50 protein-coding genes and 2 pseudogenes (1 of these 52 cut by a window edge) are annotated in these 57671 nt (G+C 70.6%); 39 read left to right on the top strand and 13 right to left on the bottom strand.

All coding sequences use genetic code 11. From position 1 onward, the window contains the following. The first annotated feature begins 28 nt into the window (after positions 1–28). The 12 genes and pseudogenes from aspS to ACFHWU_RS06145 all read left to right on the top strand — a co-directional run bounded on the left by aspS (position 29) and on the right by ACFHWU_RS06145 (position 14256). Positions 29–1849 (top strand): aspartate--tRNA ligase, encoded by a 1821-nt coding sequence (aspS, locus tag ACFHWU_RS06200; RefSeq protein ID WP_416556756.1) that lies wholly within the window; start codon positions 29–31, stop codon positions 1847–1849. Positions 1850–1993: 144 nt separating this feature from the next. Continuing rightward, complete coding sequence (locus ACFHWU_RS06195; protein ID WP_416556755.1) at positions 1994–2623, top strand: helix-turn-helix domain-containing protein; 630 nt, start codon at positions 1994–1996, stop codon at positions 2621–2623. Further along, positions 2620–3858 (top strand): annotated as a pseudogene (locus ACFHWU_RS06190) (MFS transporter); the annotation flags it as partial. The gene ACFHWU_RS06195 and the pseudogene ACFHWU_RS06190, both read left to right, overlap by 4 nt. Before the next feature lie 53 nt (positions 3859–3911). Next, entirely contained in the window at positions 3912–4106 is a 195-nt protein-coding gene (locus ACFHWU_RS06185; protein ID WP_416556753.1) for a hypothetical protein, read from the top strand. A gap of 69 nt (positions 4107–4175) precedes the next feature. Next, positions 4176–5702, top strand: a complete 1527-nt coding sequence (locus ACFHWU_RS06180; RefSeq protein WP_416590044.1) for a replication-associated recombination protein A — start codon at positions 4176–4178, stop codon at positions 5700–5702. A 1760-nt stretch (positions 5703–7462) separates the two neighbouring features. Then, complete coding sequence (locus ACFHWU_RS06175; protein ID WP_416556809.1) at positions 7463–8131, top strand: hypothetical protein; 669 nt, start codon at positions 7463–7465, stop codon at positions 8129–8131. Between the two features lie 107 nt (positions 8132–8238). Beyond that, entirely contained in the window at positions 8239–8700 is a 462-nt protein-coding gene (locus ACFHWU_RS06170) for a DUF948 domain-containing protein (protein WP_123601158.1), read from the top strand. Positions 8701–8716: 16 nt separating this feature from the next. Further along, the gene (locus tag ACFHWU_RS06165; RefSeq protein WP_416556751.1) at positions 8717–9022 is read left to right on the top strand and encodes a hypothetical protein; all 306 of its coding nucleotides are present in this window, start codon (positions 8717–8719) and stop codon (positions 9020–9022) included. Beyond that, entirely contained in the window at positions 9019–11703 is a 2685-nt protein-coding gene (gene alaS, locus ACFHWU_RS06160; RefSeq protein WP_416556750.1) for an alanine--tRNA ligase, read from the top strand. Before ACFHWU_RS06165 ends, alaS begins: the two co-directional genes overlap by 4 nt. Before the next feature lie 15 nt (positions 11704–11718). Then, the gene (ruvX, locus tag ACFHWU_RS06155; protein WP_416556749.1) at positions 11719–12189 is read left to right on the top strand and encodes a Holliday junction resolvase RuvX; all 471 of its coding nucleotides are present in this window, start codon (positions 11719–11721) and stop codon (positions 12187–12189) included. Continuing rightward, positions 12189–13385, top strand: a complete 1197-nt coding sequence (gene mltG / locus ACFHWU_RS06150) for an endolytic transglycosylase MltG (protein ID WP_416590043.1) — start codon at positions 12189–12191, stop codon at positions 13383–13385. Before ruvX ends, mltG begins: the two co-directional genes overlap by 1 nt. 46 nt (positions 13386–13431) lie before the next feature. After that, a complete protein-coding gene (locus ACFHWU_RS06145) occupies positions 13432–14256 on the top strand; it encodes a shikimate dehydrogenase (RefSeq protein WP_416590093.1) in 825 nt (274 codons plus the stop codon). Here ACFHWU_RS06145 and ACFHWU_RS06140 read toward each other — a convergent pair. After that, positions 14171–15109, bottom strand: a complete 939-nt coding sequence (locus ACFHWU_RS06140) for an MFS transporter (RefSeq protein WP_416590092.1) — start codon at positions 15107–15109, stop codon at positions 14171–14173. The genes ACFHWU_RS06145 and ACFHWU_RS06140 overlap by 86 nt on opposite strands. A 29-nt stretch (positions 15110–15138) precedes the next feature. Beyond that, positions 15139–16377 (bottom strand): RNA-guided endonuclease InsQ/TnpB family protein, encoded by a 1239-nt coding sequence (locus tag ACFHWU_RS06135; RefSeq protein ID WP_416590042.1) that lies wholly within the window; start codon positions 16375–16377, stop codon positions 15139–15141. A gap of 19 nt (positions 16378–16396) precedes the next feature. Here ACFHWU_RS06135 and tnpA point away from each other — a divergent pair, with 19 nt between their 5' ends. Next, positions 16397–16867 carry an IS200/IS605 family transposase gene (gene tnpA / locus ACFHWU_RS06130; protein WP_416590041.1) on the top strand — a complete coding sequence of 157 codons (471 nt, stop codon included), beginning with the start codon at positions 16397–16399 and terminating at the stop codon, positions 16865–16867. Between the two features lie 26 nt (positions 16868–16893). On the opposite strand, the pseudogene ACFHWU_RS06125 reads toward tnpA, so the two are convergent. After that, a pseudogene (locus ACFHWU_RS06125) lies at positions 16894–17178 on the bottom strand (MFS transporter); the annotation flags it as partial. A 94-nt stretch (positions 17179–17272) separates the two neighbouring features. On the opposite strand from ACFHWU_RS06125, the gene aroC reads away from it, so the two are divergent. From aroC to nusB, 6 genes are all read left to right on the top strand, one after another. After that, on the top strand, positions 17273–18451 hold the full coding sequence (gene aroC, locus ACFHWU_RS06120) for a chorismate synthase (protein WP_416590040.1): 1179 nt from the start codon (positions 17273–17275) through the stop codon (positions 18449–18451). Beyond that, complete coding sequence (locus ACFHWU_RS06115) at positions 18451–18978, top strand: shikimate kinase (RefSeq protein WP_416556986.1); 528 nt, start codon at positions 18451–18453, stop codon at positions 18976–18978. Before aroC ends, ACFHWU_RS06115 begins: the two co-directional genes overlap by 1 nt. 11 nt (positions 18979–18989) lie before the next feature. After that, complete coding sequence (gene aroB / locus ACFHWU_RS06110; protein WP_416590038.1) at positions 18990–20066, top strand: 3-dehydroquinate synthase; 1077 nt, start codon at positions 18990–18992, stop codon at positions 20064–20066. Between the two features lie 16 nt (positions 20067–20082). Then, positions 20083–20526, top strand: a complete 444-nt coding sequence (aroQ, locus tag ACFHWU_RS06105) for a type II 3-dehydroquinate dehydratase (RefSeq protein ID WP_416590036.1) — start codon at positions 20083–20085, stop codon at positions 20524–20526. Between the two features lie 133 nt (positions 20527–20659). Beyond that, positions 20660–21217, top strand: a complete 558-nt coding sequence (gene efp, locus ACFHWU_RS06100; protein WP_416590034.1) for an elongation factor P — start codon at positions 20660–20662, stop codon at positions 21215–21217. A 23-nt stretch (positions 21218–21240) separates the two neighbouring features. Beyond that, positions 21241–21648, top strand: a complete 408-nt coding sequence (gene nusB / locus ACFHWU_RS06095) for a transcription antitermination factor NusB (RefSeq protein ID WP_416557038.1) — start codon at positions 21241–21243, stop codon at positions 21646–21648. Positions 21649–21757: 109 nt separating this feature from the next. On the opposite strand, the gene ACFHWU_RS06090 is transcribed toward nusB, so the two are convergent. Next, the gene (locus ACFHWU_RS06090) at positions 21758–22246 is read right to left on the bottom strand and encodes a transcriptional regulator (RefSeq protein ID WP_123601171.1); all 489 of its coding nucleotides are present in this window, start codon (positions 22244–22246) and stop codon (positions 21758–21760) included. 288 nt (positions 22247–22534) lie between these two features. Between ACFHWU_RS06090 and pyrR the strand changes: the two genes are divergently transcribed. The 15 genes from pyrR to ACFHWU_RS06015 all read left to right on the top strand — a co-directional run bounded on the left by pyrR (position 22535) and on the right by ACFHWU_RS06015 (position 40150). After that, positions 22535–23161: a bifunctional pyr operon transcriptional regulator/uracil phosphoribosyltransferase PyrR gene (pyrR, locus tag ACFHWU_RS06085; protein ID WP_416556990.1), complete on the top strand. Its 627-nt coding sequence runs from the start codon at positions 22535–22537 to the stop codon at positions 23159–23161. Next, positions 23158–24081 carry an aspartate carbamoyltransferase catalytic subunit gene (locus ACFHWU_RS06080; RefSeq protein WP_281554545.1) on the top strand — a complete coding sequence of 308 codons (924 nt, stop codon included), beginning with the start codon at positions 23158–23160 and terminating at the stop codon, positions 24079–24081. The genes pyrR and ACFHWU_RS06080 overlap by 4 nt, the downstream gene beginning before the upstream one ends. Before the next feature lie 70 nt (positions 24082–24151). Next, the gene (locus ACFHWU_RS06075) at positions 24152–25450 is read left to right on the top strand and encodes a dihydroorotase (protein WP_416590031.1); all 1299 of its coding nucleotides are present in this window, start codon (positions 24152–24154) and stop codon (positions 25448–25450) included. Beyond that, positions 25447–26595 (top strand): glutamine-hydrolyzing carbamoyl-phosphate synthase small subunit, encoded by a 1149-nt coding sequence (carA, locus tag ACFHWU_RS06070; protein WP_416590030.1) that lies wholly within the window; start codon positions 25447–25449, stop codon positions 26593–26595. Before ACFHWU_RS06075 ends, carA begins: the two co-directional genes overlap by 4 nt. Next, a complete protein-coding gene (gene carB / locus ACFHWU_RS06065) occupies positions 26588–29929 on the top strand; it encodes a carbamoyl-phosphate synthase large subunit (protein WP_416556994.1) in 3342 nt (1113 codons plus the stop codon). Before carA ends, carB begins: the two co-directional genes overlap by 8 nt. Continuing rightward, positions 29926–30996, top strand: coding sequence for a quinone-dependent dihydroorotate dehydrogenase (locus ACFHWU_RS06060; protein WP_416556995.1), 1071 nt, complete (start codon positions 29926–29928; stop codon positions 30994–30996). The genes carB and ACFHWU_RS06060 overlap by 4 nt, the downstream gene beginning before the upstream one ends. Then, entirely contained in the window at positions 30993–32369 is a 1377-nt protein-coding gene (locus ACFHWU_RS06055) for an adenosylmethionine--8-amino-7-oxononanoate transaminase (protein ID WP_416590028.1), read from the top strand. Before ACFHWU_RS06060 ends, ACFHWU_RS06055 begins: the two co-directional genes overlap by 4 nt. 37 nt (positions 32370–32406) lie before the next feature. Further along, positions 32407–33246, top strand: coding sequence for an orotidine-5'-phosphate decarboxylase (pyrF, locus tag ACFHWU_RS06050; protein WP_416556997.1), 840 nt, complete (start codon positions 32407–32409; stop codon positions 33244–33246). Between the two features lie 174 nt (positions 33247–33420). Further along, entirely contained in the window at positions 33421–33738 is a 318-nt protein-coding gene (gene mihF / locus ACFHWU_RS06045; RefSeq protein WP_123601181.1) for an integration host factor, actinobacterial type, read from the top strand. 32 nt (positions 33739–33770) lie between these two features. After that, complete coding sequence (gene gmk, locus ACFHWU_RS06040; protein WP_416556998.1) at positions 33771–34373, top strand: guanylate kinase; 603 nt, start codon at positions 33771–33773, stop codon at positions 34371–34373. Between the two features lie 43 nt (positions 34374–34416). After that, complete coding sequence (rpoZ, locus tag ACFHWU_RS06035; protein ID WP_123601182.1) at positions 34417–34680, top strand: DNA-directed RNA polymerase subunit omega; 264 nt, start codon at positions 34417–34419, stop codon at positions 34678–34680. Then, positions 34677–35918 (top strand): bifunctional phosphopantothenoylcysteine decarboxylase/phosphopantothenate--cysteine ligase CoaBC, encoded by a 1242-nt coding sequence (gene coaBC / locus ACFHWU_RS06030; RefSeq protein WP_416590091.1) that lies wholly within the window; start codon positions 34677–34679, stop codon positions 35916–35918. Before rpoZ ends, coaBC begins: the two co-directional genes overlap by 4 nt. 112 nt (positions 35919–36030) lie before the next feature. Next, positions 36031–37227, top strand: a complete 1197-nt coding sequence (gene metK, locus ACFHWU_RS06025) for a methionine adenosyltransferase (RefSeq protein ID WP_416556999.1) — start codon at positions 36031–36033, stop codon at positions 37225–37227. 129 nt (positions 37228–37356) lie between these two features. Next, complete coding sequence (locus ACFHWU_RS06020) at positions 37357–39315, top strand: primosomal protein N' (RefSeq protein WP_416590090.1); 1959 nt, start codon at positions 37357–37359, stop codon at positions 39313–39315. 481 nt (positions 39316–39796) lie between these two features. Then, a complete protein-coding gene (locus ACFHWU_RS06015; RefSeq protein ID WP_416590026.1) occupies positions 39797–40150 on the top strand; it encodes a hypothetical protein in 354 nt (117 codons plus the stop codon). Positions 40151–40189: 39 nt separating this feature from the next. Here the strand turns inward: ACFHWU_RS06015 and ACFHWU_RS06010 are convergent, their stop codons facing one another. The 5 genes from ACFHWU_RS06010 to ACFHWU_RS05990 form a co-directional block, all read right to left on the bottom strand. After that, positions 40190–41506, bottom strand: a complete 1317-nt coding sequence (locus ACFHWU_RS06010) for a UDP-glucose dehydrogenase family protein (RefSeq protein WP_416590024.1) — start codon at positions 41504–41506, stop codon at positions 40190–40192. Between the two features lie 94 nt (positions 41507–41600). Then, on the bottom strand, positions 41601–42905 hold the full coding sequence (locus ACFHWU_RS06005; RefSeq protein ID WP_416590022.1) for a UDP-glucose dehydrogenase family protein: 1305 nt from the start codon (positions 42903–42905) through the stop codon (positions 41601–41603). Beyond that, positions 42902–43702 (bottom strand): class I SAM-dependent methyltransferase, encoded by an 801-nt coding sequence (locus ACFHWU_RS06000; protein WP_416590020.1) that lies wholly within the window; start codon positions 43700–43702, stop codon positions 42902–42904. The genes ACFHWU_RS06005 and ACFHWU_RS06000 overlap by 4 nt, the downstream gene beginning before the upstream one ends. A 105-nt stretch (positions 43703–43807) precedes the next feature. Continuing rightward, complete coding sequence (locus ACFHWU_RS05995; protein ID WP_416590018.1) at positions 43808–43981, bottom strand: hypothetical protein; 174 nt, start codon at positions 43979–43981, stop codon at positions 43808–43810. A 551-nt stretch (positions 43982–44532) separates the two neighbouring features. Then, complete coding sequence (locus tag ACFHWU_RS05990) at positions 44533–44781, bottom strand: hypothetical protein (RefSeq protein WP_416590016.1); 249 nt, start codon at positions 44779–44781, stop codon at positions 44533–44535. A 1354-nt stretch (positions 44782–46135) separates the two neighbouring features. Between ACFHWU_RS05990 and ACFHWU_RS05985 the strand changes: the two genes are divergently transcribed. Together ACFHWU_RS05985 and ACFHWU_RS05980 are read left to right on the top strand one after the other, a co-directional pair. Further along, positions 46136–47809, top strand: coding sequence for a helix-turn-helix domain-containing protein (locus ACFHWU_RS05985; RefSeq protein ID WP_416590014.1), 1674 nt, complete (start codon positions 46136–46138; stop codon positions 47807–47809). Between the two features lie 33 nt (positions 47810–47842). After that, on the top strand, positions 47843–48325 hold the full coding sequence (locus tag ACFHWU_RS05980) for a hypothetical protein (RefSeq protein ID WP_416590012.1): 483 nt from the start codon (positions 47843–47845) through the stop codon (positions 48323–48325). 319 nt (positions 48326–48644) lie between these two features. Here the strand turns inward: ACFHWU_RS05980 and ACFHWU_RS05975 are convergent, their stop codons facing one another. Then, entirely contained in the window at positions 48645–50159 is a 1515-nt protein-coding gene (locus ACFHWU_RS05975; protein WP_416590010.1) for a family 43 glycosylhydrolase, read from the bottom strand. Between the two features lie 14 nt (positions 50160–50173). Continuing rightward, entirely contained in the window at positions 50174–52726 is a 2553-nt protein-coding gene (locus tag ACFHWU_RS05970) for an alpha-L-arabinofuranosidase C-terminal domain-containing protein (protein ID WP_416590008.1), read from the bottom strand. A gap of 226 nt (positions 52727–52952) precedes the next feature. Here ACFHWU_RS05970 and def point away from each other — a divergent pair, with 226 nt between their 5' ends. The 3 genes from def to ACFHWU_RS05955 are packed head-to-tail and all read left to right on the top strand — an operon-like array spanning position 52953 to position 55950. Beyond that, the gene (gene def / locus ACFHWU_RS05965) at positions 52953–53543 is read left to right on the top strand and encodes a peptide deformylase (protein ID WP_278168682.1); all 591 of its coding nucleotides are present in this window, start codon (positions 52953–52955) and stop codon (positions 53541–53543) included. Positions 53544–53548: 5 nt separating this feature from the next. Further along, on the top strand, positions 53549–54475 hold the full coding sequence (gene fmt, locus ACFHWU_RS05960; protein ID WP_416590007.1) for a methionyl-tRNA formyltransferase: 927 nt from the start codon (positions 53549–53551) through the stop codon (positions 54473–54475). Next, on the top strand, positions 54472–55950 hold the full coding sequence (locus ACFHWU_RS05955; protein WP_416590006.1) for an RsmB/NOP family class I SAM-dependent RNA methyltransferase: 1479 nt from the start codon (positions 54472–54474) through the stop codon (positions 55948–55950). Before fmt ends, ACFHWU_RS05955 begins: the two co-directional genes overlap by 4 nt. On the opposite strand, the gene ACFHWU_RS05950 is transcribed toward ACFHWU_RS05955, so the two are convergent. Beyond that, positions 55941–56717 (bottom strand): septum formation family protein, encoded by a 777-nt coding sequence (locus ACFHWU_RS05950; protein ID WP_416557004.1) that lies wholly within the window; start codon positions 56715–56717, stop codon positions 55941–55943. The genes ACFHWU_RS05955 and ACFHWU_RS05950 overlap by 10 nt on opposite strands. Positions 56718–57007: 290 nt before the next feature. Then, positions 57008–57671, bottom strand: the 3' portion of a protein-coding gene (locus tag ACFHWU_RS05945) for a hypothetical protein (protein ID WP_416590005.1). It continues 284 nt past the right edge of the window; only the last 664 of its 948 coding nucleotides appear in the window; the start codon falls outside the window, past its right edge — the gene reads right to left on this strand; it ends in the stop codon at positions 57008–57010.

The raw sequence follows: 57671 nt of genomic DNA, 5'->3' as shown, positions 1-57671 counted from the left end.
CCATACCCGCGATGAGGAGTTCCGTGCCGTGATTCGTACCCATGACGCCGGCGGCCTGCGCGCCACGCACGCCGGCACGACGGTGACGCTTGCCGGGTGGGTGGCCCGCCGGCGCGACCACGGCGGGGTCATCTTCGTCGACCTACGCGACGCCTCCGGCGTGGCGCAGGTGGTGTTCCGCGAGGAGATGCAGCTGGCCCACGCGCTGCGTAACGAGTTCTGCGTACGGGTGACCGGTGTCGTGGACCGCCGCCCGGAGGGCAACGACAACCCGGAGCTGGCCACCGGCGAGGTCGAGGTCACCGCGACCGAGCTGACCGTGCTGTCCGAGGCCGCGCCGCTGCCGCTGCCCATCGACGACCAGGTCGACGCCGGCGACGACGTCCGGCTGCGGTACCGCTACCTGGACCTGCGTCGCAGCGGTCCGGCCGGGGCGCTGCGGCTGCGGTCGCGGGCCAACCAGATCGCCCGTACGGTGCTGCACGACCGTGACTTCGTGGAGATCGAGACCCCGACGCTGACCCGGTCCACGCCGGAAGGGGCCCGCGACTTTCTGGTGCCGGTGCGGCTGCAGCCCGGCACCTGGTATGCCCTGCCGCAGTCGCCGCAGTTGTTCAAGCAGCTGCTGATGGTCGCCGGGATGGAGCGGTACTACCAGATCGCCCGCTGCTACCGCGACGAGGACTTCCGGGCCGATCGGCAGCCGGAGTTCACCCAGCTGGACATCGAGATGTCGTTCGTCACCCAGGACGACGTGATCGAGCTGGGCGAGTCGATTGTCGGCGCGCTGTGGCGGGAGCTGGCCGGGCACGAGATCACCGGACCGGTGCCGCGGATCACCTGGCACGAGGCGATGGACCGGTACGGTTCCGACAAGCCGGACCTGCGCTACGGCGTGGAGCTGACCGAGCTGACCGGCTACCTGCGCGGCACGGCGTTCCGGGTGTTCGCCGGGGCGATCGACGCGGGCGGCTACGTCGGGGCGGTGGTGATGCCTGGCGGTGCCGCGCAGACCCGCAAGGAGCTGGACGGCTGGCAGGACTGGGCCAAGGCGCGCGGTGCGCGGGGCCTGGCGTACGTGGTGCTGGACGCCGAAACCGGTGAGCCGCGCGGCCCGGTGGCGAAGAACCTGTCGGCCGAGCACCTGGGCGGGCTGGCCGACGCGGTCGGCGCCAAGCCCGGCGACGCGATCTTCTTCGCCGCCTCGACCAACCGGCGGGAGGCGCAGGAGCTGCTCGGCGCGGCCCGCATCGAGATCGCCCAGCGGGCCAACCTGGTCGACGAGAGCGCGTGGGCGTTCTGCTGGGTGGTGGACGCGCCGATGTTCGAGCCGACGGAGGAGGGCGGCTGGACGGCGGTGCACCACCCGTTCACCTCGCCGACCGACGAGTGGCTGGACCGTTTCGACGGCGCGCCCGGGGAGGCCCTGGCGTACGCGTACGACATCGTCTGCAACGGCAACGAGATCGGCGGCGGCTCGGTCCGTATCCACCGGGCCGACGTGCAACGACGGGTGTTCGACCTGCTGGGCATCAGCGAACAGGAGGCGGCCGACAAGTTCGGCTTCCTGCTGGAGGCGTTCAAGTACGGCCCGCCGCCGCACGGCGGCATCGCGTTCGGCTGGGACCGGATCTGCATGCTCCTGGCCGGCGTGGACTCGATCCGTGAGGTGATCGCGTTTCCGAAGACGCGTGGCGGGTTCGACCCGCTGACCCAGGCGCCGACGCCGATCACGGCGCAGCAGCGGGTCGAGGCCGGGGTGGACGCCAGGCCGAAGCCACCGGCCGGTGTCGCGCCGACCCCAGCAGCCGGAACGGCCGGGGTGGCAGCCCTGGTGGAGCCGTCCTGACCGGGTAACTGTCCTTCGGCCGTGGGCCCGGGGTGCACGTGCACCCCGGGCCCACGCATGTCTGCGGCCCATGCCCCCACCGGTTCCAGAGAAACTATGCACATATATTGTGCACACTTTATTTGCAGGTTTATTGTGCAGAATATGGAAGAGCAACAGTCGACGGTCTGGCTAACCGGGGACCAGGTCCGCACCCTGGCCCACCCGCTGCGGTTGCGGCTGCTCGGCGCGCTGCGCCTGGACGGCCCGGCGACCGCCACCAGCCTCGCTCACGAACTGGGCACCAACACCGGCGCCACCAGCTACCACCTGCGCAAGCTCGCCGACGCCGGGCTGGTCCGCGAGGAGCCGGCCCGGGGCACCGGCCGGGAGCGGTGGTGGCGGGCGGTGCACCAGGTCAGCTCGTGGCGCAACACGTCCTTCGATGACGACCCAGACGCCCGCGCCGCGGCCGACTGGCTGAACAGCTACTTCGTGCAGCAGTTCGTCCGCTGGGCGGAGGACTGGCACACCGCCCGGGACGGCTACTCCACCGAATGGCGTGACGCCGCGGAGTACTCCGACACCCGGTTGACCCTCACCGTCGACCAGCTGCGGCGACTCAACGCCGACCTCGACGAGGTCATCGAGCGGTACCGCACCGATCCCGGCCCGGGTGACGGGCCGGCCGAGCAGGTGATGTTGTACATGTACGCCTTCCCACGCGTGGCCAAGGGCGGTGGCGCGGACCGGGCCGGGTCGGCCGGGAATGAGCTGGTCGGAGACCAGCCGTGACCGCCCTGGCCGCCCGGCAGGTGCGCCGGCGCTACCTGATCCTGCACGGCCTGCGCTGGGCACCGACCGGACTGCTGATCCCCGTCACGGTGCTGCTGATGCTGGAGCGCGGACTGACGCTGCCGCAGATCGGCCTGGTCGTCGCCGCGCAGGGGTTCGCCGTACTGCTGCTGGAGCTGCCCACCGGCGGCCTGGCCGACGCGGTTGGTCGCAAGCCGGTGCTGATCGGCGCGGCGGCGGCGAACCTGCTGGCGCTGGCGCTGCTGGTCGTCGCGGACTCCTTCGCCCTGTTCTTCGCCGTGATGCTGCTGCAGGGCCTCTACCGGGCATTGGAGAGCGGGCCGCTGGATTCCTGGTACGTCGACGCCATGCTCGCCACCGACCCCGATGCACGATACGAAGGTGGGTTGAGCCACGGGGGAGTTGTGGGCGGTCTAGCGATCGCCGCCGGCGCCCTGGTCAGCGGTGCGCTGGTGGCGCTCGGGCCGGTCGGTCCGGTCAGCGCGTTGACCGGGCCGGTCGTGGTTGCCGGGGTGCTGCAGGTCGTCGGCCTGGTCGGCCTGGCGCTGCTGCTGGTCGAGGTGCGGCCGGCGGGCGGGGCACTGACGCTCACCGCTTCGGTCCGGCAGGTGCCGTCCGTTGTGCTCGGCGCACTGGGGCTGCTGCGGCGGTCCCGGATTCTGCTCGCCCTGATCTCGGTCGAGCTGTTCTGGGGATTCGGCATGATCTCCTTCGAGACGTTGATGCCGGTGCGGCTGGCGGAGGTGGCCGGCGACGCCGACCGGGCGGCGGCGCTGCTCGGCCCGGTCGGCGCGGTCGCCTGGTTGGCGTCGGCCGGTGGCGCGGCCCTGGTGCCGGCGTTCAGCCGGCGGCTCGGCGCACCGGTGACCGCTGCGGCGTTCCGGATTCTGCAAGGGGTGACCGTGGTCGCGATGGCGCTGCTTGCCGGGCCGGTCGGGGTGATCGTGGCCTATCTGGCCTGCTACGCCATCCACGGTGCGTCGAACCCGGTGCACCTGGGCCTGCTGCACCGGCAGGTGGACGGACCGCACCGGACCAGCGTCGTCTCGCTCAACTCGATGGTCGCTCAACCGGCTGGTGCCCTCGGAGGGGTGGTGCTGATGGCCATCGCCGGTTCCGCCTCGGTCAGCCTGGCGATGCTGGTCGGCGCGGCCGTGCTGGCCGCGGCCGCACCGCTGTACCTGGTCTCGCCTGGTCCAAGCTGGATTGGCCGGCGCGGCCGTTGGGTATGGATCGGCCGACCGACTTAACCCCCCAGGAGGATCTGATGTTCGCCATCGCTGCGGCTGTCGTCTTCGGCTTCGCCCTGCTGCTCGACCTGCTCGACACCGATCTCGGTGCGCCCGACCTGTTCAACTGGAACACCATGGTGCTGATCGGCCTGCTCTGCCTGACCCTGTTCTTCGCCGGGGTCGGTCGTGGCACCGGCGGCGGTTGGTCCCGGCGCCGTCGGCGCAGCTGACCCGGCTGTTCACTAACCCGATCTCTGTGCATTTCCGGCGTCCGAGATCGGGCCGGTACTGTCTTGCTGATGGAGTCCGACGTCCTCTTCTCCTACCCCCCCGCCGAGCACCGCCGCGATGCGTCGCCGGCGGGCGGTGTGGTGGCGGGAGACTCCGGCTCCGGCCCGACCACATCGGCGCCGTTGCCGGTACGGATGCGTCCGGCGAGCCTCGACGAGCTGGTCGGCCAGGAGCATCTGCTCGCCCCGGGTGCGCCGCTGCGGCAGTTGGTGACCGGCACCGCGCCGATGTCGGTCATCCTCTGGGGGCCGCCGGGCTGCGGCAAGACGACGATCGCCCACCTGGTGGCCCGGGCCACCGACCGTCGCTTCGTGGCGATGTCGGCGCTGTCCGCCGGAGTCAAGGACGTCCGCGCGGTGATAGACGAGGCCCGACGGCAACGGCGTACCGGCGGGTTGCCGACGGTGCTGTTCATCGACGAGGTGCACCGCTTCAGTAAGACCCAGCAGGATTCGCTGCTCGCGGCGGTCGAGGACCGTACCGTGACGTTGCTGGCGGCAACCACCGAAAACCCCAACTTTTCGGTCATCTCGCCGTTACTGTCGCGGTGTGTCCTGCTCACCCTGCGGCCGCTCGGCGACGAGGCGGTCCGTGATCTGCTCCGGCGCGCGGTGACCGACGAACGTGGACTCGGCGGCGCGCTGCGGCTGTCCCCGCCGGCCGAGGACCACCTGGTCCGGTTGGCCGGTGGCGACGTGCGCAAGGCGCTCACCGCCCTGGAGGCGGCGGCCTCGGCGGCCACCGCGACCGACACCGGAGAGATCGACCTGCGTACCGCCGAGCGGGCGATCGACGTCGCTGCGGTGCGCTATGACCGCGACGGCGACGCCCATTACGACGTGACCAGCGCGTTCATCAAGAGCATGCGTGGCTCGGACGTCGACGCCGCGCTGCACTGGCTGGCCCGGATGCTGGTCGCCGGGGAGGACGCCAGGTTCATCGCCCGACGGATCGTGATCTTCGCCAGCGAGGACGTGGGGATGGCCGACCCGGTTGCGCTGTCGGTGGCGACCGCGGCCGCCCACGCCGTGGAGTACGTGGGGCTGCCGGAGGCACAACTCAACCTTGCCCAGGCGGTGATCCACCTGGCCACCGCCCCGAAGTCCAACTCGACCACGGCAGCGCTGGCGGCGGCCGTCGCCGACGTACGGGCCGGCCGGGGCGGGACGGTGCCGGCACATCTACGGGACAGCCACTACTCGGGCGCGCGGCGGATCGGCCATGGAGGCGGCTACCGTTACCCTCACGACGACCACCGGGGGGTGGTTACCCAGCAGTACCCGCCCGACGAGCTCGCCGGTGTCGACTACTACCGCCCGACCGAGCATGGCGCCGAACGGACGGTCTCCGCGCGGCTGCCGGTGCTCCGCCGGATCGTGCGCGGCCTGCCGCCCGACACCCGCGCGCCCGCTGGACGCACCGGCTCCGGCTCGTCCGCTGGTGCCGCCGAACCTGATCCATCCGTCCCAGCGTCCGAGGCTGGTCCGGTGCCCGATGACAGCGGCAGCGTTGCTGCCGGGGAGGTACAGCAGTGAGAGCGCGCGGTTCTGACCGCCCCGATCACCCCGACGAGCGTCGTGAGGGCAAGCCGAAGGGCCGCCGGTGGGGCCGGGCACCGGTCGAGGAAGAGGTCAGCGGCGAGGAGACTGGCTGGCTGGACGATCTGCGGACCGCCAAGGAACAGCGGATCGACATCGGACCCGGCGGCGCCGGGGCATCCGGCGACTCCCCGACGGACGGCCCGCCGTCCCGCTCGGCGGTTTCCCGGTCCGCCGTCCCGTCCCGTCCACATCCGCAGCCGCCTGCGGGTCCGGGGCCGCAGCCGGGTGCCGGCCCGCAGCCGCCTCCGGGTCCGCAGCCGCGCACCGGTCCAGGGCCGGCCGAGCCGGTGTCCCCGGCTGGCGCGGAACCGTCCGAACCCCGACCCCGACCTCGGCCCGTCAGCCCCGCCCCGGGTGGGCCGAGCCCGGTATCCGGTGGGCCGAGCCCGGTATCCGGTGGGCCGAGCCCGACCCCGGGCCGGTACCAGCGACCGCCGCAACGCCTGCCAGCGGCGGACACGGTTGTGCCGCAGTCGGGCAACGCACCGCCGTTGCCGCCGTCCGCCCCGCAGCGGCCATCCGCCGACGCCTTCGGCGGGCCCCGTTCCGCGCCGGGCACCCCGACCCGACCAACGTCCGGCCCCCGTGCCGATGGACGCGACGAGACCCGGATCATTCCGCCGGTCAGGTCGTCCGGCGGACGTCGACGCGCCCCGGAACCGGCGGACGAGACCAGCGGCTGGCAACGCCGCCCGGAGACGCCCCAACGTGGCCCGGCCACCGGGGCGGACCGGGCGGGTCAGACCCGCGAGGGGGACGGCCCGGCACCATCGCGGCCGTCGGCCGGCCGGCATGCCTCGGCCGGCCAGCCGTTCGAGCCGGCCCGGCCGACCTCGGGCGGGCCTCGCCCGGCGCGGTCCGCGCCGATCCCTGGCCAGCCATCCCGGGGCGGCCCCGGCGGCCCCCTGGCCGCTCCCGTGGTCCCCGGGCCGGGCGGTGCCGTGCCACCGGCCCGGGGTCTGCAGCCTGGCCCGGGCACCGACCAGCCGCCCCGTCCGGGAACCCGCCCGGCAGGACCGCCGGTCCATCCGGCCGACCCGCCGACCGCCACCCGCCCTGGTCCCGGCCGGGCGACGGTCCCGGCAGCCGGGCCGGTGCCGACCGGTGCCGGTGGCAGGCCGCGACCACCGGTGACCGGGCCGCCGGCCACCGATCGACGGGACCCGTACGCCACCGGTCCGATCCGCCCAGGCCAGCCGGGTCGATCCGACCCGCCGGGCCGTCCCAACGAGGCCGGCACCTTCGGCCGCCCCAGCCCCCCGGGCCGACCAGCTCAACCCGGCCGACCAGCTCAACCCGGGTCCGGTGGCATCGCGACGATGCCCGGCGCGCCGGCACCTGGCCGGCCGGTGTCCGGTGGACCTGCCGGTGCCGCCGCGCCGCCGCACCACGATCGGCCGACGCCCGCCCCGCCCCGCCCGGTCTCCGGGGCCGGGGCGACGGTGGCCCGGTCGGCGTCGGTGCCGGTGCGGCCGGGTGGGCCGGTGCCGCCGGCCGGACTCGCCCCGGTGTCCGGCGGAGCCGTGCCGGTCCCGGGAGCCGTGCCGGTCCCGGGAGGTGTCGCCCCGGTGTCCGGTGGGGGTGGCTCGCCGGTCCGGTCCGGGCCGTACCGGCCTGACCGGTCGGAACCCGAGCACTCCGGCCCTGAGGAGTCCGGTGCCGACCAGTCGGGTTCCGAGCAGGGTCGCCCGAACCTGCAGCAGCGTCGGCTGCGGGCAATGGCCCTGATCATGGTCGCCGTCGTGGTGCTGGCCGCCCTCCCGCTCTACTTCGGCATCCGGGCGGCGACCCGCGACCCGGTCTTCAACTCCCTTGACCGACTCGACGTGCCCGAGTGGGCGGCGCAGGAGCGGACCGACGCGGTCAGCGGGAGCCGTTGGTGCCTCATCGACTGCCGGTTCCGCGAGCGGACGATGACCTCCGAACGCGGCACCGAGGAGACCGCCCAGGTCTATACTGCGGCACTGACCGACGCCGGGTGGCTGCCGTGGGACGCCGAGCTGTGCCCGTCCCAGCCGGTCGAAGGCCAGTACAACTGCTGGACCCGCGACGAACTCACCCTCGACCTGTGGGTCCGGCCGCCGGCCTGCTCGGACGACCTGTTACTGCAGCGGCCGACGGTGGAGCCGCCATCCGGCGAGTCGACCGACGGTGGGTCGACCGACGGGGAATCGGCCGACTCGCCGCCGGTCGCTGAGGCCGAGACCTGCACTGGTTCGGTCGTGTCGATCAAGGTACGCAACGCGATCGGTGACGACCGGATGAAGCCACAGCCGAGCACCGATCCATCGCTCACCGGTGAGGATCCGGATCCGGTCTTCACCGACGACCCGCTGCTGGACCTGGAGGTCGAACCGTCGTGAGCGGACGACCATCACTGACGGTAGGGTCTGCACGGTGGTGCGGCGCGAGCTGACCGCCGTCAGGTGAGCAGCGGCGGCGAGGCGTCGTGACAGAGGAGGACACAGGCATGGACGGTGGACAGATCGCGGCGCTGGTGGCGGCCGGAGCGTTCCTGATGCTCGTGCTGGTGCTCGCGGTGCCGATCCTGCGGCTGCGGCACACCGTGGACGCGGCGACAAGGGCGATCAACGACCTGAACGACCGCACCGGTCCACTACTCGGCCAGGTCAACACCTCGGTGGAGAATGTCAACACTGCGCTCGGGCAGGTGCACACCACGCTGGACGGCGTCAACATCCAGCTCGCCAAGATCGACACGATGACCGGTCACGCGCAGAACGTCACCGCCAACGTGGCGAACCTCGCCACCGTCGTCTCGGCAGCGGCGGCGAACCCGCTGGTCAAGGTCGCCGCCTTCGGGTACGGCGTCCGGCGCGCCGCGTCCGCCCGTCGGCACGCCGAGCAGGAGCGCGACGTACGGGCGGAACTGAAGCAGCGGCGCCGGGCAGCCCGGCGCAACGCCGGATGACCGGGAGGACGCCGTCATGAAACGCCTGCTCTGGCTCGGTGTCGGCATCGCCGTCGGCGCGGTGGTGGTCCGCAAACTGGCCCGGACCGCCCAGTCCTACACGCCGTCCGGGATCGCCTCCTCGCTGTCGGAATCCGCTGGTGGTTTCGTCGAATCGGTCCGTACCTTCGTGGAGGACGTGCGCGAGGGCATGGCAGAGCGCGAGCAGCAGATCCAGGCCGCGTTCGCCGAGGGCGTGGCGTTCGACGACCAGTTCGCCGACCTGCGGGGCGACCCGAGCGTCGGTGACGCGGAGATATTTCCCCAGGAGGACGTTCGGTGAAAACGGCGGAGATCAAGCGGCAGTTCCTCGCGCACTTCGAGGCCAACGGCCATGCCGTGGTGCCGTCAGCTCCGCTGCCCGCGATCGATGACCCGAACCTGCTGTTCATCAACGCGGGCATGGTGCAGTTCGTGCCGTACTTCCTCGGTCAGCGGACCCCGCCGTACCAGCGGGCGACGAGCGTGCAGAAGTGCATCCGTACCCCGGACATCGACGAGGTTGGCAAGACGTCGCGGCACGGCACCTTCTTCCAGATGAACGGCAATTTCTCGTTCGGCGACTACTTCAAGGAAGGCGCGATCCCGCTGGCCTGGGAACTGGCCACCAAACCGGTGGAGCAGGGCGGGTTCGGCATGGACCCGGAGCGGATCTGGGTCACCGTCTACCTCGACGACGACGAGGCGGCCGACATCTGGCGGCGCACCGGCGTACCTGCGGCGCGGATCGTGCGCCGCGGCAACAAGGACAACTTCTGGTCGATGGGTATCCCCGGGCCGGCGGGGCCGTGCTCGGAGCTGTACTACGACCGGGGTCCGGCGTACGGGCCGGACGGCGGGCCGGAGGTCGACGAGGACCGCTTCCTGGAGTTCTGGAATCTCGTCTTCATGCAGTACGAGATCACCAACGTACAGAGCAAAGAGGTCTTCGACATCGTCGGCGACCTACCGAAGAAGAACATCGACACCGGCATGGGCCTGGAGCGGATCGCGTCGATCCTGCAGGGGGTTGACAACCTCTACGAGATCGACGAGGTACGTCCGATCCTGGACCGGGCGGCCGAGTTGACCGGTAAGCGCTACGGCGCGGGCTCCGGCCAGGCGGCGAGCGAGTCGCACCCCGACGACGTACGGCTGCGGGTGATCGCCGACCACGTGCGGACCGCGCTGATGCTGATCGGCGACGGGGTGACCCCGTCCAACGAGGGTCGCGGCTACGTGCTGCGTCGGATCATGCGTCGGGCGATCCGTTCGGTGCGGCTGCTCGGCTGGCAGGAGCGCGCCCTGCCGGAGCTGCTGCCGGTGGCCCGGGACTGCATGGCGCCGTCGTACCCCGAGCTGGCCGCCGACTTCGAGCGGATCTCTTCGTACGCGTACGCCGAGGAGGACGCCTTCCTGTCCACGCTGCGCGCCGGTACCACGATCCTGGACACGGCGATCGCCCAGACCAGGTCGGCCGGCGGCGGTAAACTCTCCGGCGACCAGGCCTTCCAACTGCACGACACCTACGGGTTCCCGATCGACCTCACCCTGGAGATCGCCGCCGAGCAGGGGCTCTCGGTCGACCAGGACGGTTTCCGCCGGCTGATGTCCGAGCAGCGGGCCCGGGCGAAGGCGGACGCGCAGGCCCGCAAGACCGGGCACGTGGACATGTCCGCGTACCGCGGGGTGCTGGACAGCGGCGGGCCGGTGGAGTTCACCGGCTACGCCGAAGTGTCCCGTGAGTCGCGGGTCCGGGCGCTGCTCGGCGCCGGCGGCGCGGCGCTGCCCGCGGCCGGTGAGGGCGACGTGGTGGAGCTGGTACTGGACAGCACCCCGTTCTACGCCGAGGGCGGCGGCCAGCAGCCGGACACCGGCCTGCTCACCGTCGGCGCCGGCCGGGTGGAGATCTTCGACGTGCAGCAGCCGGTGCCGGGCCTGATCGTGCACCGGGCACGGGTGGTCAGCGGCGAGCTGCGCGCCGGGGAGTCCGGCTACGCCGAGATCGACATCCCGCGGCGGCGGGCGATCTCCCGGTCGCACACCGCGACGCACCTGGTGCACCAGACGATGCGCAACTTTCTCGGCGAGTCGGCGACCCAGGCTGGGTCGCTGAACGCGCCGGGCCGGCTGCGGTTCGACTTCAACACCCCCGGCGCGGTCGCGCCGTCGGTACTGCACGACATCGAGCAGCAGGTCAACGAGGTGCTGCTGCGTGACCTGGAGGTGAACGCGTTCATCACCTCGCAGGAGGAGGCGCGCCGGCTGGGTGCGATGGCGCTGTTCGGGGAGAAGTACGGCGACGAGGTCCGGGTGGTCGAGGTCGGTGACTACGCCCGGGAGCTGTGCGGCGGTACGCATGTGACCCGCTCCGGTCAGCTCGGTGTGGTGAAGATTCTCTCCGAGTCGTCGATCGGCTCCGGCGTGCGCCGGGTGGAGGCGCTGGTCGGCATCGACGCGTTCAACTTCCTGGCCCGCGAGCACCTGCTGGTGGCGCGGCTCGCCGAGCTGTACCGGGTGCCGGCCGACCAGGTCGCGGACCGGGTCCAGCAGACCGTCACCCAGCTGCGCGACGCGGAGAAGGAGCTGGAGAAGCTGCGCGCCCAGCTGGTACTCGGCGGTGCGGCGGCGATCGCCGGCCAGGCGCGTGACGTGCACGGGGTGGCCTACGTCGGCACCGAGGCGCCCGAGGGCGCGGCCGGCAACGACGTACGGACCTTGGCGCAGGAGATCCGGGGCAAGATCGACCCGGCCCGACCGGCGGTGGTCGCGGTGGCGGCCCGGGCCAACGGCAAGGCGTCGCTGGTGGTGGCGGTGAACGCGGCCGGCAAGTCGCGTGGAGTGTCCGCCGCCGACCTGGTCAAAGGGGCGCTGCACGGCCGGGGCGGCGGCAACGCTGACCTGGCGCAGGGCGGTGGGCTGCCAGCGGCCGAGGCGGCGAACCTGCTGGTCGCGGTCGAAAAGGCGATCGCCGGAACGGCCTGAGATGAGCGGTACGAGGTGAGCGCCTTCGTCCGTGGACGCCGGCTCGGCGTTGACGTGGGGCAGGTCCGGGTCGGTCTGGCGATCAGCGACCCGGACGGCATTCTCGCCACCCCGTTGATGACGGTGCGGCGGGACCTGTCAACCGGCGGCCCGACGACACCGGCCGACGTGCCTACGGACATCGCGAAAATTGTCCAGATAGTCCGTGAGTACGAGGTCAGTGCGGTTATTGTCGGTCTGCCGGTGAACCTCGCCGGTCGCCACGGACCGGCCGCCGACGCGGTCAGCGCATACGTGCGGTTACTCGAAGTGGCGGTATCGCCGATTTCAGTCCTGACGACCGACGAAAGGATGTCGACGGTGGTCGCTAGCCGTAGGCTGTCCGAGCGGGGCGTCCGAGGACGACGTCAACGTACGGTGGTCGACCAGGCGGCCGCCGTGGAGATCCTGCAGAGCTGGCTGGATGCGCAGCGGAGGCAGAAGTGATGATCGACGAACTGGACCTCGCCTTCGAGGACCGGGCCGACAAAGGCCGGCACCGTCGGGGCGCGCGGCGCAAGAAGCCGTCCGGCGGTGGCGGTCGCGGCAAGACCTTCGCCGCGCTGCTGGTCACCGTGCTGCTGCTCAGCATGCTCGGCGGTGGCGTCTGGTACGGCTTCGACCGGGTGCAGGGCTACTTCGCCACCCCGGACTACGCCGGCGGCGGCACCGGTGAGGTGGTGGTCCAGGTCCGGGCCGGCGACACCGCCACCGACATCGGCAACACCCTCGTCGACGCCGGCGTGGTCAAGAGCACCAAGGCGTTCGTCAACGAGGCCCGGGACAACTCCCGCAGCCAGAACATCCAGCCGGGTTTCTACACGCTGCGCCTGGAGATGAGCGCGGCGACCGCGCTCAGCCTGCTGCTTGACCTGGAGAACAAGGTATCCAACCGGGTGACCATCCCGGAGGGCCGTACCGCCAAGCAGATCTACCAGCTGCTGGCCGAGTCGACGGACATCCCGGCGGAGGAGTTCGCCACCGCAGCCGAGGATCCGTTGGCCCTGGGCGTGCCCGAGTGGTGGATGACCCGCACCGACGGGCAGGAGGTGACGGTCTCCGCCGAAGGGTTCCTCTTTCCGGACACCTACGACTTCGATCCCGACGTCACCGCCCCGGAGATCCTCCGGGTGATGGTCAACCGGTTCCTGACCGTCACCGGCGAGATGGAGTACGCCGACCGGGTGCAGGCCGAACGCGGCGGGATCAGCCCGTACGAGGCGTTGATCGTCGCGTCGCTGGCGCAGGCCGAGGCCGGCATCGCCGAGGACCTCGCCAAGGTCTCCCGGGTGGCGTACAACCGGGTGTACAGCGAGACCTTCCCGTGCAGCTGCCTGCAGTTCGATGTGACGGTCAACTACTACTGGGAGCTGACCGGCCAGGAGACCAAGGCGTCCAAGGACATGACCCGCGAGGAGCTGTACGACGAGAGCAATCCGTACAGCACACACGCGCACAGCGGGCTGCCGCCCACGCCGATCAACAACCCGGGCAAGGCCGCCCTGGAAGGGTCGATCAACCCGCCGGACGAGGACTGGGTCTACTTCGTGGCGATCGACAAGGAGGGCCGTTCGGCGTTTGCCGAGACCCTCGACCAGCACAACCAGAACATCGAGATCGCCCGGCAGAACGGCATCCTCTGAGGTGTCCGCCCCCCGACCGTCCACCGCCGTCCGGCGGCGGGCCGCAGTGCTCGGCAAGCCGATCGGGCACTCACTGTCGCCGGTGATCCACAACGCCGGCTACCGGGCCGCCGGGCTGACCGGCTGGAGCTACACCGCGATCGAATGCGCCGAGGCGCAGCTGGCGGGCCTGGTTGCTGGTCTCGGCCCGGAGTGGGCCGGGCTGTCGGTCACCATGCCGTTGAAGGAGGCGGCGCTCGCTCTGGCCGGGCGGGCATCCCCGGTGGCCACCGCGGTCGGGGCGGCCAACGCCCTGGTACGCCGGGCCGACGGCGCCTGGTTCGCCGACAACACCGACGTGGCGGGGATGGTCGCGGTGCTGCGCGACGCCGGTGTCGGCACCGGTGCCCGGTTCACCGTGCTGGGCGCCGGCGGCACCGCCCGAGCCGCGTTGGCGGCCGCCGCCGCGCTGGCCGCCGCATCGGTCACCGTGGCGGCCCGACGACCGGCGGCGGTCGACGAACTGGTGCCGGTCGCCGGCGCGCTCGGCGTGTCGATGACCGGTGCCGACCTGTCGGCAGCCCCAACGGCGGCGGCCGGCACCGACGTACTGGTCTCCACCCTGCCGAAGGGGGCCGTCGACCCGTACGTCGGCCAGCTGCCGTGGGCATCCGGCACGGTCTGCTTCGACGCGATCTACGATCCCTGGCCGACTCCACTGGCCTCGGCGGCCGCTGCCGCCGGTTGCCGGGTGGTCTCCGGGCTGGATCTGCTGCTGGCCCAGGCGGTCGGGCAGTTCGAACAGTTCACCGGGGTCGCCGCGCCGGTACCGGCGATGCGGGCCGCGCTGTCGACACAGCGAGCAGTGACAGCACCGCCGCGCCGAGGATGATCAGCGCCATCGGGGTGGCGCTGGCCGTGCCGGCCAGCCCGACCACCGGCGCGGCCAGCGAGGCGATCCCCGACTGGACCGCGCCGAGCAGGGCGGCGGCGGTGCCGGCGTGCCGGGCGTGCTCCTCCAGGGCCAGCGCGGTCCCGTTCGGCATCAGCATCCCGATCGTGGCGACGTAGCCGGCCAGCGCCGGCAGGATCAGCCACAGCTGACCGGTGGCCGCGCCGGCCACCAGCAGCGCCGCGGCACCGGCTCCGGCGGTCAACGCGCCGACGAACAGCGGTCGGGTCCGGTACCGGCCGACCAGCCGGGCGTTGAGCTGGCTGAGCGCGATCAGCCCGACCGCGTTGGCCCCGAACACCAGGCTGAACATGGTCGGCGACAACCCGAACCCGTCCTGCAGCACGTACGGCGATCCGGAGATGTAGGCGAACATGCCGGCGAACGCCAGATCCTGGGTCGACGCGTACCCGATGAACGCCCGGTCGGTGAGCACCAGCCGGGCCGCGCGGGCGGCGCCGGCCAGACCGTCCGGGTTCCGGCGCTCTTCCGGCAGGGTCTCCGGCTGCCAGCGGGCCATGACGACGGCGAGCAGCGCGGCGACCACCGCGAGGGCGACGAAGACCCCCCGCCAGGAGGTCACCCGCAGCACCACCGCACCGAGCACCGGCGCGGCGATCGGTGCCACCCCGAAGACGATCAGCAGGCGGGAGAAGAACCGGGCCGCGTCGGCACCCGCGTAGAGGTCGCGGACCACCGCGCGGGCGACGACCACCCCCACCCCGCCGGCGAAGCCCTGGACCAGCCGCAACCCGGCCAGTGCCTCGGCGTTCGGGGCCAGCGCGCAGGCCAGCGAGACGACGACTTGACATCCTCCTCGCCTTAAGGGACGAGGATTCCCTCCACGCTACGCGTGGAACACGCGGCGTCCGGGTGGGTTACCGCTTCACTGCGCGCCGCCGGGACAAGTCCTGGTCTTACGTGCGCTCGACGGTCGTTGAAGTCCGCCTGTCCGGCGGCCTTGATGTTGATGGCGGCGTTGATGTCCCGGTCGTGGTGACTGCCGCACGGGCAGTCCCACTCCCGGACGTTCAACGCGATCTTCTCGTTGATCCGGCCGCAGTCGCAGCACATCCGGGTGGACGGGAGCCACCGGTCCACCCGGGCGAACGCGCGCCCGTACCGCTCCGCCTTGTACTCCAGCATGCCGGTGAAGGCGGCCCAGCCCGCATCGTGCACGGACTTCGCCAGCCGAGTCCGGCCGAGACCAACAACGCACAGGTCCTCGACGTACACCGCTTGGTTCTCGCGGATGATCGCCGTGGACAGCTTGTGCTGCCAGTCCCGCCGGGTGTCGGCTACCCGCGCGTGAGCGCGGGCCACCTCGATCACGGCTTTCTTGCGGCGGTTGCTGCCCCTCTGCTTGCGTGAGAGTGCCTGCTGCAACCGCTTGAGCTTGCGGGCCGCGCGGCGCAGGAACTTCGGTGCGGTCACCTTCGTGCCGTCGGACATGACCGCGAAGTGGGTCAGGCCCAGATCGATGCCGATCTCGGAGTCGACCGGCGGCAGCGTCTCGTCCTCGCCGATCTGCACGACGAACGAGGCGAAGTACCGGCCTGCCGTGTCCTTGATCACGGTGACCGAGGTGGGATCCGACGGCAGGCCGCGCGACCAGCGCACCGGAACGTCGCCGATCTTCGGCAGCCGCAGGCGGCCGTTGTCACAGACCTTGAACCGGGAGTTCTTCGTGAACCGGATCGCCTGCCGGTTGTCCTTACGGGGCCGGTACCGGGGCGGGGCCACCTTGCGGCCCCGGCGTTTGCCGGACAGCGAGTTGAAGAAGTTGCGGTACGCGGTGTTCAGATCGGCGACGGCCTGCTGCAACACCACGGCCGACACCTCACCCAGCCAGGCCCGGTCCTCGCTGGCCTTGGCCGCTGTGATGACCAACTTCGACAGGTCGCCGGCGGAGATGTACTTCTCGCCCGCCTCGCGGGCCTGCTGACGCAGCCTGAGTCCGTCGTTGAAAACCACCCGGGCACACCCGAACGCCTGCGCCAGCGCGGTGCGCTGGGCGGCGTCCGGGGTGATCCGGTAGTTGTAACGGAGCTGCACGGCCATCACTGTATCATGTTGGTTTATGGTCGAACTTCGAGGCATCCGCACCGGCAGGCACTGCACTTTCGCGATGCATGTCCACTTGGTTTTCGTGACGAAGTTCCGGCACAACGTGTTCGCCGACCGGCACGTGACCCGGATGGAGACGATCATGCGAGACGTGTGCGCCGACTTCGAGGCCGAACTGGTCGAGTTCAACGGCGGACACAACCACGTCCACCTGCTGGTCAACTTCCCACCCAAGGTCGCCGTGGCCAGGCTGGTCAACAGCCTCAAAGGGGTCTCCTCGCGCCGCCTCCGGCAGGAGTTCCCCGACCTGGTGCACCACTACTACCGGGCCAACAAACTCTGGTCCGGCTCGTACTTCGCCGGGTCTGTCGGCGGCGCACCGCGCAGCGTCATCAAGCAGTACATCGAGCAGCAGAACCGTCCCGGTCAAGGCACTGCCCCGGCCTGGCGGCCCTCCCAGCGCGGGCCTTCACCCCCGGCCTGAAGGCCGGAGCACTGGCCCGCATTCCGGTAGCCCGGGAAGCCGGCCAGCGCCGGTCGCCGCCGCCCCCACCGGTCGCTCACCGGCCCGCCGACCAGCTGCCCGAACGCGACGCCGATCAGGCAGGCGGTCAGCGACAGCTGCACCCGGGCCGGGGTGGCGGCGAGGTCGTCGCTGATCGCCGGGAACGCCGGCAGGTACATGTCGATCGACAGCGGCCCCACCGCGGTGACCGCGCCGAGCAGGATGAGCAGCACCGCTGGTCGGCGGCGGATGTCGTACGGCACGAAACCACCACCCCCCGAGACGACCAACCGTACGTTAGGGCGGCTCAGTCGGTGTCCGGAGGGCGGGACACGGGCGACGTGGGTCACCGGGGTCCGACCACGCCGTGCCACACTTTCCGACGTGTTGCGTTGGCTGACCGCAGGTGAATCCCATGGCCCCGCGCTCGTCGCACTCCTCGAAGGCGTCCCCGCCGGCGTCGAGGTGACCAGTGCCGAGATCGGCCGCGAGCTGGCTCGTCGTCGGCTCGGCTACGGCCGGGGCGCCCGGATGAGTTTCGAGCAGGACGAGATCGAGATCGTCGGCGGCCTGCGACACGGGGTGACACTGGGCAGCCCGGTCGCGATCCGGGTGGGCAACTCGGAGTGGCCGAAGTGGCGCACCGTGATGGCGGCCGACCCGGTCGACCCGGACGAGCTGGCCGGGCAGGCCCGCAACGCCCCGTTGACCCGGCCCCGGCCGGGGCACGCCGACCTGGCCGGGATGCAGAAGTACGGCCACACCGACGCCCGGCCGATCCTGGAGCGGGCCAGCGCCCGGGAGACCGCCGCCCGGGTCGCCGTCGGTACGGTCGCCCGGGCGCTGTGCCGGCAGGCACTGGGCATCGAGATCGTGTCGCACGTGGTCGAGCTCGGTTCGGTGGCCGCCAAACCCGGGCTGCAGCCCCGCCCAGAGGACGCCGAGCGGGTCGACGCCGACCCGCTGCGCTGCCTCGACCCCGAGGCGAGCGCCCGGATGGTCGCCGAGGTGGATGCGGCCAAGGCCGACGCCGACACCCTCGGCGGCATCGTCGAGGTACTCGCCTACGGCGTACCGCCGGGGCTGGGCAGCCACGTGCAGTGGGACCGCAAGCTCGACGCCCGGCTGGCCGCCGCGGTGCTGTCGATCCAGGCGGTCAAGGGTGTGGAGATCGGCGACGCCTGGCAGCAGGCCCGGTCGCGGGGCTCGGTCGCGCACGACGAGATCATCCCCACCGCGGCCGGGGTGCGCCGGGCGACTGACCGGGCCGGTGGGCTGGAGGGCGGTGTCAGCACCGGCGAGCCGCTGCGGGTACGGGCCGCGATGAAGCCGATCTCCTCGTTGAATCGGGCGCTGTCGACCGTCGACGTCGTCACCGGGGAGCCGGCGACCGCGATCAACCAGCGGTCCGACGTCTGCGCGGTGCCGGCCGCCGCGGTGGTGGCCGAGGCGATGGTGGCGCTGGTGCTGGCCGAGGCGGCCACCGAGAAGTTCGGCGGTGACTCGGTCGCCGAGATACGCCGCAACGTCGCCGGGTACCTGGACCACCTGGTGATCCGCTGATGGCTGCCCCGGTCTGCGTACTGGTCGGTGCACCCGGTGCGGGCAAGACCAGCACCGGTACGGCGTTGGCCGGGCTGCTCGGCTGCGAGTTCCGCGACACCGACACCGACATCGTGGCGGCGGCCGGCAAGCCGATCCCGGAGATCTTCGTCGACGACGGCGAAGAGCATTTCCGGGCTCTGGAACGGGCGGCCGTCCGGGCGGCACTGGGCGGCTTCGACGGCGTGCTCGCGCTCGGCGGCGGTGCGGTGCTGGCCGAGGAGACCCGGGCCGCGCTCGCCGGGCACACCGTGGTCCACCTCGGCGTCGAGCTGGCCGACGCGGTCCGCCGGGTCGGCCTCGACGCCGGCCGACCGCTGCTGGCGATCAACCCGCGGGCCACGCTGCGACACCTGCTGGAGCAGCGTCGTCCCCTCTACGAGCAGGTGGCCACGCACCGGGTGGCGACCGACGGCCGTACCCCGGAACAGGTCGCCGAGGAGATCGCCACCCTGCTGCGCACACCGGCCGACCGGCCCGGGTACTAGGCTCGGCGCCGATGAACTCAACGACCTGCATCCCGGTGCCCGGCGACCGACCCTACGACGTACTGGTCGGCCGGGGGCTGCTCGACACGTTGCCCGACCTGCTGCCCGGCGCGGACCGGGTGGCGGTGCTGCACGCGCCTCCGCTGAAGGGCCAGGCCGACCGGATCGCCGCCGGCTGCGCCGCGGCCGGGGTCAGACCGTCGCTGGTCGAGGTGCCGGACGCCGAGGCCGGCAAGTCGCTCGAGGTCGCCGGGCGGGTCTGGGCGGAGCTGGGCGCGGCCGGCTTCACCCGTACCGACGCGGTGGTCGGGGTCGGCGGCGGCGCGGTGACCGACCTGGCGGGTTTCGTGGCCGCCTGCTGGCTGCGCGGGGTCCGCTGGGTGCCGGTGGCGACCAGCCTGCTCGGCATGGTCGATGCGGCGGTGGGCGGCAAGACCGGGATCAACACGGCGGCCGGCAAGAACCTGGTGGGCGCGTTCCACCCGCCGGCCGGGGTGCTGGCCGACCTGGACCTGCTGGCCAGCCTCGCGCAGATCGACCTGGTCGCCGGGTTGGCCGAGGTGGTCAAGTGCGGGTTCATCGCCGATCCGGCGATCCTGGAGCTGATCGAGGCCGATCCGGCGGCGGCCGCCGACCCGACCGGGCCGCAGGTGCGGGAGCTGATCGAGCGCGCCGTGCGGGTCAAGGCCGACGTCGTCGGTGACGACCTGCGCGAGTCGGGGCTGCGTGAGGTGCTGAACTACGGGCACACCCTGGCCCACGCGATTGAGAAGGTGGAAGGCTACCGCTGGCGCCACGGGCACGCGGTGTCGGTCGGCCTGGTCTACGCGGCGACCCTGGCCCGGCTGGCCGGGCGGCTTGACGCGACGGTCGCCGACCGGCACGCGTCGGTGCTCGCCGCCCTGGGACTGCCCACCAGCTACCGGGCCGAGGCGTGGCCGGGGCTGCTGGCCACGATGCGGGTGGACAAGAAGGCCCGGGGAAGCCGGCTGCGGTTGGTGGTGCTCGACGCGCTGGCCCGGCCGGGAATCCTCGACGGCCCGGCTGACACGTTGCTCGCCGAGGCGTACCGGCAGGTGGCGGCGTGACGGGAGGTGGCGGGGCGTGCGGACGTACGTGTTGAACGGCCCGAACCTGGGCCGGCTGGGCAGCCGTCAGGTCGACGTGTACGGGCTGACCAGCTACGCCGACCTGGTGGCGATGTGTGAGCAGGTGGGCCGGGACGCCGGGCTCGACGTCGAGGTGCGCCAGACCGACGCCGAGCACGAGATGCTCGGCTGGCTGCACGCGGCGGCCGACGCCGAGGCCGCCGTGGTGCTCAATCCGGGTGCCTGGTCGCACTACTCGTACGCGGTCCGGGACGCCTGCGCGCTGCTGCGTGGACCGCTCGTCGAGGTGCACATCTCCAACATTCACGCCCGCGAGCAGTTCCGGCATCACTCGGTGGTGTCGGCGGTCGCCACCGGGGTGATCTGTGGGCTCGGGGTGGACGGCTACCGGCTGGCGCTGCTGCACGTCGCCCGGTTGGCCGCAGCCAGTCCCCGCTGAGCCGGGACAGGCGCCGGTCGCGGGCCGTGTCCTGCTGCGTTGGGTCGGGTAGAGGTCGGGCCGTCCCGGCTGAGCCGGGTCCGGCCCGATAGACTTGGCAGATCCGTCCGCACATTGATGATCAAGGCAGGAAATGGCGACCACCAACGACCTGAAGAACGGGCTGGTTCTCAACCTCGACGGCGAGCTGTGGGCCGTCGTGGAGTTCCAGCACGTCAAGCCCGGCAAGGGCGGCGCTTTCGTGCGCACCACCCTGAAGAACGTGCTCTCCGGCAAGGTGGTCGACAAGACCTTCAACGCGGGCACCAAGGTCGACACCGCGACCGTCGACAAGCGGACCATGCAGTACCTGTACGCCGACGGCGAGGACTACGTCTTCATGGATCTGGAGACCTTCGACCAGATAATGGTGCCCGGCGGCACGGTTGGCGAGGCAGCCAGCTACCTGCTGCCCGAGGCCCAGGCGATCGTGGCGACCCACGAAGGCGTGCCGCTGTACGTCGAGCTGCCGACCAGCGTGGTCCTCGAGGTCACCTACACCGAGCCGGGCCTGCAGGGTGACCGGTCGACCGGCGGCAACAAGCCGGCCACGATGGAGACGGGCGCCACCGTTCAGGTGCCGTTGTTCGTCACCACCGGCGAAAAGATCAAGGTCGACACCCGCGACGGCCGCTACCTCGGCCGAGCCTGATGGCCGAGGGGCCGAAGACCTCGATGCCGGCGCGCCGCAAGGCGCGTAAACGGGCACTCGACGTGCTCTACGAGGCGGACATGCGCGATCTGCCGCCGGCGCAGGTGCTGGTCGGTTACCTGGCCCGGCTGTCCCCGCGTCCGGAGCATCTCGACTACGCGGTCGGTCTGGTCGAGGGGGTGGCGGTCCACCGGGACCGGATCGACGAGCTGATCGGCAGCTACGCCGAGGGGTGGACGCTGGACCGGATGCCGGTGGTCGACCGCAACCTGGCCCGGATCGCCGTCTACGAGTTGCTCTACGTCGACGAGATCGACGACCCGGTGGCCATCACCGAGGCGGTCGAGCTGGCCCGGCAGATGTCAACTGACGATTCGCCGCGGTTCCTCAACGGTCTGCTGGACCGGATCGCCGAGTACACCCCGCACTAGCGGCTCCCGCCGCCACGGCGGGCACCGCCACGACCGCCGGTGCCACGCGACACCGCCGACGGGCCCGATCCAGCGGGATCGGGCCCGTCGGCGGTTGGGTGCGCAGCCGTCAGGAGGCGAAGAACGCCCGCGGGTCGGCGACCAGTACGCCGTGCTCGTTCAGCCGCTCGATGAGGCCGGACGGCGACGAGTCGTACACGATCGCCAGCGCCCGCAGGTCGTCGGCGCGGATGGACAACACCCGACCGTTGTAGTCACCGCGCTGCTGCTGGATCGCCCGGGCGTACCGGGCGACGTAGGCGAGGTCCTCGCCGACCTCGTCGTACAGCCGCTCCAGATCCAGGACGATCTTGCTGGTGGGCTCGTGACGTACCCCACTGCCGTCCGGCAGCAGTTCCGACACGGGTACCCGGTAGAAGTCGGCCAGTTCGGCGAGGCGGGAGACGGTGACTGCCCGGTCCCCACGCTCGTAGGAACCGACGACGACAGCCTTCCAACGCCCGTTCGACTTCTCCTCCACCCCCTGCAGGGACAGCCCCTGCTGCTGACGGATGGAGCGCAGGCGGGCGCCCAACGACTTGGCGTACTCAGAGGGCATACGGACTCTCCCAGTGCTTTGCCCGGGGCTTTCCCCAGCGATCGCTACGGAGCGTGACGGTACGGCGGTTCGCAAGCGCGGTCAAGTGGTGAATAGCTACCAGTGAACAAGATCGTGACGACTTGCCCCAAATTTCGTCTTACTGATGCGACACTCAGCGCCCGATATCGGCTCGGCAACGGGACGCTGGTAACGTTCGGCGTGACCGCTGACCAGCCGGGTGCCGGCCGGCGGTACCCATGACGTCCTTTAACGACCCGTCCCGTGAGGCGGGGAAGGGGGTCCGCTGTGGCCTACCCGTCGGCCACCCAATCATCGGCGACGATGCCACCGTCTGTTAAGAGCATCCTGACCAGCGCCGACATTCAACGCGTCGTCGACCGGATCGCCCATCAGGTGCTGGAGAAGACCAACGGGGCGCAACGCACCGTACTACTCGGAATTCCTACCCGGGGCGTGCCGCTCGCCCGTCGGCTCGCCGACCGGATCCGCACCTTCGAAGGGGTCGCCGTCCCGGTCGGTGTGCTCGATATCACCCTCTACCGGGACGATCTCCGGCTGAAGGCCACCCGCGCGCTCGGGCCCACCGAGCTGCCCTCCGGTGGCATCGACGGCCAGCGGGTCATCCTGGTCGACGACGTCCTCTACTCGGGCCGGACCGTACGGGCGGCGTTGGACGCGATCAGCGACCTCGGCCGGCCCAGCTCGGTGCAGTTGGCGGTGCTGGTCGACCGGGGCCACCGGGAGCTGCCGATCCGCGCCGACTACGTCGGCAAGAACATCCCCACCGCGCTCACCGAGAACGTCAAGGTGCTGCTCGCCGAGGTCGACGGCTCCGACGAGGTACGGCTGTTCAGTTCCCCCGGCACGGCCCAGGCGGCGGACGGCCCGCAGCGGGGGAGGGACCAGCGATGATCAGGCACCTGCTGTCCGGCGCCGATCTGGACGCGGCGGACGCCACCCGGATCCTGGACACCGCGGTCGAACTCGCCTCGCTGGCCGGCCGCGAGGTGAAGAAGCTGCCCACCCTTCGTGGGCGCACCGTGGTGAACCTGTTCTACGAGGACTCCACCCGGACCCGGATCTCGTTCGAGGCCGCCGCCAAACGACTTTCCGCCGACGTGATCAACTTCTCGGCCAAGGGATCCAGCGTCTCCAAGGGCGAGAGCCTCAAGGACACCGCGCTCACCCTGCAGGCGATGGGGGCCGACGCGGTGGTAATCCGCCACCCCGCCTCCGGCGCCCCGCACCGGCTGGCCAACTGGGTGGACGGCTCGGTGGTCAACGCCGGCGACGGCACCCACGAGCATCCCACCCAGGCACTGCTCGACGCGTACACCATGCGGGCGCGGCTGGGCCGGCTCGCCGGCCTGCACGTGGTGATCGTCGGCGACGTGCTGCACAGCCGGGTCGCCCGGTCCAACGTTTTGCTGCTGGCCACCCTCGGCGCCAAGGTGACCCTGGTCGGGCCGCCGCCGCTGATCCCGGTCGACATCGCCACCGCGCTCGCCCCCGGCGTCGGGGTCGGCTACGACCTCGACGCCGTGCTGCCCACCGCCGACGTGGTGATGATGCTGCGGGTGCAGCACGAGCGGATGGCCGACTCCTACTTCCCGTCCGCCCGTGAGTACGCCCGCCGGTACGGCCTGGACGGGGCCCGGCTGCGCCGGCTGCCCGGGCACGCCATCGTGATGCACCCCGGACCGATGAACCGGGGCATGGAGATCTCCGCCGAGGTCGCCGACTCACCCCGCTCCACGATCGTGGAACAGGTCGCCAACGGGGTAAGCGTCCGGATGGCCGTGCTCTACCTGCTGCTCGGCGGCCGCGGCTGATGCGGCGCATCGGTCACCCACATTCGCACCGGCACCATCGCCCCCAGGCACACGACGAAAGGACCTCGCTGTGAGCGCGTACCTGATCAAGGGCGTCCGGGTCCTCGGCCGGGACCCCGTCGACCTGCTGCTGCGCGACGGCGTGGTCGCCGACGCCGGCTCCGGACTGACCGCGCCGGGTGCGCAGGTGCTCGACGCCGACGGCCTGATCGCCCTGCCCGGTCTGGTCGATCTACACACCCACCTGCGTGAACCCGGCCGGGAGGACGCCGAGACGGTGGAGACCGGATCGCGGGCCGCCGCGCTCGGCGGCTACACCGCCGTCTGCACGATGGCGAACACCTCCCCGGTGGCCGACACCGCCGGCGTCGTCGAACAGGTCTGGCGGCTCGGCCGCCAGGCCGGGCTGGTCGACGTACAGCCGATCGGCGCGGTCACCGTGGGCCTGGCCGGCGAACGCCTCGCCGAGCTCGGCGCGATGGCCGACTCCGCCGCCGCCGTGCGGATCTTCTCCGACGACGGGCACTGCGTCGCCGACCCCCGGCTGATGCGCCGCGCCCTGGAGTACGTCAAGGCGTTCGACGGCGTCGTCGCCCAGCACGCCGAGGAGCCCCGGCTGACCGAGGGCGCCCAGATGCACGAGGGTGAGGTCTCCACCCGGCTCGGCCTGACCGGCTGGCCGGCCGTCGCCGAGGAGGCGATCGTCGCCCGCGACGCGCTGCTCGCCGAACACGTCGGCAGCCGACTGCACGTCTGCCACCTGTCCACCGCCGGCAGTGTGGAGATCGTCCGGCAGGCCAAGGCCCGTGGGGTCCGGATCACCGCCGAGGTCACCCCGCACCACCTGCTGCTCACCCACGAGGCACCGACCAGCTACGACCCGGTCTTCAAGGTCAATCCGCCGCTGCGGACCGGCGAGGACGTCGCCGCGCTACGCGCCGCGCTCGCCGAGGGCGTCATCGACATCGTCGCCACCGACCACGCCCCGCACGCGGTGGAGGACAAGGAGTGCGAATGGGCGTACGCCCGGCCCGGGATGCTCGGGTTGGAGACCGCCCTGTCCGTGGTGCTGCTCACGACCGCGTTGCACGACGACGACGGTGCACCAGACTGGGAGCTGATCGCCGAGCGGATGTCCCGGGCCCCGGCCCGGATCGCCGGGCTGACCGGGCACGGGCACGACCCCGCGCCGGGCGTCCCGGCGAACCTCACCCTGATCGACCCGGCCGTCAGCCGCACCGTCGACCCGGCCGAGTCGGCCAGCCGCAGCCGCAACACCCCGTACGCCCGGATGGTGCTGCCCGGCCAGGTGGTCGCCACCTTCCTGCGCGGCGACGCAACGGTGCTCGACGGAAAGGCCGTGCGATGAACGACACCACCAACACCACTGCGGCACCCCGTCGGCGGAATCCGGCGCTGCTGGCGCTCGAGGACGGCCGGGTCTTCCCCGGCGAGAGCTACGGCGCGGTCGGGGAGACCTTCGGCGAGGCGGTGTTCACCACCGCCATGACCGGCTACCAGGAGACGCTGACCGACCCGTCCTACCACCGGCAGGTGGTGGTGCAGACCGCGCCGCACATCGGCAACACCGGGGTCAACGTCGAGGACGACGAGTCGGACCGGATCCGGGTGGCCGGGTACGTCGTCCGCGACCCGGCCCGCCGTCCGTCGAACTGGCGCTCCACCGGTGACCTGGAGGACCGGCTCGCCGCCGAGGGCGTGGTCGGCATCTGCGGGGTCGACACCCGGGCGCTCACCCGCCACCTGCGTGACCGGGGGGTGATGCGGGTCGGCGTCTCCACCCTGACCGACGACCCGCAGGAGCTGCTGGACCGGGTCCGGCAGGCGCCGCAGATGGTCGGCGCGGACCTGTCCGCCGAGGTGACCACCGCCGAGCCCTACACGGTCACCGCCCAGGGCGAGCATCGTTACACGGTCGCCGCGCTGGACCTGGGTATCAAACGCAACGTGCCGCGCCGGCTGGCCCAGCGCGGGGTGACCACCCACGTGCTGCCGGCCACCTCGACGCTGGACGAGATCCTGGCCACCGGGCCGGACGCGGTGTTCTTCTCACCCGGGCCGGGTGACCCGGCCACCGCACACCACGCGGTCGAGTTGGCCCGGCAGGTGATGGCCCGACGTACGCCGTTGTTCGGTATCTGCTTCGGCTCGCAGATCCTCGGCCGGGCCCTCGGCTTCGGCACCTACAAGCTCGGCTACGGCCACCGTGGCATCAACCAGCCGGTGCTCGACCGCACCACCGGCAAGGTCGAGGTGACCAGCCACAACCACGGGTTCGCCGTGGACGCCCCGCTGAACACGGTGATCGACACCGATTTCGGCGGCGTCGAGGTGAGCCACGTGTGCCTCAACGACGACGTGGTCGAGGGGCTGCGGGCCCACGAGGTGCCGGCGTTCACCGTCCAGTACCACCCGGAAGCGGCGGCCGGCCCGCACGACGCGGACTACCTGTTCGACCGGTTCGTCGAGCTGATCGAGGGAAAACATGCCTAAGCGGACAGATCTGCAGCATGTCATGGTGATCGGCTCCGGGCCGATCATCATCGGCCAGGCCTGCGAGTTCGACTACTCCGGCACCCAGGCGTGCCGGGTGCTGCGCGCCGAAGGGCTGCGCGTGTCGCTGGTCAACTCCAACCCGGCGACCATCATGACCGACCCCGAGTTCGCCGACGCCACCTACGTCGAGCCGATCACGCCCGAGTTCGTCGAGCTGGTCATCGCCCGGGAGCGTCCCGACGCGCTGCTGCCCACCCTCGGCGGGCAGACCGCGTTGAACACCGCCGTCACCCTGCACTCCGCCGGCGTGCTGGACAAGTACGGCGTGGAGCTGATCGGGGCCGACGTCGACGCGATCCGCCGCGGCGAGGACCGGCAGCTGTTCAAGGACATCGTCGCCACCGCAGGTGGCGAGACCCCGCGCAGCCGGGTCTGCCACAGCATGGCCGAGGTGCACGACACCGTCGCCGAACTCGGGCTGCCGGTGGTGATCCGACCGTCGTTCACCATGGGCGGGCTCGGCTCGGGCATGGCGCACACCCCGGCGGACCTGGAGCGCATCGCCGGTGCCGGGCTGGCCGCCTCCCCGGTGCACGAGGTGCTCATCGAGGAGAGCGTGCTCGGCTGGAAGGAGTACGAGCTGGAGCTGATGCGCGACCGCAACGACAACGTGGTCGTGGTCTGCTCCATCGAGAACATCGATCCGATGGGGGTGCACACCGGCGACAGCGTCACCGTCGCCCCGGCGATGACCCTCACCGACCGGGAGTACCAGCAGATGCGCGACATGGGCATCGCGGTGCTGCGCGAGGTCGGCGTCGACACCGGCGGCTGCAACATCCAGTTCGCCGTGCACCCGACCACCGGCAGACTGGTCGTCATCGAGATGAACCCCCGGGTGTCCCGGTCGTCGGCGCTGGCGTCCAAGGCGACCGGCTTCCCGATCGCCAAGATCGCCGCCAAGCTGGCGATCGGCTACACCCTCGACGAGATCCCCAACGACATCACCAGGCAGACCCCGGCGGCGTTCGAGCCGGTCCTCGACTACGTCGTGGTCAAGATCCCCCGGTTCGCGTTCGAGAAGTTCCCCGGCGCCGACCCGGAGCTGACCACCACGATGAAGTCGGTCGGCGAGGCGATGAGCCTGGGCCGCAACTTCACCGAGGCGCTCAACAAGGCGATGCGCTCGATGGAGACCAGGGCCGCCGGGTTCTGGACGGTGCCCGACCCGGCCGGGGCCACCGTCGAGTCCACTTTGGCCGAACTGGCTGTCCCGCATGACGGCCGGCTCTACACCGTCGAACGGGCGCTGCGGCTGGGCGCCACCGTCGCCCAGGTCGCCGAGGCGTCCGGCGGCACCGACCCCTGGTTCCTGGAGGAGATCGCCGGCCTGGTCGAGCTGCGTGGCGAGATCGAGGCCGCGCCGGTGCTCGACGCCGCGCTGCTGCGCCGGGCCAAGCGGGCCGGGCTGTCCGACCGGCAGGTGGCCGCGCTGCGTCCGGAGCTGGCCGGCGAGGACGGGGTACGGGCGTTGCGGCACCGGCTCGGTCTGCGTCCGGTCTACAAGACGGTCGACACCTGCGCCGCCGAATTCGCCGCCCGTACGCCGTACCACTACTCCAGCTACGACGCGGAGACCGAGGTCGCACCGTCGGACCGACCAAAGGTGCTCATCCTCGGCTCCGGGCCGAACCGGATCGGCCAAGGCATCGAGTTCGACTACTCCTGCGTGCACGCGGTGATGGCGCTCGCCGAGTACGAGACCGTCATGGTCAACTGCAACCCGGAGACGGTCTCCACCGACTACGACACCGCCGACCGGCTTTACTTCGAACCGCTCACCTTCGAGGACGTGCTGGAGGTCTGGCAGGCCGAGGACGCCGCCGGCCGGGCCGCCGGCGGCCCCGGCGTGGTCGGGGTGATCGTCCAGCTCGGCGGGCAGACCCCGCTCGGGCTGGCGCAGCGCCTCGCCGACGCCGGGGTGCCGATCGTCGGCACCCCACCGGAGTCGATCCACCTGGCCGAGGATCGGGGGGCGTTCGGTCAGGTCCTGGCCCGCGCCGCGCTGCGCGCCCCGGCGCACGGCACCGCTGTGTCGTTCGAGCAGGCCAAGGCGATCGCCGACGAGATCGGCTACCCGGTGCTGGTCCGCCCGTCGTACGTGCTCGGCGGGCGCGGCATGGAGATCGTCTACGACGACGCGACGCTGCGCGACTACATTGGCCGGGCCACCGACATCTCGCCGGAGCATCCGGTGCTGGTCGACCGGTTCCTCGACGACGCCATCGAGATCGACGTGGACGCGCTGTGCGACGCCACCGGTGAGGTCTACCTCGGTGGGGTGATGGAGCACATCGAGGAGGCCGGGATCCACTCCGGCGACTCGTCCTGCGCGCTGCCGCCGATCACCCTGGCCGCCCCGCACCTGGCCACCATCCGGCACTACACCGAGCAGATCGCCCGCGGCGTCGGGGTGCGCGGGCTGCTCAACGTGCAGTACGCGCTCAAGGACGACGTGCTGTACGTGCTGGAGGCCAATCCGCGCGCCTCGCGGACCGTGCCGTTCGTCTCCAAGGCCACCGCGGTGCCGCTGGCCAAGGCGGCGGCCCGGATCATGCTCGGCGCCACCGTCGCGCAGCTGCGCGACGAAGGGATGCTGCCGGCCACCGGCGACGGTGGCACGTTGCCGCCGGACGCGCCGATCGCGGTCAAGGAGGCGGTGCTGCCGTTCAAGCGGTTCCGCACCCGCGCCGGCCACGGCGTCGACTCGCTGCTCGGCCCGGAGATGAAGTCGACCGGCGAGGTGATGGGAATCGACCCGGCGTACGGCAACGCCTTCGCCAAGTCGCAGGCTGCCGCGTACGGTTCCCTGCCGACCAGCGGAAAGATCTTCGTGTCGGTAGCCAACCGGGACAAACGCGCGATGATCTTCCCGGTGAAGCGGCTGGCCGATCTTGGATTCGACATCGTCGCCACCGCCGGCACCGCCGAGGTGCTGCGCCGCCACGGCATCGCCTGCGAACTCACCCGCAAACACTGGGAGGAGTCCGGCGACGGGCAACCGGACGCGGTGACGTTGATCGCCTCCGGCGGGATCGCCTTGGTGATCAACACGCCGCAGGGTTCCGGTGCCAGCGCCCGCTCCGACGGGTACGAGATCCGCAGCGCGGCGGTCAACGCGGACACCCCGTGCGTGACCACCGTGCCCGGCGTCGCCGCCGCCGTGATGGGCATCGAGGCGCTGATCAACGGGGACATGGCGGTCCGGCCACTGCAGCAGCTGCACGCGGCGCTACGCCCGGAGACAGTCGGCCGGCAGGCCGCCCGGTGACCCGCTCCGGCGGGTACCGGCTGGCCCGGTCGGCGTTGTTCCGGCTCGGCGGCGGCGACGCCGAGACCGCCCACGAATGGACGCTGCGTCGGCTGGCCGCCCTGTCCCGCAGCCGGGTGGCGCTGGCCGCGTTGCGCACCCGGTACGCGGTAGCCGCGCCGCGTACCGTCTTCGGGATCCACTTCCCCAACCCGGTAGGCCTGGCCGCCGGGATGGACAAGGACGGCCTGGCCCTGCCCGCCTGGCCGGCGCTGGGCTTCGGCTTCGTCGAGGTCGGCACGGTCACCGCGCGTCCCCAGCCGGGCAACCCCCGACCCCGGCTGTTTCGGTTGCCGACCAGCGAGGCGGTAATCAACCGGATGGGTTTCAACAACGCCGGCGCCGAGGCGCTCGCCGACCGGCTCGCGGTGCTCGGCCGGCTGGACGAGCGGGCCGGGTTCGGCCGATCGCATCCGGCGCACGCCGACCGCCCGGTGCCGTTGGGCATCTCGCTCGGCAAGTCGAAGGTCGTGCCGATCGAGGAGGCGGTCGACGACTACCTGTCGGCGTACAAGGCACTCAGCGGCTACGGCCAGTACTTCGTGATCAATGTTTCCTCGCCGAACACCCCGGGACTGCGGCAGCTGCAGGACCGCGAACACCTCGACACCCTGCTGGCCGCGCTGGTGGGGGAGCGGCCGATCCTGGTCAAGATCGCGCCGGATTTGGCCGAGTCGGCCATCGCCGAACTGCTGGAGGTCTGTCTGGCCCGGGGTGCGGCCGGGGTGATCGCCACCAACACCACCCTGTCCCGGTCCGGCCTGGCCGTCGACGACGCCGGTCAGGCGGAGCAGGCCGGCGGGCTGTCCGGCCGTCCGTTGACCGGCCGGGCCCGCGAGGTGGTCTCCTTCGTCCATCGGGAGACCGACGGCGGGTTGCCGGTCATCGGGGTCGGCGGCATTCTCGACCCGGACGACGCAGCCCGGATGTTCGACGCCGGTGCCAGCCTGGTGCAGCTCTACACCGGCTTGCTCTACCGGGGTCCGGGGCTGGTCCGGGCGATCGCCCGGCAGGTCCGGGGCCGATGAGCGTACCGCGTCCGGCGGGCCCGGGGCCGACGAGCGCACAGCTGCCGGTGCCCGGCGACAGCCACCGCGCCGATCGGTTGCGGGAGCTGGACCGTCGGCACGTCTGGCATCCGTACGCCGCGCTGCCCCCGGCCATGGCACCCCTGCTGGTCGACAGCGCCGCCGGGGTCCGGCTGCGGCTGGCCGACGGGCGGGAACTGGTCGACGGGATGTCGTCGTGGTGGGCCGCCGTGCACGGCTACCGGCACCCGGTGCTGGACGCGGCCGTCACCGACCAACTGGGTCGGATGGCGCATGTGATGTTCGGCGGGCTCACCCACGAGCCGGCGGTCCGCCTCGCACAGACCCTGGTGGAGATCACCCCGCCCGGCCTGGAGCACGTCTTCCTCTGTGATTCGGGCTCGGTGAGCGTCGAGGTCGCGATCAAGATGGGCCTGCAGTACCAGCTCGGCCAGGGCCGGCCCGGCCGGCGCAAGTTGGCCACCTGGCGCGGCGGCTACCACGGGGACACCTTCCACCCGATGAGCGTCTGCGATCCAGAGGGCGGGATGCACCACCTGTGGCGCGGAGTGCTGCCGGCGCAGGTGTTCGTGCCCGCCCCGCCGGGCGACTTCGCTGCGGCGCCGGACGAGCGGTACCTGGCCGAGCTGGTCGACGCGGTGGCCCGGCACGCGGACGAGATCGCCGCGGTGATCGTCGAGCCGGTGGTGCAGGGCACCGGCGGCATGCGGTTCCACCATCCGGCGTACCTGCGCGCCCTGCGTGAGGCGACCGCCGCGCACGACGTACTGCTGATCTTCGACGAGATCGCCACCGGGTTCGGCCGTACCGGCGCGTTCTTCGCCGCCGAGCACGCCGGGGTGACACCGGACGTGCTCTGCCTGGGCAAGGCGTTGACCGGTGGCTACCTCACGCTGGCGGCCGCGCTGTGCACCCCGGAGGTGGCCGCCGGGATCTCCGCCGGTGGGGTCCTCGCCCACGGGCCGACCTTCATGGGTAATCCGTTGGCCTGCGCGGTCGCCAACGCCTCGATCGGACTGCTGCGTGCCGCCGTGCCGACGGTCGGGTCCAGGCCGGTCGCGGCCTGGCAGGTCGCCGTACGGCGGATCGAGGCTGGGCTGCGCGACGGCCTGGCTCCGGTCGCGACGCTGCCCGGCGTGCGCGACGTCCGGGTGCTCGGCGCGATCGGGGTGGTCCAGCTGGACCGGCCGGTCGACCTGGCGGCGGCGACCGCGGCGGCGGTGGACGCCGGGGTGTGGCTGCGGCCGTTCCGGGACCTGATCTACACCATGCCGCCCTATCCGGCGGACGACGATGACATTGCGCGGATCGCCCGCGCGATGGCGGCTGCGGCCGTCGCGGTACCGCGCTGAGGTCCACCCGGTGGTACCGCCGAGGAAGGGAGAGTCGATGGAAACCTTTGGTCAGCGACTGCACCGGGCCGTCAGCGTCCGGGGCCCGCTGTGCGTGGGTGTCGACCCGCATCCGCAGCTGTTGACCCGGTGGGGGCTGCCGGACGACGTCGACGGGCTGGCCCGGTTCGCCGCGACGGCGGTCGACGCACTCGGCGACGTGGCCGCAGTGGTGAAGCCTCAATCGGCCTTCTTCGAACGGTTCGGGGCTGCGGGCATCGGTGTCCTAGAGTCAACTATCCGACAGTTTCGCGAGGCTGGAGCCCTCGTCCTGCTCGACGTGAAGCGCGGCGACATCGGTTCGACGGTCGCCGCGTACGCCGCCGCCTACCTCGATCCGGCGAGCCCGTTGGCGGTCGACGCGGTCACGGCCAACCCGTATCTGGGCGTCGGGGCGCTCGCTCCGATGTTCGATCTTGCCAGCCGGCACGGCGGCGGCGTCTTCGTGGTCGCGCTGACCTCGAATCCCGAGGGGCGGGCCGTGCAACACGCCCGGCTGTCCGATGGACGCACCGTCGCTCAGACGGTGATCGATGAGATTTCGCAGCTCAACGTGGGTGCGGAGCCGATTGGCAGTTTCGGTCTGGTGGTCGGTGCGACCGTTGGTGACACCGGCCATGAACTGTCGCACGTCAATGGCCCAATGCTTGCCCCGGGGCTGGGTGCGCAAGGTGGACGGCCCGAGGACCTGCGGACAGTGTTCGAGCAAGCGCTTTCCGCAGTCCTTCCGTCGTACTCCCGTGAGGTGCTGAACGCCGGCCCGGATCCGTCGGCGTTGCGGGCCGCGGCCGAACAGACGCTTGTTAAGTGTCGGGAGGCTCTCGGGGTCCTGATCTGAGTAAGCGATCGATTACCCCCGCGTGATCGTGGTGCGGCCACGTTGCCGAAAACGTCGCTGACCGCTAGTTTTCCCCGCGCCGGGAACCACATGCCCCTTTGGTTCCCGGCCACACCACGTTTCACAGAGCGGCGGTGCGGTCCGCCCGTCGCGATAGGGACCTGAGGAGAACTGGTGCCGCTCCCGTCACTGACCCCCGAACAGCGCGCAGCCGCGCTGGAGAAGGCCGCGGAGATCCGTAAGGCCCGTGCTGAGTTGAAGGAGCAACTCAAGCAGGGCAAGACCACCCTCGCCGCCGTGCTCGACCGGGCGGAGTCCGACGACGTTGTCGGCAAGCTGAAGGTTTCCGCCGTGCTGCAGGCGATGCCGGGCATCGGCAAGATCCGGGCGACCCAGATCATGGAGAAGCTCAAGATCGCCGACAGTCGTCGCCTCCGTGGCCTCGGCGACCAGCAGCGCAAGGCACTGCTCGGGGAGTTCGCCGCGAACTGATTCGCGGCAGGGTGTAGAAACAAGCAGTGACCATGTATGACGACGCGCGCCCGGCAGCTCGGCTCACGGTCCTCTCCGGCCCCTCCGGGGTCGGCAAGGACAGCGTGATCGAGCTGATCCGGGCGTGCTCGCCCTGGATCTGGCTGTCCGTCTCGGTGACCACCCGCCCGATGCGGGACTACGAGGTCGACGGCGTCCACTACTACTTCGTCGACCGACCCGAGTTCGAGCGGATGGCTGCCACCGGGCAGCTGCTGGAGTGGGCCGAGTTCGCCGGCAACCTCTACGGCACTCCGCGCTCGGCGGTCGAGCAACGACTAAGCACCGGCGAGCCGGTGCTGCTGAAGATCGACCTGCAGGGTGCCCGGCAGGTGCGGGCGGCGATGCCCGAGGCCCAGCTGGTCTTCCTCGCGCCACCCAGCGTCGAGGAGCTGAAACGGCGCCTCGTCGGTCGGGGGACCGACGACGAGGAGACGATCCGTCGCCGGCTGGAGCATGCCGACGAGGAGCTGGCCGCCGAGCGGGAGTTCGACGTCACGGTGGTGAACGACGAGGTCGAGCGAGCCGCAACCGAGCTGGTAGGATTGCTCGGTTCGTCATTATTGACCGACGCCCAGTCACACCGCCCGGCCTGACAGCACCCAGCGACAGAGCCCGACGACACAGAGGTTGCATCCCGTGGGATCCATTGCCAGCCCGGAAGGCATCACCAACCCGCCCATCGACGAGCTGCTGGAGAAGACCTCGTCGAAGTATGCCCTGGTGATCTTCGCAGCCAAGCGTGCCCGCCAGGTCAACGCGTACTACAGCCAGCTCGGTGAGGGCCTGCTGGAGTACGTCGGACCGTTGGTGGAGACCACGCCGCAGGAGAAGCCGCTCTCGATCGCCATGCGAGAGATCAACTCCAACCTGCTCACCGCCGAGCCCACCGACCAGCCCTGAGCGCCGGTACGCCGGCCCGCGTCCCGCCCCGGGTCGTTCTCGGCGTCGGCGGCGGGATCGCCGCGTACAAGGCGTGTGAGCTGCTCCGACTGCTGACCGAGTCGGGCCACCAGGTCAAGGTGGTGCCGACTGCGGCGGCGTTGCGTTTCGTCGGCGCGCCGACCTGGTCGGCGCTGTCCGGACAGCCAGTCGCCGATGACGTCTTCAGCGACGTCCACGACGTGCCGCACGTGCGGCTCGGCCAGCAGGCCGACCTGGTGCTGGTCGCCCCGGCCACAGCGGACCTGATCGCCCGGGTCGCGCACGGGCTCGCCGACGACCTGCTCACCAACACTCTGCTGACCGCCCGGTGCCCGGTGCTGCTCGCCCCGGCGATGCACACCGAGATGTGGGAGCATCCGGCCACCGCCGACAACGTCGCGCTGCTGCGCCGTCGCGGTGTGCTGGTCATCGAGCCGGCGACCGGCCGGCTGACCGGTTCCGACTCCGGCAAGGGCCGGCTGCCCGACCCCGGGGAGATATTCGCCGTCGCCCGCCGGCTCCTGGCCCGGTCCGTCGACCCGGCCGCCGGCCTCGTCGGCGCCGACCTCACCGGCCGGCGGGTGGTGGTCACCGCCGGCGGCACCCGCGAACCGCTCGACCCGGTGCGGTTTCTCGGCAACCGGTCGTCCGGCAAGCAGGGGTACGCCGTCGCTCGTACCGCCGTCGCCCGTGGCGCGCAGGTGACGGTGGTCGCCGCGAACGTCTCGCTGCCCGATCCGGCCGGTGTCCGGCTGATCCGGGTGGGCAGCACCGAGGAGTTGCGGGTCGCCACGCTCGCCGCGGCGGCCGAAGCCGACGTGGTCGTGATGGCGGCGGCGCCAGCCGACTTCCGGCCGGCGAGCTACGTACCCACGAAGATCAAGAAGGGCGACGGCGGGCGACCGGCAGTGATCGAACTGGTCACCACCCCGGACATCGCCGCCGAACTCGGCGCGGCAAAGCGACCCGGACAGCTCCTCGTCGCGTTCGCCGCGGAGACCGGTGACCTGCTGACCAACGCCCGGGCGAAGCTGGCGCGCAAGAACGCGGACCTGATCGTCGCCAACCAGGTGGGTGTCGACCGGGTGTTCGGTGCCGACGCCAACTCGGCCACAGTGCTCGACGCCGACGGTCCGGTCGCGGTGCTCGACGAACGCGGCAAGGAGCAGCTCGCCGACGACATATGGGATCTGGTAGTGGCCCGACTGTCGCAGTGAGCTGCGCTACGTCGGTCGGCGCACCGCCGGATTCCTTCGTCGGCACGGCGCCAGGCCCCAACGTGGATGACTAGACTGCCGGAGACCATTGCTTTCGGATTCAAGGAGTACCGTGGCACGCCGTCTCTTCACCTCCGAGTCTGTCACGGAGGGCCACCCGGACAAGATCGCCGACCAGATCAGCGACGGGATCCTCGACGCGCTGCTGACCCAGGACCCCCGGTCCCGGGTCGCGGTCGAGACCCTGATCACCACCGGCCAGGTGCACGTCGCCGGGGAGGTGACCACCCAGGCGTACGCGGACATCCCGGCCATCGTTCGCGAGACGATCCTCGGGATCGGCTATGACTCCTCCAAGAAAGGGTTCGATGGCGCGTCCTGCGGCGTGAGCGTGTCGATCGGCGCACAGTCGCCGGACATCGCCCAGGGCGTCGACACCGCCATCGAGCGCCGGGTCGGCGAGTCGGCCGACGACACGCTCGACGCCCAGGGCGCCGGCGACCAGGGCATGATGTTCGGATTCGCCTGCTCGGAGACGCCGGAGCTGATGCCGCTGCCGATCGCGTTGGCGCACCGGCTGGCGAGACGGCTGTCGGTGACCCGCAAGGACGGCACCATCCCGTACCTGCGGCCGGACGGCAAGACCCAGGTCACCGTCGAGTACGACGGGCTGCGGCCGGTGCGGCTGGACACCGTGGTCGTTTCCAGCCAGCACGCCGCCGACATCTCGCTGGAGTCACTGCTCACCCCGGACGTGCGCGAGCACGTGATCGCCCCCGAGCTGGAGGGCCTCGGCCTGGACACCGAGGGCTACCGGCTGCTGGTCAACCCGACCGGGCGCTTCGAGATCGGCGGACCGATGGGCGACGCCGGCCTGACCGGCCGGAAGATCATCGTGGACACCTACGGTGGGTACGCCCGGCACGGTGGCGGCGCGTTCTCCGGTAAGGACCCGTCGAAGGTGGACCGTTCGGCGGCGTACGCGATGCGCTGGGTGGCCAAGAACGTGGTGGCGGCAGGACTGGCGGAGCGGTGCGAGGCGCAGGTCGCGTACGCGATCGGCAAGGCCCACCCGGTGAGCCTGTTCGTGGAGACGTTCGGCACCGAGAACGTGCCGGTGGACCGGATCGAACGGGCGATCGGCGAGGTGTTCGACCTGCGGCCGGCCGCGATCATTCGGGACCTGGACCTGTTGCGGCCGATCTACCGGCCGACCGCCGCGTACGGCCACTTCGGTCGGGAGCTGCCGGAGTTCGCCTGGGAACGCACCGACCGGGCCGCTGACCTGAAGTCCGCCGCCGGAGCCTGACCCACCGCCGCTGACCGTACCGCCGGGGGTGGCGGGTCGCCGGCCACCCCGGCGGCCGGGCAGGATGGCCCGGTGAGCACCCGAGCGGGACACGACCGGCAGCCGGCCGACCGGCTGCCGGTCGCGCGTATCTGCGTCGACGTGCCGCTGCCGCACCTGGACCGGCCGTTCGACTACCTGGTCCCGGCGGAGCTCGACGACGGCGTGCAGCCGGGCACCCGGGTCCGGGTCCGGTTCGCCGGCCAACTGGTGGCCGGGTGGGTGCTGGACCGGGTGGCCGCCTCCGGTCACGACGGCAAGCTCGCCTTCCTCGACAAGCTGGTCTCGCCGGAACGGGTACTCAGCGCCGAGATCGCCGCTCTGGCCCGCACCGTCGCCGACCGGTACGCCGGGCACCTGGCCGACGTGCTGCGGCTGGCCGTGCCGCCGAGACACGCCCGCGTCGAGCAGGAGCCCAGCGAACCCGAGCCCGGTCCCGCCACCGCGCCGACTGACACCGAGCCACCCACCGCTGTGCCGACCGACGCGGTGTCGACCGACGCCGACGGATGGGCGGCGTACCCGTCCGGACCCGCTTTTTTGCGGGCCGTCACCGACGGCCGGCCGGCCCGCGCCGTCTGGGCGCCGCTGCCTGGCGAGGACTGGCCGGCCCGGTACGCCGAGGCGATCGCCGCCACCGTACGGGCCGGCCGGGGCGCGGTCGCGGTGCTACCGGACGGACGCGACGTCGACCGGCTCGACGCGGCCCTGCGCCGGGTCCTCGGCGCCGACCGGCACGTGGTGCTCACTGCGGCGCTCGGCCCGGCCCGGCGCTACCGGGCGTTTCTCGCGGCGAGACGCGGCCAGGTCAAGGTGGTCGTCGGCACCCGGGCCGCGATGTTCGCCCCGGTCGCCGATCTGGGCCTGGTCGCCATCTGGGACGACGGCGACGACGTGCACGCCGAACCGCGCGCGCCCTACCCGCACGCCCGTGAGGTCCTGCTCACCCGGGCACAGCTGGGCGGGGTCGCGGCGCTGCTCGGCGGCTTCGCCCGCTCCGGCGAGGCGCAGCAGCTGGTCGAGACCGGCTGGGCCCGGGAAATCATCGCTGCCCGGGCGACCGTCCGGCGACGTGCCCCACGGGTCACCCCGGCCGGCGACGATGCCCAGCTGGCCCGCGACGCCGGTGCCGCCACCGCCCGGCTGCCCAGCCTGGCTTTCACCACCGCGCGTACGGCGTTGCAGGCCGGGATGCCGGTGCTGGTGCAGGTGCCCCGGCGCGGCTACCTGCCGGCGGTGTCCTGCGCGGACTGCCGGACCCCGGCCCGCTGCCCGCACTGCGCCGGCCCGCTGGCCCTGCCGGCGGCGACCGCCACCGCACAGTGCCGCTGGTGCGGCCGGCCGGCCGCCGGATACGCCTGCCCGCACTGCCACGGCCGGCGGCTACGGGCGGCGGTCACCGGTGCCCGGCGTACCGCCGAAGAGCTGGGCCGGGCGTTCCCCGGCACCACGGTGCGGACCTCCGGCCGCGACGAGGTGCTCACCTCGGTGCCGGCCGAACCGGCGGTGGTGGTGGCCACCCCGGGGGCCGAGCCGGTGGCCGTCGGCGGCTACGGCGCCGTACTGCTGCTGGACACCTGGGCGTTGCTGACCCGGGCCGACCTGCGTGCGGCGGAGGAGGCGCTGCGCCGCTGGCTGTCCGCCGCCGCGCTGGCCCGCCCGGCGGCCGACGGCGGCCAGGTGGTGGTGGTCGCCGACGGCGGGCTCGCCCCGGTGCAGGCACTGCTGCGCTGGGATCCCGGCTGGTTCGCCGCCCGCGAGTTGGCCGACCGGCGGGAGCTGGGTTTCCCGCCAGCGGCCCGGATGGCCAGCGTGACCGGCCCCGCCGAGGCGGTGGCCGAACTGCTGGCCGCGTTGCGGATGCCGGACAGCGCCGAACTGCTCGGTCCGGTGCCGGCGGCCGACGGCCAGGAACGGATGCTGATCCGGGTCCGCCGGTCGCAGGCGGCCGAACTGGCCCGGCAGCTGCGGGTGGCAGCCGGCGCCCGCACCGCCCGCCGTGCCGGCCAGCCGGTACGCATCCAGGTCGACCCGCTCGACCTGCTCTAGCTGGCTTTAGCCAGGCGAGGGACGTGCACGGGAGTTCGTCTGGGTATGGGCTTGGTGTCGGCGTAGGCTGCGCCGGGTGACGAGGACGAGGCGATCGTGGGGTTCGGACAGGGCGGCGGCGGATGCCTCCTACACGGCGGCGTTCGACCGGTTGTTCGTTCAGGGTCGTGACGCGGTCCTGTCTGGGACCCACTACCGGGACACGCCGCCGGTTGAGGGTGGCCGGTGGGGGATGTCGGTGGTGTTCGTTCCCGATACGGACAGTGTGTCGAGGCTGGCTGCGGTGACCGCCGAGGTGATGAGGTTGGTCGGTCCGGGTCACTGGCCGACCGGCGCCCCGGAGGCGGTGCATTTCACGGTCCGAGCCATTGAGACTCATCGCCGCGATGTTCCTGTGGGTGATCCGCTGGCGGGTCGGTGTGCGGCTGCACTAGGCCGGGCGGCTGCGGAGTGTCGGCCAGTCCGGTTCAGGCTGCGCGGGGTGACGCTCACGCCGTCCGGGGTGATGGTGTGTGCGTTTCCGCTTGACGACGCTGCTGACGGGTTCGCTGATCGGCTCGGTGAGGAGTTGGGGTCCGACGGCTGGTTCGAGGACAGCTATCACCGTGACATCTGGTACGCCACGCTGGTGCACTTCACCGGTGAGGTCCGCGACCGGCAGGGGCTGGTGGACTGGGTCGGCAGGCGGCGGGATCTGCATCTGGGCGAGGCCGCCGTCGACAGGGCGGAACTGCTGCGGTTTCGGCACAACGGCCGGCAGCCGGTACGGGTTGGGCTTGGACACGCGCGACTCGACGGGGTGTCTGTCGCGGCTTTCGTTTCAGACCGCCGGTAGCCGGTGGGGCGGCAGGTGCCGCCCCACCGGGGTTGGCGGCTATGTCCGGTAGCCGAGGCTGAGGACGGTCCAATCGGCGGCCATCCAGCGGGGTGCGGCGATGACTCCCCGGGTGTCGAGCAGGATCGGGGTGCGGACTCGGTTGGCGATGGTCTGTGGGTCGAGCGCGCCGAACTCGGGCCAGCCGGTGGCCACAATGACCAGGTGGGCGTCCTGAGCGGCGTCAGCGGCGGTCTGGGCATAGGCCAGGTCCGGAGCTGCTTGCCGGGCCTGGGGCATGGCCTGGGGGTCGTATACGGTGACGGTCGCGCCTTGGTAGTGCAGGCGGGTGGCGACGTCGAGGGCGGGTGAGTCGCGTACGTCGTCGATGCCCGCTTTGAACGCGGCGCCCCAGACGGCGATGCGACGTCCTGTGAGTGTTCCTCCGACGGCTGAGCGGGCTAGGTCGATGGCACGGTGGCGCACGTGTTGGTTGATCGTGTCGACGCTGCGGAGCAGGTTCACGGCCGGAGTGATGTCGGCGGCGGTGGCCTGTTGGGTGAAGGCGTGAAGGTCCTTGGGTAGGCAGCCGCCACCGAAGCCGAGTCCGGGTGTTAGGTATTGATGTCCGATGCGGGCGTCGTGGCCGATTGCGTCGGCGAGGTCGCTGATGTTGGCACCTACAGCGGCGCTCATCTCGGCTACGGCGTTGATGAACGAGATGCGGGTGGCCAGATAGGCGTTCGCGGTGGCCTTGACCATCTCAGCGGTGACGCGGTCGGTGACGAGTAGCGGGCAGCCGTGGGAGCGGGTGATCGGGGCGTACAGGTCGCGGAGAACTTGCTCGGCGGCGGCGCTGTCGGCACCGACGACGATGCGGTCCGGGGTGAGGGTGTCGGCCACTGCGGTGCCCTCGCGCAGGAACTCCGGATTCCAGGCGACTTCGATCTGCTCGGCGGCGGGGGCGAGGCTGCGGGCCAGGGTTTCGAGCTTTGCGGCGGTGCCGGGTGTGACGGTGGACTTGCCGACGATCAGGCATGGCTGGTGTAGATGCGGTGCGAGTTCGTGGACTGCGCCGGTGAGCTGGGACAGGTCGTAGGTGCCGTCCGGGCCGGAGGGGGTGCCCACGGCGAGGAAGTGGACCTCGCCGTGGGTCGCGGCCTGTTTGAAGTCGGTGGTGAAGCGTAGGCGTCCGATGGCCAGGTTGCGGGTCAGCAGTTCGTCGAGTTCGGGTTCGTGGAACCAGCCACGCCCTTCGTTCAGGGTGTCGACCTTGATCGGGTCGATGTCGACGCCGATGACGTCGTGCCCGATCTCGGCCATGCCGGCGGCGTGGGTAGCGCCCAGGTGCCCGGCGCCGATGACGGTGATCCTCAACAGATGTCCTTAATATGATTTGCGGTTATTGATGTTGTGCGGTGGTGCGGTTTCGGGTCCTGGCGGTCACCGCCTTCGCGTCGAGTGGGCTGGGTCACAGGGTGCGGACGGTCCAGCCGGCGGCGGTCCACTGGTGGTGGTTGAGTCCGCCCCGGGCGTCGATGAGCACGGCATCCGAGGCAGGGCGCAGCGCGGCGGGGTCGACCGTGGTGAACTGCGGCCAGCCGGTCAGGTGCAGCAGCACCCGTGCACCCTCGACAGCGGTAGCCGGGTCGGTGGCGTACTCCAGTTCGGGGCGTTCGGCGCGGGCGTGGGCCATCGCCTGCGGGTCGTATACCCGCACGTTGGCTCCTGCGTGGTGTAGGCGGGTCGCGACGTCGAGGGCGGGCGAGTCCCGAATGTCGTCGATGCCGGGCTTGAAGGATGCGCCCCACGTAGCGACGGGTTGCCCGGCGGGCTTGCCGTTCAACGCCTGGATTGCGAGGTCGACGGCGCCTCGGCGGCGGCCCTGGTTGATGTGGTCGACCACAGTGAGCAGGTTCGTCCAATCTCCGATGCCCAGGTCAGTGGCCAGCGCGACGAAGCCACGGAGGTCCTTGCTCAGGCAGGAGCCACCGAACCCGAGGCCGGGTGCGAGGTAGTCCGAACCGATCCGGGGGTCGTGCCCGATGACCTGAGCGAGGTCGGTGATGTTGGCGTGGACAGCGTGGCAGAACTCGGAGAGGGCGTTGATGAACGAGACGCGGGTGGCCAGGAACGCGTTGGCGGCCAGCTTGCACAACTCTGCGGTGACAAGGTCGGTGACGACCAGCGGCACCCCGACGGCCAGGCACGGTGCCCACAACTCGCGCAGAATCCGCTCCGCGTCGCCGCCGGCCCGCACACCCAGGACGATGCGGCTCGGGCGGCGAACGTCGGGAATGGAACAACTTTCCCTCATGAAGTCCGGGGAGGCCGCGACCTCGATTCGGATACCCGGGGCCGCTGATGCCGCCATCTGCTCGGCGAGCACGGCGCAGGTACCGGCGGGAACGGAGGACTTGACCACGATCAGGCTGTCGCGACGCAGTTCGCGGGCCAGGCGAGTGGCGGCGGCGTACACGTCGGTGAGGTCGTGGTTGTTCCCGTCGACGGATTGCGGGGTAGGCACGGCGAGAAAGTGCACGGTGGCGTGGTCGGCTGCCTGCCGGTAGGAGTCGGTGAAGGTCAGACCGCCGGTGGCCGCGCCGTCGGTGATCGCCTCAGCCAGGCCAGGTTCGGCGAACGGCGCATTGCCTGCACGCAATGCGGCAACGGTGTCCGGGTTGGTGTCCAATCCGAGGACGTCGTGGCCGAGACTGGCCATTCCGGCGGCGTACGGAGCGCCGAGCCGGCCGCAGCCGATGACAGTGATGTTCACGAGTCCTCCTCGCGGCGGGCGATGATCAGAGCGGGCTGGGTGGTGGCAATGAACCGGCCGGAGGGCTCGGCGGCGTGTAGCGCCGTGCGCAGGTCGCGGTCGAATGCGTCGAGCCGGTCACCGAGTAGTCCCGGCGATGAGTACGCCTGCGTGTACTGGTGGCCGACGACCTCATCGAGGGTCAGGAACCAGGGGTGGTCGGTGCGGATCACGGTCAACTGGTCGAACGCCGAGGCGCGTAGCACCGCCTCGTGGCCGCCGCCGGCCGGTGGCCGGTACATCTCGACCGGTCCGGCGTGCCGCTGGGAACCGAGATGCCTGCTGATCACCCGGTCGATCAGCGGGTACCACCACGGCTTCGGGGTACCGGCCGCGAACGACATGATCACGGCGACGAATCCGCCCGGCGCGACCAGGCGGTCCAGTTCGCGTAGGACCGTGGCGCGGTCGAACCAGTGGAACGCGTCGCCGATGGTCGTTCCCGCCACCCGGGGCAGACTGCTCAGGTCGTGGGCGTCACCCAACCGCCACTGGACCTTTCCTCGTCTCATGTGCTGCCCGGCAGCCTCCATCGCGGCGTCAAGCATCTGCGGGTTGGCGTCCAGTCCGATCACGTCTCGGCCTCGCTCGGCCAGGGCTACGGCCACGCTCCCAGGACCACAGCCCAGGTCCAGGACCGTTCCCGCTGGGCTCAGACCGGCGATCTGGTTCATGAACGCCGGCGGATGAGCCGGCCGGTATCGTAGGTATTCACGCTCAGTGCTGGCGAACAAGGTTGCTGGATCTGGATACGACATCAAATTCCTCCATCTCCTCACTGATCAATCCACGGGCCTTGCTCCGCTTCGGAGCCTGCGTGCCCGCCCGGATTGCGCTCCCTTACGGGACCGACGCTGGCAGCATCACCTCCGCTCCGTCGTCGCGCGGCCGAGGATCTCGGTCAACGTCTGGTAGACAGCGCGGCTCTGGTCGACAGTGAGGTGGAATACCTGCCGGTCCTCGAAGTCGCTGCGGGCGATGCGAATGAACGTCCTCGGATTGGGATCGTCGACATACTCCACCAATTGCATTTCCACCTCGACTGCCTGCCGCTCACTCGACGGATTGCACTCGAACCACCGGCTAGCGTGTGCAGGGGGCGAGGAGTCTGGATGGAAATCTGTGAATCCTGCCGTACACTCGCGCGGGTCACACCAGGGCTTATGCAGTTCTTTCGCCACCTTTTCCCCAAGGCTAGTTGATTCGGATGTATCTATATATTCAGTCGCCTTCGCGGTCGGTCTGCATAGACTTTTTGTTCCGCAAGGCATCTCGGCCCGCATAAGCGCGATGTGCCCCGCCTTCGAGTGGGCGGGCGTGCGGTCGGATGCGGTTGACGCCTTCGTTGTCTGTCGAATCCCAGAGGGCGAACAAAAATCGTCCTGTGCTCCGTCTCGCGATCCTGCCAATCTGATAGCCCTCCAAGTAGTCGACTCACAGTACGCGGTAGGATCATCGATGTGAATCACGCCGGAATGCGAAGGCCGGTGCTCTCCAAAATGTATGCTCACGGGGCGCCCGACGTGCGCCACGTGACCGACCCTCACTCAGATCGGGCCCGCTGAATCAGAATCCACGGTGGAAAATCTCAGCCTGCCCGCGCGAGCAGGCCCGGCGCACTCACCAGCCGTGCACCGATCAACTCTGGCCGCGTCGCTCCCGGAATCCGACGGGGCAACCGCAACGCGAACGCGAAGACAGCGGCTGCCCGTTCGTGGTCGGCGCACGGGCCTGGCACATTGCAGGCGAGGCAGAAACCGTCCGCGCTGGATATCGCATGCCGCTCCAACTCTTTCTGTGCGCGATCGATCTGGCCGCCGCCGTTATACGTCGACATCCTTTCCCCTTCTTGTCGCTGACAAATTCCGGCCGGCCACCCCTGTCATGATTTCTCTAGGGATGGGGTGCGCATTCCTTTCCTCTATACCTTTAGTCGATCGATACCGAAAGGGCCTGCTGCGCCCGCGTAAGCAAGTGCAGGCGCGGCGTCCCCGGGCGGCGACGTGTCGGCGGGCATCGCTTGATGCTGCCGAGTCGATCAGTGCGTTAACCGACTCTTTCTGCCCGGCCGTTACCGCTGTAGCTGGCGCGTCCTGCATAGCTACCTGCGATTCATAAACAAATGGGCTCAAGATTGTCTGCTCTCGATTCCGGCGTCACGGCGAGCGTGTTTCCGTGCCCCTGTCTCAGGCCACGTCAGGTTGCCCTTGCGCGCGAATGGCCGGGGCGGGCAGTCACCTGTGCCCCACAACCAGCGCCAGCGGCCTGCCAAGCGGCAGCCGGTCGAGGCTGCCCGGCTCCTGGCCGTGTACCAACGACGTGACCGCCCCAGCCGCCTCGATCGCTACCTCACAGACCCGGTGGGGACCAGCAGAAGCCCGGACGGTGATCGTGGCCCCTGCTGGCACCACCACCCGAACCCCGTCACCCGACCCGACGGGCAACGGCCACTCTGGAAGACTCGCGGCCCGCCACGGGTCTACGTCCGGCCCATCAACGCAGACATCCATACGGCGGTTGACGAACAGGCCCAACTGCGCATCTGTCGCCGCGCCTAACACCTGACGCAACGCCTGCCGTGCATGCGCCCGAGGCCACCGCGCCCGACCCTGCTCCAATCCACCGACCCACCGCGCGCTCACCGTCCCCGCGCGAGGACCCATGGGATGCAGCACCTTGTTCACCGCGTCGGCCAACTCCTGCCGCGACATCGGCCGTCCAGAGCCCGATGGTGAGATCAGGCGCAACCGCGCCCGCCGCAACAACTCGTTCGGCCGACGAACACTCTCCCCGTTTCGGGGAGTGCCCAGCTCGCCAGCACCGACCCTGACGGACGCGGCAGGGGGGACGAAGGCGGGCGTGCTGGCATCGGGATGCAAGTGCCCCCGACCCGATGCCAGCACGCCCGCCGCATCACCCGACAGCACGGAGACGTCGTCACGTACCACCGGGGAGCTGCCAAACGCTTGTTCGTCTCTGGTTGCCCTGGTCACCGTGTTCCCTCGCAGGATTGGCCCACCACCGAACTACGCTCCAGCGCCGTCCGGCACTGTAGGCGGTTCACCAGCGGGTCGTTGGTCGCCTATGGTTAGGAACACAATCCCGAACGTGACGACCAAGGGGTATGGCGGGAAGCGGGTATCGATATGCGCCCGATGCATATCTCTACCCGGCCCTCGTAGTGGACCCTGGTGACGTACCTCGTAGTGTTGTTTCCGCTTGCCCACAAGGACATCACGATGACCGCGACACACAAGGCGCGCTACTGCCGCTGCGGCACGCGTCTTGCCCGAGACAACTCCGGGACGCGCTGTTCCGGCTGTACTGCCGCCAACCGCGACCGGCTCCTCGCCGCACCCGAGGTGCCGGCCGACTTCTGGGACGAGGTGGTACTGCGAGAGGCGCTGGCTAGCCGACACATGGGCCGGGTGATCCGAGCGTGGCGCACCCACCCCCACCACGGCCGCCAGGACTTCCCACAAGATCAGGTAGCCGCCTGGGCTGGGATCACCCAGACCCAACTGAGCCGGATCGAGAACGGCCAGCCGCTGATGCATCTCGACCGACTCATTCAGTGGGCTCGGGTGTTACGCATACCCGCTGACCGGCTGTGGTTCGCCATGCCGGACTCAGCAACCTTCCCCGTTCAGCGGGACAGCGCCGCCACGGACGCGCTGGGCCTCACCGGAGCCGCGTCGTCCATCGCAGTGGACACGCCGGGCGGGCGCACTGCCGAGGAGGTTGATGGATCGTCAGCATGGGTACCGTCAGAGACGATCGAGCTAGTCACCCGTTTCACCCGAGAGGATCTTTCCTTGGACCGGCGAGAGGTCACCCGCACCATTGCCGGTGTGGTCTTCGGCGGCGTCATCCTCGAACGACTGGAGCGCTGGCTGTCCAATGCAGAGCCACAAGTGACCCTGCGGCGACCACAAGGTATCGGCAGTCAGGAAGTTGAACAGGTCGAGCATGCTGCCCAACTCTTCCGGAACTGGGACGACCGGTTCGGCGGAGGGCTCCGAAGGAAGGCGGTCGTCGGTCAGCTCAGCGAAGTCGCGGAAGAGTTGCGCGACTTCTCGCACTCGGCGCACTTGACCCGACGGCTGTTTGGTGCCATGGCGCAGCTGGCCGAAACTGCCGCCACAATGTCATGGGACTCCGGACAAGGCGCTATGGCCCAGAGGTATTACGTCATTGCCCTTCGGGCGGCTAAAGAGGCCGGTGACCGGGCATTCGGTGCCAACATCCTGGCAGGGATGGCTCGCCAACAATTCTATCTAGGGCGCGTTACCGAAGGTCTCGAACTGATCCGCCTCGCGCAGGATGGTGTCGACGGGCATGCGACGCCGAGGGTTCTCGCAATGCTACACACGCGCGAGGCATGGGCGTACGCCGAACAAGGAAGGATTGCCGCGTTTCGCCGCGCAACCAGCCGCGCTGAGGACTACCTCCGCGATGCGAATAGAGACGAAGACCCATACTGGATATCTTACTTTGACGAGGCTGAACTTGCCGGGGTAACCGGGGGTCGACTCTTGGAGGTTGCTCACCAAAGACGAGAGATCGCCGATGAGGCAGCGATCTATATCGGACAAGCGGTCCAGTTGCGCAGGCCGCACAGTCTTCGTAGCGCAGCACTCGATCATCTCGGTCTAGCTGAAACCCGACTGATCCAAGGCGAGGTCGATGAGGCCGTAAGGCTGAGTAACGCTGCTACAGACATCGTTGAAACGACGCATTCTGACCGAGTCAGAGTCAAGCTGACAGAATTGTATGGGCGCACCGAGGAATTTATCTCGGTGCCGGCGGTCGATCAACTGCGCGACAGAATCAGAAGCACCTTGGCTAGCCACACGACGTTGTGACCGTCGACATGAGACCGCGAGGATGGTATCACTTTGCCAAAGATCGGTGTGACCGGCCACATGAACCTGTCTCCAAGAACTGTCGAGCTGGTACGGGAGGCCCTGCGTGAAGCCCTTGTCCCTCATGTGTCAGCAGAACTCGTCGGCTTGAGTTGTATAGCTCGGGGTGCGGACAGTATCTTTGCTGAAGTGCTCCTCGATCTTGGTGGCAAGTTGGAGGTGATCCTCCCCGCCGCCGATTATCGCGAAAGGAAGGTTAAGCCAGATCATGCGGACTGCTTTGACGCCCTCATTCGTCGTGCGTCAAGCGTGCGGGTCATGCCATACGAGACCTCCAGTCGGCACGCCTACCAGGCGGCAAACGACGCTTTGATCGGCTCGTCAGATCGCCTCATCGCGATTTGGGACGGCGCCTCAGTCGTAGACAATGGCGGAACGGCGGCGGTGGTTCACGATGCCACCTCCAGAGGGCTTCCCGTCGACATCATCTGGCCTGAGGGTGCGGAACGATGCTGACCTGCAATCGTCGACGAATCGTCTTATACCGACATCCGCAGCACTCCCAACGCGCCAATTTAGCATTTGGGGCCATCGTCTATCTCGAAGATCTCTAATAGAGGGCGCCGGCGTCGGATACGCCGCCCGCCAGTTCCTGCTGCGAGATGCCCTGCCGACGCCGGTACGCCCACACCATCTCCCCGAGCACTGCGGTCGTCCTGCTCGACAGGCCGTTGTCGATCCGTGTCGAGGATAGCGGCGCGTCGGTGGTGGTGACGGACGAGTGACCGCAATACTGGCGAGGGTCGGCACAGCGGTCCCCGCCGGACCCGGTGGCTCAGCTGAGCCGGAAGGCCGACTGTGCGCCGGCGGCGGGACCGATGGTCAGTTGCCCGTCCTCGTGGCGTACGAAGGCCGACGGGACCCCGGCGAGGCGTAGCGAGACGCGTCCGTTCACCCGGTCGATCCGGTGGAAGCTCGCCTGGGCGGCGAACTCGGCGTCGTCGGCGACCGGGTCGAGGCGTACCGTGCCGTCGACCGCCCGCAGGTAATGTCCGGGCAGGTCGACCGACTGGATCGACACGGTGTCCGCCCCGGCCAGGCCGGCACCGATGCGGAACTGGGTGTCGGCCAGCCGCTGGGAGTGGGTGTCGACCAGCACGGTCGCGCCGACGTGGCGGACGAAGGCGCTGCGGGTGGTGTCGGCGGGGGAGAGCCGCACGATCGGGCCGCCCTCACCGACCGGTACGCCGAACAGCGGGTTGCCGTCGGCGTCCCAGTAGAGCTTCTGCACCCGGGCGTGCCGGTTCGGGTCGTACAGCGGGTCGCCGGTGATGTCCCGGTAGTCACGGGCGTGGTAGACCAGCACGGTGGTCTTGCCGTCCTCGGCGACGGTGAACGAGTTGTGTCCGGGGCCGTACCGGCTGGTCTGTTCGTTGGTGACGAAGACCGGCTCGGGGGTCTTCGTCCAGGAGCGGTGGTCGAGCAGGTCGGCGCTGGCGTCGGCGGTGAGCAGGCCCATACAGTAACGGGAGTCGGTGGCGCTGGCCGAGAAGGTCATGAACACCCGTCCGTTGCGGACGATCACCGCCGCGCCCTCGTTGACCGCGTAGCCCTGCACCTCCCATGGGCGGGTCGGGGTGGCGATGCGCACCGGCTTGGTCTTCAGGGTCCACGGGTCGGCCAGCTCGGCGATGTACAGGCTGGAGTTGACCGCGATCTCCGGCTCGCCCTGGGCCCAGACCAGGTACCGCCGGCCGTGATGGTGGAACGTCGTGGCATCCAGGGCGAAGCTGTCCCACTCGGTGACGATCTGACCGCGCAGTTGCCAGCCGGCCGGGTCCCGGGGGTCGTCCAGTGGGGACTCGAGCACGTACATCCGGATCCGGAACACGTTGTCGGAGTCGCCGGCGGCGAAGTAGACGTACCACTTGCCGTCGATGCGGTGCAGCTCCGGCGCCCAGATGTGGCCGCCCATCCGGCCGCTGGCCGGCCGCCGCCAGATCACCGTCTCGGTCGCCGTGGCCAGCCCGGCGATGGTGGACGCGCCGCGGATGACGATCCGGTCGTACTCGGGCACCGAGCCGGTGAAGTAGTACATGCCGGCGACCGGGTAGGTGACGAACGGGTCGGCCCGCTGTTCGACGAGCGGGTCGATCGTCGGTACGCGGTAGACCTGCGCGTCGGTGGGCGCGCCGACCGGGCCGGGGGTGTTGCCGGCGGTCGGTGCGGCGGCGGCCGGGTCCGGCCGTCCGGCGCCGGCGGTCAGCCCACCGGCCAGACCGGTCAGGCCGGCAGCGGCGAAGCCCAGGCCGCCGTGCAGCAGGGCGCGCCGGTTCACCTCGTACGTCATGGGGGCCACCTCAGTCATTTGGTGCGGATGCGGATGAAGGTCACGGAGTACGGCTCGAAGGTGTGCGTGAAACTGGACGCCACGCCGGTGAGCTGGGTGGTGACCGGCTGGATCGGCTCGGCCGACCGGGTGTTCTGCTGGCCGGGGTCGCCGCTGATCACGGTCATCCGGGCATGCGAACGGACCGGCAGGTCGCCAAGGTCGATCCGGGTCACGGCCGCCTTTTCCTGCGCGTTGACCACCTTGACCAGCAGGTCGCCGGTGGCGTCGTCGCGGGTGACGACCTGGGCGAACGGGCGGGTGACCTGGTCGTCGACGAACTCGCCCCACACCTCGCCGTCCAGCAGCAGGGTGACGTGATCGCCACGCACCTTGACGGTGATGTCGTACGTGGTGCCGGTGGTGATCTGGTTCGGTTTGGCGATCAGCGTCTGCTTGGCCCCGTTGGTGGCCTTCTCCACCGCCCCCTGGGTGTTGTTCCAACCGCCGAGGTTCCACCAGTAGAAGTTGCCGGCGTCCTTGACCCCGAACCCGATCAGGAAGCCCTCCGCGCCGGCGTTCTTCGTGGCCGTCAGCGACAGGTCGTAGTCGGTGGCGGTGATCTCGGCGGCGGCGACCATGGTGTCCAGCGCGGCGGTGTCGCTCTGCGTGTACGCGCCGTCGACCACCGCCCAGCTGCCCCGGTTGGCGACCGGCGTCCACTGGCCCGCCCCGGCGGAGAAGTCGTCGCTGAACAGCATGGTGCCGTCCGGGGCGGTGACCGTCACATCGTCGTACGTCGCCGAGGTGGCCCAGGTGGACAGGCCGATCCGTCCGGTGATCGGCTGGGTGCCGAGGGCCGGCCCGGTGGCCTCGCTGGGCACCGTCCGGTCACCGACGTTGGTCATGAACAGCTTCTGTACCTGGTAACTGGTGGTGCCCCAGGACTCGTCGTTGTCGAACCAGATCAGGTCCGGCCGCCACTGGACGTGGTCGATGTTGGCCAGCAGCGGGGCGTACGAGGCCATCTCGACGATGTCGGCGTTGCGCTCCAGCCCGGTCATGTAGGCCGCCTCGGCGAGCGAGTTGAACAGCTTGTTGTCCTGAGAGGCGTACTCGCCGAGGAACACCTTCGGTCCGGCGCGGTCGTAGCTGTCGTAGCGGTCGTTGTTCTGCAGGAACCAGGCCGGGCTGTTGTAGTAGTGCTCGTCGACCAGCTCCACCCCGTCAGCCCGGTTGAGCTGCCACAGCCGGTCGAAGGTGGCGCCCTGGTCGTCCGGTCCGGAGTTGCTGACCACCGTGATCTCCGGGTGCTGTGCCTCGATCGCGGCCCGGAAGCGCCGGAAGTTGGCGAAGAACTCGTCGGGCAGGTTCTCCTCGTTGCCGACACCGATGTGGGTGAGGCCGAACGGTTCGGGATGGCCCATCTCGGCGCGCAGCCCGCCCCAGGTGGAGGTGTCCGGGCCGTTGGCGAACTCGATCAGGTCCAGGGTGTCGGAGATGTGCCGGGCCAGCAGTTCCTCGTCATCGGTGGCGTGGTTCTGACCGCAGCCGGTGACCAGGGCCGGTACCACCGGCAGCGGCATCGCGCCGATGTCCTCGGCGAACTGGAAGTACTCGAAGTAGCCCAGCCCGTAGGACTGGTTGTAGCCCCAGAAGTTGGCGTTGGTGGCCCGGGTCTCCACCGGGCCGACGGTGTCCTTCCACTGGTAGGAGCGGGCGCGTTCCCAGCCGGACCCGGCGTCGTAGCCGTACATGCTGCCGGTGTTGACCAGACAGCCGCCGGGGAAGCGGACGAAGCCCGGCCGCAACGCCTCGATCTTCTGGGCCAGGTCCTTGCGCAGGCCGTTGGCCCGGCCCCGGAAGGTCTCCTGGGGGAACAGCGACACCATGTCCAGTCGTACGGTGCCGGTCCCGCCGGCGAGCACCACCAGCCGGCCGACGTCGGAGCTCCGGTGGGCGGTGAACGTGGCGGTGTACCTGGTCCAGTCGTCGCCCTGGACGCGCAACCGTTGCGGTTCGGCGAGCCGGCGGCCGTCGACGTCGACCAACCGGACGGTCAGCTGGTTGCCGGCGGCGTCGGTACGGGCCCAGACCGAGAAGTCGTAGCGTTTACCGGCCTCGATCGCGATCCCGCTGTTGTAGCCGGAGTTGGTCACCCCGTAGCGTCCGCCGTCGCTGTTGTCCAGGTCGAGCCGCAGGTAGGTGCGGTTACGGTCGTTGAGCCGGCTGTCGTCGTCGACCGGGGTCGCGGTGCCGGACCCGCCGGCCTCGGCGCCCGGGGTCCAGGCGGTCAGCCCGGTGAAGGACTGGTTGTCCACCGGCAGGAACTCGAAGGACCGGTTGCGGACCAGTTCGGCGTAGAGGCCGCCGTCGGCGGCGTAGTTGATGTCCTCGAAGAAGACGCCGTACATGGTGTCGCTGATCGGCACGCCGGCGCTGGCGGGGTCGACGGTGATCACGTACTCCGGCTCCGGTCGCGGCGGGTCGGCCAGGCTCGGCCCGGCGGCCGCGACCCCGGCGGCGACGAGCGATCCGACCAGCAGTGCGCTGCCGGCCAGCCCGGGTCGTGCGGATCGTCGGAACATGGGCTGCCTCCTGATCGCCCGGCCACGGCCCTGACTCCGGCCCAACCGACATCATCGATGTGAACGTTAACAGGGATGGAGTATTACGGCCGGATCACCACGTCGTCAATACCGTCTTCCCGGCTTCACGGTCACGGTCGCCCGAGGACCACCGCGTCCGTCACGGCGTCCGGCGTACGCCCGTAGACTGGAGGCACCGTTTGCCCACGACAAGGAGCCTGACCGCGTGACCGTCCAGCCCATCCGACTCTTCGGCGACCCGGTGCTGCGCACTGCGGCCGAGCCCGTGGTCGACTTCGACGCCGAGCTGCGCGGGCTCGTCGCCGATCTGACCGACAGCATGACCGATCAGAACGGTGCCGGCCTCGCCGCGCCGCAGCTCGGAGTCGGGCTGCGGGTATTCACGTTCCACGTCGACGACCTGCTGGGCCACCTGGTCAACCCGGTGCTGGACTTCCCCGACGAGGAGGAACAGGACGGCCCGGAGGGCTGCCTGTCCATCCCGGGGCTCTACTTCGACACCAAACGTCGACAGAACGTCGTCGCGAAGGGCTTCAACGAGTACGGTGACCCGATGCAGATCGTCGGCAGCGGTCTGCTGGCCCGCTGCGTCCAGCACGAGACGGACCACCTCGACGGGGTGCTGTTCCTGGACCGGCTCGACGCCGCCACCCGCAAGGAGGCGATGAAGGCCATCCGCGAAGCCGACTGGTACGACGCCGCCGCGCCGCCGACGGTGAAGGTCAGCCCGCACCGCTCGCCCGGTGGCCTGTTCCGGCCGGGTGCGGCGACCAGCCCGTTCGGTCTGGGCGGGTGACGGCGATGCGACTCGTCTTCGCCGGTACTCCGGCGGTCGCCGTCCCCGCGTTGGACGCGATCGCCGCCAGCGGCCACGACCTCGTCGCGGTGGTCACCCGGCCGGACGCTCCTGCCGGGCGCGGCCGCCGGCTGGTCCGCTCCGCGGCCGGCGCCTGGGCCGACGAGCGGGGGATCGAGGTGCTGACCCCGCAGCGCCCACGGGAGCCGGAGTTCCTCAGCAGGCTGACCGAGCTGGCCCCGGACTGTGTACCAGTCGTCGCCTACGGTGCCCTGGTCCCGCCGACCGCGCTGGCCATCCCCACCCACGGCTGGATCAACCTGCACTTCTCCCTGCTGCCGGCCTGGCGCGGGGCGGCTCCGGTGCAGCATGCGGTGCTGCACGGCGACGAGGTGACCGGCGCGAGCGTGTTCCAGCTGGAGGAGGGTCTGGACACCGGCCCGGTGTTCGGCACGGTGACCGACCAGGTCGGCCACACGGACACCGCCGGCGACCTGCTGCAGCGGCTGGCGTCCAGCGGCTCGCAGCTGCTGGTCGCGGTGCTCGACGGGATCGCCGCCGGCACCGCCCGGGCGGTGCCGCAGCCGGGTGACGGGGTGTCACTGGCCCCGAAGCTGACCGTCGACGACGTCCGGGTGCGGTGGACCGATCCGGCGTTCGCGGTGGACCGGCGGGTGCGGGCCGGCACCCCTGCGCCGGGCGCCTGGACCACGTTCCGCGACGAGCGGGTCAAACTCGGGCCGGTCCGGCCGGTGCCGGACGGCCCGGAGCTGAAGCCGGGGGAGGCGCTGGCCGAACGTGACCGCCTGCTGGTCGGCACGGCCACCGTGCCGGTCGCGCTCGGCGAGGTCCGGGCCGCCGGCAAGAAGGCCATGTCGGCGGCGGACTGGGCGCGCGGTGCCCGCATCACCACCGGCGAGTTCTTCGGGTGAGCGCGAGGAATGAGCGAGCGCAGCGAGTGAGCCCCCCAGCCGCGAACGGCCGGGGCGAGCGTGGGCAGCGTGGCCGTGGGCAGCGTGGCCGCCGCCGACGGGCCGACCCGGCGCGGGACGCGGCGTACGATGCCGTCGCGGCGGTGTACCGCGATGACGCCTACGCCAATCTGGTGTTGCCGACAATCCTGCGGGACCGGGAGCTGCGGGGGCGTGACGCCGCTTTCGCCACCGAGTTGGTCTACGGCACGCTGCGAATGGTCGGCACCCTCGATCTGATCATCGCCCGGGCGGCCGGGCGGGAGGTGGACCGGATCGACCCACCGGCCCGTGACGCGCTGCGGCTGGGCGCGTACCAGCTGCTGCGTACCCGGGTTCCGGCGCACGCTGCGGTGTCGGCCACGGTGGATCTGGTGCACGACGTGGCGCCGGGAGCGGTCGGGTTCGCCAACGCCGTACTGCGGGAGATCGCCACCCGGGACCTGGACGACTGGCTCGCGGAGCTGGCACCGGACGAGCAGGCCGACCCGGTCGGCCACCTGGCGGTGACCTACCATCATCCGCCGTGGATCGTCCGGGCGTTCGCGGAGGCACTCGGTGAGGAGTCCGCCGACGGCCTGACCGAGACGACCCGGCTGCTGATCGAGGACAACGAGCCGCCACCGGTGCACCTGTGTGCCCGACCGGGCCGGGTCGACGCGGTCGAGCTGGCGGACGCCACCGGCGGGGCACCGGGCGCGTTCTCGCCGTACACCGTCTATCTGCCCGGCGGCGCGCCGGGCGAGGTGTCGGCGGTCCGTCAGGGCCGGGCGCACGTGCAGGACGAAGGCTCGCAGCTGGTGGCCGCGGCGTTGGCCGACGCCGAGGTGTCCGGTTCGGACCGGCGGTGGCTGGACCTGTGTGCCGGGCCGGGGGGCAAGGCAGCGCTGCTCGGCGGGTTGGCCGCCGGTCGCGGCGCCGAGGTGACCGCAGTGGAGGTCGCCGAGCACCGGGCCCGGCTGGTGGAGCAGGCGGTACGCGGGCTGCCGGTGGCGGTGCACGTCGCCGACGGTCGTCAGGTGGGTGCCGGGACGGAGCTGCCCGAGTCGTCGTTCGACCGGGTACTGGTGGACGCGCCGTGCACCGGGCTCGGCTCGCTGCGCCGCCGTCCCGAGTCGCGCTGGCGGCGTCAGCCGTCGGACCTGCCGCCGTTGACCCGGTTGCAGCGGGAGCTGCTCGCCGCCGGGCTGCGGGCGGTCCGGCCGGGTGGCGTGGTGGCCTACGTGACGTGCTCACCACACCGGGTGGAGACGCACGTGTCGGTGACCGAGGCGGCCCGTAGGTCCGGCGTACCGGTGGATTTCGTCGACGCCCGGCCATTGCTCCCGGCGGGTATGCCGGGGCTCGGCGCCGGGCCGTCGGTGCAGCTGTGGCCGCACCGACACGGCACCGACGCGATGTTCGTGGCGTTGCTGCGTCGGGTCGGTCAGCCCTGACGGACCGGCAGGGCGGCGGTGCCGCCGTCGCGTACCGATCGGGTCAGCGGTGGTTGGTCGCGCCAGAGCAGGCAGCGTACGGCGAGGTTGCCGTCGTCCCACTCGTCCTTGAACGGGTAGTCGTAGATGGTGCCGAAGCGGTGTCGCAGGTCGTCGTCGACGGGTAGGCCGGCGTAATTGGCGACGACTCGGCGGCACCGTTCGTGTACCTGGTCGGCGTTCGCGGCGAAGTCGTCGTAGGGCAGGTCGGCTTCCAGGTACAGCCCGGCGAATTCGCTCTGGTGCGGTTCGGTGCAGGCCACCGGTTTGAGGATTCCGACGTCGCCGGCGGCGTTGGCGCTCGGGTTGAAGCAGCCCCAGCGCAGCGGGTTCGGCTGGTCGAGGGCGCCGGCGAGGCTCCCGGTGCGGGCGACGAAGGTGCGGTCCTGCATGCTGACCACCTCGCCGACGTCGCACCGGTACCAGCGGGCGCCGCCGTTCCAGGACGTGGTGGACGGGACGACGACTTCGAGCCGGAGCCGGCCGGCCTGCCAGTCGTCGCCGAGGAATTCGTGGACCCGCTGGTCGCAGTCGGTACGGGCGGCCCGCCGGCTGGACGAGCCGGGGGCGGGGGAGTGGTCCGCTACGCCGTGCACCCCGGTGAAGATCCCGACGAAGACCGTCTCCACCTCGTGGGACTGTCCGCAGTCGACGGGTCTGTACTCGGTGCCCTGGCCGACGGTACCGGCGGAGATCGGATGGCACTCGCCGGCCTGTGGTACGAACACTTTCGGTGTCGCGATCCTAGCCCAGTTGTTGGTCAGGTCGCCATCTCCGATATCGGACCGGACAGCGGGCGCGCATCCCGCCGCCGTGGTCAGAATCGCGACCGTCAGAACCAGCTTTGCCCACCACCGCATGTCGTACGCCCTCCCCATGGTTGGAAGATCGTAGACAGCTAAGTGTACTTCACGTAGTCAACTGACTCTCCAGGGTAACCATGACCTGCTGTCTAGCGGACTGCGGCCCGCTGCTCCACGATGGAGCAGCAGGCCGCAGCTGGACGATCGATGATGGATCAGGCAGGTGGGGCGAAGGTGATGCTCTGCGGACCGTTGGCGCGAATCGGTTCCCCGGTGGCGCTACTGAAGTCGGTACCGCCATGCCAGCGGTGCTCTCCATCGCAGACGCAGTGGATCTTGACTTGCTGTCGCGGTAGGACCATGAGTGACGCCCCGGTCGCCTTGTCGGCCAGCTCGGCGAGCCCGACCGGGTCCTTTGTGCTGACATTGAGGAGTGTCAGCTTGCCCGGAACCTGCGGCGAGTCGGCGGTCTCAACGCTCACCGAGGTGCCAGCCTCCATCTGGTACGCGTACGGCGGGGCGTTGACGTCCGCCGTGACCAGATCGGCGCGCAGCCGGTTGCCGACGTGTCCACTCCACTGGTACGGGTAACCGTCGGCGTTGAACAGCAGCGGCCACTCGTACGGCCCCAGCCAGTCGATGACGAACGCTCCCTTGTCGCCGATCGGCGAGTAGCGCGGATCCCGTGAACCGTCGGCGACCGGCGCGGCGACGCCGACCGTACCGTTCGTCACGGTCTCGTCATCCGCGCCCAGCACCGTGCCGACGATCATCGAGCGCGGGTCCAGGCGGATCGTCGGTCCGGGCCGCACCTCGTCGGCGGAGAAGGTGAACCACCGCGCATCTTTCTGGGTGCCGGTGCCGCCGACCTGGCTGACC

This window comes from Micromonospora sp. LOL_015, from assembly GCF_048060275.1.
Classification (GTDB): domain Bacteria; phylum Actinomycetota; class Actinomycetes; order Mycobacteriales; family Micromonosporaceae; genus Micromonospora_E.
The sequence above is the reverse complement of the archived record's forward strand: the minus strand, read 5'-3'. Positions and strand labels throughout refer to the sequence as shown.

What these genes read in the sequence shown, in the direction of transcription:
- carB (WP_416556994.1), top strand. Translation starts at nt 26,588, where the DNA reads ATGCCTAAGCGGACAGATCTGCAGCATGTCATGGTGATCGGCTCCGGG.
- ACFHWU_RS06000 (WP_416590020.1), bottom strand. Translation starts at nt 43,702, where the DNA reads ATGTCGTATCCAGATCCAGCAACCTTGTTCGCCAGCACTGAGCGTGAA.
- mltG (WP_416590043.1), top strand. Translation starts at nt 12,189, where the DNA reads ATGATCGACGAACTGGACCTCGCCTTCGAGGACCGGGCCGACAAAGGC.
- ACFHWU_RS06185 (WP_416556753.1), top strand. Translation starts at nt 3,912, where the DNA reads ATGTTCGCCATCGCTGCGGCTGTCGTCTTCGGCTTCGCCCTGCTGCTC.
- tnpA (WP_416590041.1), top strand. Translation starts at nt 16,397, where the DNA reads ATGGTCGAACTTCGAGGCATCCGCACCGGCAGGCACTGCACTTTCGCG.
- ACFHWU_RS06055 (WP_416590028.1), top strand. Translation starts at nt 30,993, where the DNA reads ATGAGCGTACCGCGTCCGGCGGGCCCGGGGCCGACGAGCGCACAGCTG.
- aroB (WP_416590038.1), top strand. Translation starts at nt 18,990, where the DNA reads ATGAACTCAACGACCTGCATCCCGGTGCCCGGCGACCGACCCTACGAC.
- fmt (WP_416590007.1), top strand. Translation starts at nt 53,549, where the DNA reads ATGCGACTCGTCTTCGCCGGTACTCCGGCGGTCGCCGTCCCCGCGTTG.
- ACFHWU_RS06135 (WP_416590042.1), bottom strand. Translation starts at nt 16,377, where the DNA reads ATGGCCGTGCAGCTCCGTTACAACTACCGGATCACCCCGGACGCCGCC.
- ACFHWU_RS06195 (WP_416556755.1), top strand. Translation starts at nt 1,994, where the DNA reads ATGGAAGAGCAACAGTCGACGGTCTGGCTAACCGGGGACCAGGTCCGC.
- efp (WP_416590034.1), top strand. Translation starts at nt 20,660, where the DNA reads ATGGCGACCACCAACGACCTGAAGAACGGGCTGGTTCTCAACCTCGAC.
- carA (WP_416590030.1), top strand. Translation starts at nt 25,447, where the DNA reads ATGAACGACACCACCAACACCACTGCGGCACCCCGTCGGCGGAATCCG.
- ACFHWU_RS05970 (WP_416590008.1), bottom strand. Translation starts at nt 52,726, where the DNA reads ATGTTCCGACGATCCGCACGACCCGGGCTGGCCGGCAGCGCACTGCTG.
- nusB (WP_416557038.1), top strand. Translation starts at nt 21,241, where the DNA reads ATGCCGGCGCGCCGCAAGGCGCGTAAACGGGCACTCGACGTGCTCTAC.
- ACFHWU_RS05990 (WP_416590016.1), bottom strand. Translation starts at nt 44,781, where the DNA reads ATGTCGACGTATAACGGCGGCGGCCAGATCGATCGCGCACAGAAAGAG.
- ACFHWU_RS05975 (WP_416590010.1), bottom strand. Translation starts at nt 50,159, where the DNA reads ATGACGTACGAGGTGAACCGGCGCGCCCTGCTGCACGGCGGCCTGGGC.
- ACFHWU_RS06080 (WP_281554545.1), top strand. Translation starts at nt 23,158, where the DNA reads ATGATCAGGCACCTGCTGTCCGGCGCCGATCTGGACGCGGCGGACGCC.
- ACFHWU_RS06180 (WP_416590044.1), top strand. Translation starts at nt 4,176, where the DNA reads ATGGAGTCCGACGTCCTCTTCTCCTACCCCCCCGCCGAGCACCGCCGC.
- gmk (WP_416556998.1), top strand. Translation starts at nt 33,771, where the DNA reads ATGTATGACGACGCGCGCCCGGCAGCTCGGCTCACGGTCCTCTCCGGC.
- ACFHWU_RS06090 (WP_123601171.1), bottom strand. Translation starts at nt 22,246, where the DNA reads ATGCCCTCTGAGTACGCCAAGTCGTTGGGCGCCCGCCTGCGCTCCATC.
- ACFHWU_RS06165 (WP_416556751.1), top strand. Translation starts at nt 8,717, where the DNA reads ATGAAACGCCTGCTCTGGCTCGGTGTCGGCATCGCCGTCGGCGCGGTG.
- ACFHWU_RS06170 (WP_123601158.1), top strand. Translation starts at nt 8,239, where the DNA reads ATGGACGGTGGACAGATCGCGGCGCTGGTGGCGGCCGGAGCGTTCCTG.
- pyrF (WP_416556997.1), top strand. Translation starts at nt 32,407, where the DNA reads ATGGAAACCTTTGGTCAGCGACTGCACCGGGCCGTCAGCGTCCGGGGC.
- ACFHWU_RS06115 (WP_416556986.1), top strand. Translation starts at nt 18,451, where the DNA reads ATGGCTGCCCCGGTCTGCGTACTGGTCGGTGCACCCGGTGCGGGCAAG.